Genomic DNA, 55,713 nt, shown 5'->3' with positions numbered 1-55,713 from the left:
GGGCGACGCCTTGGTCGATGATCACGACAAAGCGGTGCCGGATGTGGGGTTCGTGCCGGCAGATGGCGTGGCGCAGCGTGTGGTTGTCCGCTTGCAGCAGCTTGCGGGTGAACAGCACCGGATATTCGAAGGAAACGCTGAAACGCTGATGCACCGCGTCGCAGGGAAGGTCCTCGGTCTGCTGGCTATTGTCCAGTTCTGGCATATGGCGCGCGCTCCGGAGTGGAAGGGACAGGCTGGGGCTTAGTCGTAGCCCATGCCGTTCTGCACATTGCGATAGACGAAGGCCAGTCCGATCGGAGGCTTGTTGGTTTGGCCGCTTTCATTGCCAAGCAGCATGGAGGGGTTCATCAGGCTGGCCGACAGCACCTTCAGATCGAACATCAGGCCGATGGCGGCGTCCATCTGCCCCGGTTCACCGTTGAAGGCGCGGTGCAAGCTGTTGAGCAGGCTGCTGTAGCTGTAGGCGAAACGCTCTATCAGCGTGCGCTCCTGGCTGTTTTCCGGGTAGTCCTCCGGCTTGGGTGTGGGAGGCATCGGCCATACGCCTTCCGGATTGAACGGGATGGGCTTGCCGCCGAAACAGTAGCCGTCGCCTTCGGGACAGGGCGTGATGCCGCGCTGATGGACGATGGACTCGAACTTGTAGTAGTGGGCCAGGTCCTGCAGCTTCTCTGGCGCATTGGGGTCCTGGTAGGGCATGGAGTGGGTGCCTTCGCCCTGGGTGATGATCACGTCTATCGCCGCCTGGGCGCTGTCCACGTCGGTGATAGGAAACAGCACCTTGGGCGGGAAGTAGCCCAGCACTTGTTGTTCCAGCTGGCCGAATTGCAACTGATCCCGCAGCTCGTCCAGCTTGAGCTTGATGCTGTCGTAGAACTCGCCGATGGTGTGGAACTGCGGCCCCGCCTGGCCTGCCGCGTATAGGCGCCGCAACTCGTGGATCGGTATCGGATCGGTTGGCTCCTCTATCGCCATGAAAGTGTCGCGCGCCAGTTCCAGGCTGAAGGCCTCGATGCCGACGATCAGGTCGTTACCGATGCTCATTGGCAGCGGGCCGGGGTATTTGGGGATGAAGCCCGGCGTATTGATGCGTGGATGGCCGCCTATGGCGATCAGGATGTTGGCGGAGATGGTCATGTGCAGCATCTCTTCCATCACGATGCCGTGGATCAGCTGGGAGATTTCGCGATTGGTGGTCGGTTTCAGCGACAGCATCGCCGTCAGATAGGGCGGGATGGTGCTGTGTTCCAGCTCTATTGCCTTCTGCAGATAGAAGTGAAGCTGCGCCGGCGTGGTGACGTTGAGCAGGTCCTGGATGAATTTCGGGTCGATCTTGAACATGGCAGGTCCTCTATTTGGTCGTTTGCTGGCTGGGGGATTCGGCGACTCGGGCCTGTCGCTGCTGGTGGGCCTCTTTCTCCCGCAGTTCTATCTCGATGATTTCCGGTTCCGGCTGTCCTGCCTGGGTTTGTTGTGCTTCCTGTTCTGGGGGCATCGCGCTCAACCAGGAGAGCAGCATTTCGCGCTTGGCGTCGGACAGGTCGCGCGACACCGGCATGTAGTTGGGGTCGGTCGGCGGTAGCGAGAACGCCAGCAGCAGCGCCCGGCGGTGGGTTCGGACCGATTCGTAGTTGCCCAGGTCCACCAGATGGCGGCTCATGATCGGATACAGGTTGCCGTATTGCTGCAGGATGGGCTGGATGTCGCGCTCCCAAGTCGGCTGCTGCGGCACTTCCACCTTGTTGAAGACCAGCAGGCTGACGAAATTCCAGTAGCTGCAGTATGGCCCGCCGGGCGCGGTCTCCATCCGGCCGGCGCGGGTGCCCGGCGGCGGCTGGAAATCGTAGCTGAGCGCGTACAGCTGGCCGTCTATATAGCCGCGAGGCGCTTCGCCCAGCGGCGGCGATGCCAGCAGCGTCAGCGTGCCCTTGCCGTAGAAGTCGGTTTCTACCTGATCCGGCACATGCAGGCTGGCCTCGGGAAAGCCCACTTGCGGTGTGTGCACCGGGGGCGTCAGCGAATTGTCTCCCATGCCGGTGCCGCCCATTGGATTGCTGTTGGGATTGCCTGGCGGCAACTGCCAGACGTACAGGCTGGTGGCCAGCGGCTTGCCGAATTGGCTGGCATAGAAATCCACCGGCTGCGGCTGGTCCGGGTTCAGGCGGAACACATGGCCGTCGGCCCGCGCATACTGCCCATTGGCGGCTTCGTAGGTGAGTACCGGGTAGTTGCCGCTGCTTTGTTGCGGCCCAAGCAGCAGCAGCGGGCGCTGTTGCAGATAGGAGGCGATGCGCTTCTTGTTGTCGGCGTCGTCGGCGCTGTCCCCGGCACCGACGGCGTAACAGAAGCCCTGGATGCCGGCGGTGCGGGTGTACCAGCCCTCATGCAGATAGTCGACCGTGCCTAGCGGGGCGAACTGGCTGGCAGACACGCTTTTCGGAATGGCATCTACGCTGTCTATCAGCAGCGCCAGCGTCAGCGTGCCGATATTGTGTAGCTGGCCGGTGGCGTTGGTGATGGGCAGCGCCAGGCCGAAATCGGCGTAAAGGGTTTGCTGTTCGGCGCGATTGACGCACTGGAAGCCATAAACCCCGCCCAGCGGCTGGGTGGGGAAGGGCGCGCCGTTCGGCGTGGTGGGTTGCAGCGGGGTGGTCAGATGGCGGCCCATCACGAAATGCTTGGGCTCCTTGCTGCGGCAGGGACCGATGCTGCCGCTGAGCAGGCCCATGGTGAAGCGCTGGCTCTGGTTGTCGCGGGTATAGCCGTATAGATTGAAGTTGATCGACAACAGGCCTTCCTCGCTGGCCGCGCGCAGCGCCTCCAGCACCGGCGAGCCGGTACCGTCTTGCCAGGCCACGTCGTGCAGGATGGACTGGTAGCTGGCGGCCATGGGTTGTTCCCACTGGCTTTGTTGGTTGAGTTGGCGCCGCCACAGGTTCATCAATGCCACCGGCAGCAGATCGCCGCAAAACAGCGCGCGTTCGGTCGGGCTCGCCAGCCGTACTTGCACGCCCCACAGCTGGGAGACGTACTGCATTTGCGGGTCCAGATCGACGATCTTGCCCGGCGCCTGCCGGTCGGCGTTTTCCACCCGCAGGCCGATCACCGGGTCTTGCTCCGGGCTGGTGAGCAGTTGATCGCCCAGCTGAGCCCCGGTGATCTTGCATTCTATGAAGCGGAAGATGCCGGTGCCTTCCGGATTCCAGTAGCCTTCCGCGCCTTCCGGCCCGTCGCCCGGGTAATGTTGTTGCTGATATTCCGGGCGGAAAGCTTCGTTGTCGTAATAACGGACGTCGTTGTTGACGGTGGACGGATCCGCCTGGAATACGCCGGTGAAGTTGATGCGCGGGGCGTCTAGATAACTCATGCCTGTTCCTTCGGAGGAGGGGGTTGGTTAAGCCGGGACCCTCAGCCAGAATAGGGGGGGCTTGTCATGACATGCAAATTGCCTGGACTGTACTTTGGTGCAGGTGGAAGCTTTTCCGCGGCAAGCCAGGACCGTAATCCACCTGCTAATGCATATGGTATTTTTGTTCTGACAGGAACCAAGTGGATCCGATTCGCCCTAATATGGCACCCCTTTGACTTTCACGATGCCGGGCAGCCACGCCCGGCTTGATCCGCATCCGAATGGCTTTCATCGAATCCCTGAATCAATCGTTGTTCCTGCTGATCAACGCCACGCCTGAAACCGCGCCGCTGGCCATCAAGGCAGCTACCTTCATCGCCAAGGACCTGTTGTTGCTGCTGCCGGTGCTGCTCGGCTCGATCTGGCTGTGGGGTCGTCCCGCGTTGCGGGATACCGTGCTGAAGTCTTGCCTGCTGACGGGCGTCGCCTTGCTCGGCAACTGGCTTATCGGCCTTGTCTGGCCCCATCCCCGGCCGTTTGCCATGCCGATCGGCCACGCCTTCCTGCTGCATGACGCCACGCCGTCCTTCCCCAGCAATCACGGCACCATTTTCGCTATGATGGCGCTGTGCTGGTGGTTCAGTCCGGCGTGGGGCTGGGGCTGGGTGCTGGCCATCGTTGGCGCCGCGGTGGCTTGGGCGCGGGTTTTTCTTGGCGTGCATTTCCCCCTCGATATGCTGGGCGCCTTGCTGGTGTCCATCTTCTGGTACGCTGTCTTGTCGCCGGCATGGGCGCGGCAGAACCGGGCGCCGACCGCGGCGCTGGAGTCGCTGTACCGTCGCCTGCTGGCCAAACCTATCGCAGCCGGGCTGATCAGGCGCTGAATCTGACAGCGGCAAGATGTTTTCCGGCTGGCATGCTACGGGAACCTTCATGCCGCGCTTCTTCCGACAGTTTTTGTCTCCCGGCCCGCGCAGCGACAGGCCGGCCATTCCTGCAGGCGTTTGGGTGCTCGGCGCGGTCAGCCTGCTGATGGATGTTTCGTCGGAGCTGGCGCACAGCCTGCTGCCCTTGTTTCTGGCCGGCATGCTGGGCGTGCCGATGTTGACGATAGGCTTGATCGAGGGCGTCGCCGAAGCCACCGCGCTGATCTGCAAGGTGTTTTCCGGCGCGCTCAGCGACTGGCTGGGGCGGCGCAAGCCGCTGGTATTGCTCGGCTATGGTCTGGCCGCGCTATCCAAGCCACTGTTCCCGTTGGCCCATTCGGCTTCCACCGTGCTGTTGGCGCGCTTTGTCGACCGCATGGGCAAGGGCATCCGCGGCGCGCCGCGCGATGCGCTGATCGCCGAAATCACTCCTCCCGCCATCCGCGGCGCCAGTTTCGGCCTGCGCCAGAGCATGGACACCACCGGCGCGCTGCTGGGACCGCTGCTGGCGATCGCCCTGATGTATCTCTACCGCGACGACATTCGCAGTGTTTTGTGGTGGTCGTTGTTGCCGGCAGGGCTGGCGGTGTTCGCCATCGTTTTCTGGGTGCGGGAGCCGATTGCGTCCGGCGTGCGCGTCAGCCGGCCGCTGGCGTTGTCCCACGCGGCGCTGCGGCGGTTTCCCGCCGCATTCTGGGGCGTGGTGCTGTTGGGGGCGGTGTTCACCCTGGCCCGCTTCAGCGAGGCTTTTCTGGTGCTGCGCGGCTCGCAGCTGGGTTTGCCGCTGGCCTGGGCGCCGCTGTCGATGGCGGCGATGTCGGCCAGCTACGCGTTGAGCGCCTATCCGCTGGGCTGGTTGTCCGACCACGTCCGCCGCGGTCATCTGCTGCAGCTTTCCCTGTCGATCCTGATTCTGGCCGACCTGGCCTTGGGCCTGGCTTCCGGCGTGCCTTTGCTGCTGCTCGGCGCGTTGCTGTGGGGGCTGCACCTGGGCTGCAGCCAGGGTTTGCTATCGGCGCTGGTGGCGGATCATGTGCCTACGGGGCTGGAAGGCTCGGCCTTCGGTCTGTTCAATCTGTTTGCCGGAGCGGCAACCTTGCTGGCCAGCGCGGTGGCCGGCGGCGTCTGGCAATGGCTGGGCGCAGAGGCCACATTCTACGGCGGCGCAGGGTTTGCCGTGCTGGCCTTGCTGCTGTCGGCCGGGCTTGGCAAAAACCTGGATGCGGGATGCGATTGATGCCGGACAGCTTGCCTGTTTTTTAAGCACACGTCTGTCGTGGATGATGGTAAAGTAATCTGAAAGTTATTTACTTATACCAATTTGTTTTGTGTCGGTGGAATGAGCATGTCAGAACGTGAAGCAAGTCTGTGGCCTGAGTTCGTCAAGGCCCTGAAGCAGGAGGTGGTGCCGGCGCTGGGCTGTACCGAGCCGATCTCGCTGGCGCTGGCCGCGGCGATGGCCGCCCGCCAGTTGGGCAGGACGCCGGAGCGCATCGATGCGCTGGTGTCGCCTAATCTGATGAAGAACGGCATGGCCGTCACCGTGCCCGGCACCGGGACCCTGGGTCTGGCTATCGCGGCGGCGGTGGGCGCGCTGGGCGGCGACCCGGACGGCAAGCTGGAGGTGCTGAAAGGCCTGACGGTGGAGCAGGTGGCGGCCGGCAAGCAGATGATAGCCGATGGCAGGATCAATCTGGGCGTAGCCAATGTGTCCAATCTGCTGTACGCCGAGGCCTGTGTCTGGCACGGCGACGAGTGCGCCCGGGTGGCGATTGCCGACGCCCACACCAATGTGGTGCGCATCGAGCGCAACGGCGAGATATTGCTGGAGGTGGACCCGGCCAACGCCAAGCCGTTGGAAAATTATGATCTGGGCGATGCCACCGCGAGCGACGTCTACGACTTCGCCACCCGCGCGCCGTATGAAATGATCGCCTTCATCCATCAGGCGGCGGTGCTCAACAGCGCGCTGGCGGACGAGGGCATGGGCGGCAAATACGGCCTGCACATCGGCGCCACCCTGCAGCGCCAGGTCGAGGCCGGCCTGTTGTCCGAAGGCCTGCTCACCCGCATCCTGACCCGCACCACCGCCGCGTCGGACGCGCGCATGGGCGGCGCCACGCTGCCGGCGATGAGTAACTCCGGCTCCGGCAACCAGGGTATCGCCGCTACCATGCCGGTGGTGGTGGTGGCCGAGCATCTGAAGGTTGACCAGGAGACGCTGGTGCGCGCGCTGGCGCTGTCGCACCTGATCGCCGTCTATATCCACATCCGCCTGCCCAAGCTGTCGGCGCTGTGCGCGGTCACCACCGCGTCTATGGGCGCGGGCGCGGGCATGGCCTATCTGCTGGACGGCAGCTACTCGGCGGTGAGCATGGCGATTTCCAGCATGATAGGCGATCTGGCCGGCATGATCTGCGACGGCGCGTCCAATAGCTGCGCGATGAAGGTGTCCACCTCGGCCGGCTCCGCCTACAAGGCGGTGCTGATGGCGCTGGACGGCACCCGCGTCACCGGCAACGAGGGCATCGTCGCCCACGACGTCGACCAGTCGATCGAGAACCTGGGCCGGCTGGCCAGCCGCGGCATGGTGGAGACCGACACCCAGATCCTGCAGATCATGATGCACAAGCGTTGAGCCGGCGTGTTCCAACGAAGAAGGCCCGGCATCGCCGGGCCTTTTTGCTTGCGGCGCGGGGCACCTATTCCTGCGTCGCCGGGCTCAGCGCCTGGCGCACGCTCTTTTCGTTCAGCGCCGGCGCGCACAGTTCGATGAAACGGTAGGCGTAGCTGCGCAGGTAATGGCCGCGGCGAATGGCGATGCGGCTGGTCTGCTGGCCGAACAAGGGCTCGCCGGCCACCACCTGCACGCCGTGGTCGCGCAGCGGGTCCACCGCCATCGAGGCGACGATGCCGACCCCTAGCTCCAGTTCGACGTAGGTCTTGATCACGTCGGCGTCCAGCGCCGCCATCACGATGTCCGGCGCCAGGCCGGCCTCGGCGAAGGCGCTGTCGATGCGGGCGCGGCCGGTGAAACCGTGGTGGTAGGTGACCAGCGGGTATTCCGCCAGCGTCTCCAGCGTCAGCTGCTGGCTGTGCAGCGGATGCTCCGGCGGGGCGATCACGCAGTGGTTCCAGCTGTAGTAGGGGAAGGATACCAGTTCCGAAACCTCCGTCACCGCCTCGGTGGCGATGCCGATGTCGGCGTCGCCGGCCAGCAGCAGGCGCACCAGCTCGTCCGGGCTGGCCTGGTGCAGTACCAGGTGCACGCGCGGGAAGGCGCGCTTGAAGGCGGTGACCACCTGCGGCAAGGCGTAGCGCGCCTGGGTATGGGTGGTGGCGATGGTTAGTTGCCCTTCGTCGCGCAGGCTGAACTGCTCGGCCAGGCGCTTGATGTTGCCTGCGTCCAGCAGCATGCGTTCCACGATGGTCAACAGCTCCTTGCCGGGGTCGGTCAGGCCGAGGAAACGCTTGCCCTTGCGGATGAACAGCTCCACGCCCAGTTCGTCCTCCAGATCCTTGATGTGCTTGCTGACGCCGGATTGCGAGGTGAACAGCGCGTTGGCGACTTCGGTCAGGTTGAAGCCTTGGCGCACGGTTTCGCGAATGATGCGCAGTTGCTGGAAATTCATGCTTCACCTGCCTGTGTCGTGGTGGCGAAAACCTTGGCGCTGCGCGCTTGCAGTCGCACCGGTTGGCCGGCCGCCAGGCTGGAGAGCAGCGGGTCGTCGGCTGGCAATTCGGCGTCGAATTGCTGGCCGGCCAGTTCGTCGCGGCCTTCCAGCTCTATTCGCGACAGAGCGCCCAGCGTCAGGATGCGTTGCACCTGGGCCGGCAGGCCCGCGCCATGGGCGTCGGGCAGGATGGCCAGCTCATGCGGGCGGACGAAGGCCTGCGCCTCCCGGCCTGGCGCCAGCTGGTGTTCTGCATCGAGCAGTGACGAGCCGACGATGATGCCGCCTGCGCGGCTGTGACCGGAAAAACGGTTGGCGCTGCCGAGGAAGCCATAGACGAAGGCGCTGGCCGGCTGGCGGTAGACCTCGGCCGGCGCGCCTATCTGTTCGACCTTGCCGTGGTTCATCAGCACTACCCGGTCGGCCACTTCCAGCGCCTCTTCCTGATCGTGGGTGACGAAGATGGAGGTGATGTGCAGCTCGTCGTGCAGCTTGCGCAGCCAGCGGCGCAATTCCTTGCGCACCTTGGCGTCCAGCGCGCCGAATGGTTCGTCCAGCAGCAGCACCCGCGGCTCCACCGCCAGCGCGCGCGCCAGGGCGATGCGCTGGCGCTGGCCGCCGGACAATTGCGCGGGGAAGCGGTCGGCCAGCCAGTCCAGCTGCACCAGATCCAGCAACTGGTGCACCTTGCGCGCGATCCCGGCTTCGGACGGACGTTCCTTGCGCGGCTTCATCCGCAGGCCGAATGCGACGTTGTCGAACACGCTCATGTGGCGGAACAAGGCGTAGTGCTGGAACACGAAGCCCACCTGGCGCTCGCGCACATGGGTGGCGGAGGCGTCGGCGCCGTCCAGCAGCACCTGGCCGCCATCGGCCTGTTCCAGGCCGGCGATGATGCGCAACAGCGTGGTCTTGCCGCAGCCGGACGGGCCCAGCAGCGCCACCAGCTCGCCGCTGGGGAAGTCCAGGCTGACGTCGTCCAGCGCGGTGAAGGCGCCGAAGGCCTTGCGGATATGGTTTACCTGTATGCTCATCTCAGTCTTCCTTGACGCTGCGCCATTCCACCCAGCTTTTCAGCGCCAGCGTGATCAGGGCCAGCATGGCCAGCAAGGACGCCACGGCGAAAGCCGCGGCGAAATTGTATTCGTTGTACAGAATTTCGACGTGCAGCGGCAGCGTGTTGGTTTCGCCGCGGATATGGCCGGACACCACCGACACCGCGCCGAACTCTCCCATGGCGCGGGCATTGCTCAGGATAATGCCGTATAGCAGCGCCCAGCGCACATTAGGCAGGGTGACATGCCACAGCACCTGCCAGCCGCGCGCGCCCAGCACCACCGCCGCTTCTTCCTCTTCGCGGCCTTGCGCCTCCAAAAGCGGAATCAGCTCGCGGGCGACGAAGGGCACGGTGACGAACAGCGTGGCCAGCACGATGCCGGGCACCGAGAAGATCACTTTCAGGCCGTATTCGGCCAGCCATTCTCCCAGCCAGCCGTGGTTGCCGAACACCAGCACGAAGATCAGGCCGGCCACCACCGGCGACACCGAAACGGCAGGTCTATCAGCGTGATCAACAGCTGCTTGCCGCGGAAGTCGAAGCGGGTGACCGCCCAGGCAGCGGCCACGCCGAACACCAGGTTGAGCGGCACCGAAACGCCGGCGGCCAGCAGCGTGAGCCGCACCGCCGCCAGCGCGTCCGGTTCGGCCAGCGCGTCGGCATAGGTTTTCCAGCCCTTGGCCAGCGCCTCGACGAACACCACGATCAGCGGCAACAGCAGGAAGACGGCGAAGAAACCCAACGCCAGCGTCAGTATCGCGCATTTCACCGCGCGCGACTCGCGGGTGGCCTGGCGGCTTTCCAGCAGCCCAGCCTTGTCGCGCGCCGGCAAGGCGTGGGTGGCGGCGCCGGCCATTACCGGCCTCCCGCGCGGCCATGGCGGCGCGCGCTCCACCACTGCAGGCCGTTGATGGCCAGCAGCAGCAGAAAGGACGCCAGCAGCATCACCGACGCGATGGCGGTGGCGCCGGCGTAATCGAATTGTTCCAGCTTGCTGATGATCATCAGCGGGGTGATTTCCGACACCATCGGGATGTTGCCGGCGATGAAGATCACCGAGCCGTATTCGCCCACTGCGCGGGCGAAGGCCAGCGCGAAGCCGGTGAGCAATGCTGGTTGCAGCGTGGGCAGGATCACGTGGCGGAACACCTGCCAGCGTTGCGCGCCCAGGCAGGCGGCGGCTTCCTCCAGTTCGGTCTCCAGATCTTCCAGCACCGGCTGCACCGTGCGCACGACGAAGGGCAGGCCGATGAAGACCAGCGCCACCAGCACGCCCAACGGGCCGAAGGCCACTTTCAGCCCCAGCGGCTCCAGATACTGCCCCAGCCAGCCGTTGCCGGCGTACAGCGCGGTAAGGGCGATGCCGGCCACCGCGGTCGGCAGCGCGAAGGGCAGGTCCACCAGCGCGTCGATCAGCCGTTTGCCGGGAAAGCGGTAGCGCACCAGCGACCAGGCCAGCAGCAGGCCGAACAGCGTGTTGACGGCGGCTGCCAGCAGCGCCATGCCGAAGCTCAGCCGGTACGAGGCCAGCACCCGCGGCGCGGTGGCGGCCTGCCAGAAGCTGTCCCACGGCTGGCTGCCGGCGCGCAGGATCACGGCGGACAGCGGAATCAGCACCAGCAGCGACAGATAGCTCAGCGTGAAGCCCAGCGACAGGCCGAAGCCCGGCAATACGCGCGGCGGCCGGGCGGCCGGAGGGAGGCAAGACTGGCGGGCATGGTGGATTCCATTTCATATAACCGAATAGACGATATCTGTGCCAGCTTTATTCTGAAAATAAGTATTTATTCAATGCTTATGCAATATTGTGCAAAGCGGCGCGGCGGCAAAACAAACCGCCCGGCGTTGGCGGCGGGCGGTTGCTTGAGTGGGCGCGGGCTTAGCGGGCGATGATCTGGTCGAACACCCCGCCATCGGCAAAGTGCGTTTTCTGCGCCTTCTGCCAGCCGCCGAACACCTGGTCTATGGTGAACAGCTTCACCTGGCTGAACTGGCCGGCGTACTTGGCCGCCACCTGCGGGTCGCGCGGGCGGTAGTAGTGCTTGGCGGCCAGGTTCTGGCCCTCCGGCTGTACAGGTACTTGAGATAGGCCTCGGCCACCTTGCGGGTGCCGCGCTTGTCCACCACCTTGTCCACCACGCTGACCGGCGGTTCTGCCAGGATGGAAATGGACGGGGTGACGATGTCGAACTTGTCCGGCCCCAGCTCGCGGGTGGCGAGATAAGCCTCGTTCTCCCACGACAGCAGCACGTCGCCGATGCCGCGTTGGGTGAAGGTGATCAGCGAGCCGCGCGCGCCGGAGTCCAGCACCTTCACATTGCCGTACAGCTTCTTGACGAAGTCCTTGGCCTTGGCGTCGTTGCCACCCGGCTGCTTCAGCGCGTAGCCCCAGGCCGCCAGATAGTTCCAGCGCGCGCCGCCGCCGGTCTTGGGATTGGGGTCACCACTTCCACGCCGGGCTTCACCAGGTCGTTCCAGTCCTTGATGTGCTTGGGATTGCCTTTGCGCACCAGGAACACGATGGTGGATGAGTAGGGCGAAGAATTATTGGGCAGGCGCTGCTGCCAGTTGGGGCGATGGATTTGGCCTGGCTGCTGATTTCGTCGATGTCGTAGGCCAGCGCCAGCGTCACCACGTCGGCGTCCAGCCCGTCTATCACCGAGCGCGCCTGCTTGCCGGAGCCGCCGTGCGATTGCTTGACGGTGACGGTTTCTCCGCTCTTGGCCTTCCAGTATTTGGCGAAGGAGGCGTTGAATTCCTGATACAGCTCGCGCGTCGGGTCGTAGGAGACATTGAGCAGGGTGACCTCGGCGAAGGCGGAGGCGCTGCCGGCAAGCAGCAGGGCGAGGGCGAGTCGATGCAATGGGCGCAGGCGCATGGCGGTTCCTGTTATGGATTCTGAACGATGGCCACACTGTAGAGTCCGGCTTGTCGGGATCGGAACCAAGAAAATCTGCAATGCAAATGCATATTTCAGCAAAAGACGGTATTTCAGCAAAGCTGATAGCCTTATCAGGAAACAATATATTCCAGCGTCAAACCCGGGCCTATATTAGCGCCAGTCCAACTCATCCGGTCCCGGCCATGAAACGATTCAAGCCCGCCAAACAATTGCCTGCCGGCTTCTCGCCCGCGATGCTGGCCGCCTGCCAGCAATTTTTGCAGCGGGAGGGCGTGTCTGCCAGGCTGCAGTGGAACGAGCAGGAGGTTTTCGCCAGCTTCGACGGCTGGTGGCTGAGCAGCAGTTTCATTCCGCAGGCGCGGCTGCGCGACGGACGCTGTCAATTGCTGCAATACGCGGCGCGGCTGCGCATCTTCGGCCAGTTTGGCCAGGCTTTGCCGGCCAACTGGCTGTTCGCGATGAATTACGCCGAGAGCAAGGCGGTGGCGCTGCTCAAGCTGATCCGCGCTCTGCACCTGGTCAACCACCTGGGCCGCAACGGCCGCCATCTGCCTTTGCGCATCGATGTCGATCCGCGGATCTGCCACGCCTACAGCGACCGCATCGTCGACTTCACCGCGCGGCTGCTGGAGGTGCTGGAGTTCCCCGCCAGCCAGGCGCCCTTGCTGCTGTTCCTCAACGGCAAGACCAGCGAGCTGGGCCTGTCGCTGTTGCGGCGCTACCGCCAGCACGGCCATAAGCTGGGCCTGGGCGATTTCGGCGAATGCCGGGAGGATTTGCTGCGGCTGTGGCGGTTGGAGCCGGATTTCCTGACGCTGGCGCCGCGCTTCATGGGCCGCGCCATCATGTATCCGCAGGTGCGCGACCGGCTGCTGCAACTGGTGCCGCAACTGGTGGAGCAGGGCTACGCGCTGGCGGTGGAGGACATCGTCTGCCAGAACATGCTGGGCCTGGCGCAGCAGATGGGAGCGGAACATCTGTCCGGGCCTTTGCTGTCGGAGCGTTTGCGCTTGCAAAAAGCCGCGCAGGCTGTGGATTTGAATGTCATTAATGTTTAAACTGTGGCCATTCTAAAGAAATTTCATGCGCGTCCCGGCGGGGCGGCATGACTGGCCGGGGGCCTGTATGACAAAGATGCTGATAGGGGTGTTGGCGGCCGCGGGCTTGTCCGGCTGCGTGATCGGCAATGGCGATGGCTATCGCGGCGCGGCGCAATTGCAGAGGATGACGGAGCAGGCGGTGAAAACCTGCGGCCAGGGCAAGGTCAAGTCGGTCAGCTACGGCAGCTTTACTTGCGCGGCTGCGGATGCCGGAGCGGTGAAATAAATGTTGGCGCCGCCGGCGCGTTGTCGGCTTGACGGCGCGGGCGGCAGGAGAATGTCTTGATCGTCGTGCGCTTGTTGCAAGCCGCTGACGCCGGGGCCTACCGCCAGATTCGTCTGGCCGCCGCCGCCGATGCGCCGGCGGCTATTGGTTTCAACCAGGATGAAATCGCCGCGCTGAGTCTGGATGATATCCGCAGCCAGATCGCGCCCGGAGCGTCGCAGGCGGTGTTCGGCGCGTTTGACGGCGTGACGCTGGTGGCCGTGGCGGCCCTGCGACGCCAGGCGCGCGCCAAACTATGTCACCGCGCGCTGGTGCAGGGCGTGTTCACCTTGCCGGCTTACCGCGGGCAGGGCATTGCCCGTCTGCTGATGCGGGCGATGCAGGAGCGGGCGCGCACCTGGCCGGGGCTGTTGTGGCTCAGCCTGGCGGTGCATGCCGGAAACGAGGCCGCTTCGTCGCTGTACCGTTCCTGCGGTTTTTGCCGCGTCGGCAGGGTGCCGGACGCGGTGCGGGTGGGCGACGATTTTGTCGATGAGGAGCTGATGGAGTGTCGGATCGATAGCGCTGCCGTTGACGCTAGAGCGCCGGCGGATGCTTGCGGCGGCGGTTACCAATTGCTGGAGGCCGTGCCGGATGCCGCCACTTACCGGCATTTGCGCGAGGCTGCCGGCTTAAGCCCCAAAACCGAAGAGGCCGCCCGCCGCGGCTTGGCCGGCACCCTGTTCGCGGTGCTGGTCCGAGAAGGGGGTGAAACCATCGGCATGGGCCGGGTGATAGGCGATGGCGGCAGTTTCTACCAGGTGGTGGACATCGCGGTCTTGCCCGGGCATCAGGGCAAGGGGCTGGGCAAGCGCATCATGGCCGCGATCAGTGGCTATATCGAGCGCGAGGCGCCGCCTAGCGCCTACATCAGCCTGATCGCCGACGGCGACGCGCAGCATCTGTATTCCCAGTACGGCTTCGTCCACACCGCGCCCAAGTCGGTGGGCATGGCCATGTTAAAGCACTGATTCCGCCAGCCGGCGGCGTTCTTTGCAAGGCCATGACGATGATCAAGCCGCATCTGATGTTCGGCCCGCAAGGTGCCGGCAAGTCCACCCACACTCGCGGCGCCGGTCAGGCGGTGCATCTGGTGATAGATGACTGGATGGGACAGTTGTATGGCCCGGATCTGCCACAGCCGCTGGATTTCTTCTGGGTAATGGCGAGGGTGGCGCGGCGCAATGCCGCCAGGGGCCAGACTTTTGCCTTTGAAGTGACGCCGGCGATGTTCGCGACGATGGAGGCGCAGTTCGAGCCGGCCACCGCCGACGAGTTTGCCATGGCCGAGATAGTCGTTACCGACCAAGTGTAAGGCCGCCCACTGTCAATCCTGCCGTCCGTCCGGCTTCATTCCCGCATAGCACAACTTCACCGCCGCCTGGATGCGGGCGCGCGTCTTGTCGTCCATGCCTGGCGGCGCCAGTCCCAGCGCCATCTGCCGCAGCGGCTCCGCTATGGTCATCGCCAGCAGCAGGCCCGCAGTGGTCTCCGTATCGTCGAATCGCAGCCGTCCGCGGCGGCGCTGCCGTTCCAGCCAGTCGGCCAGCAAGGCGGTGCTATGGCGGATGCCATGTTCGGTATAGGCGGCCAGCGCCTGTTCGCGTCCCGGAAAGTCATTGATCAATAGCCTGAACATCCCTACTGCCTGTTGCGACAGCACGCGGCCGGCAATAGTGGCCAGCAGGATTTCCAGAGTTTGCTGCAGGTTGTCCGGGTCTGCCGCCGGAGCTTGCAGCGCGGCGGCGAAGGCTTCGGTCCAATTGTCGATGATGGCGGCCAGCAATTCCTCGCTGTTGGCGGCAAAGCGGTAAACCGTCTTTTTGGCCACTTTGGCTTGCTTGGCCACCGCCTCCATGGTGGCGGCGTGATAACCCTTATCCAGCAGCAGCTGGGCAGCGGCTTCCAATACCTGCTGTTTCATTTCTTGCTCGGGAGCGGCGGGGCGGCCTCTGGGGCGCGCCGCGGCGTTGTCCGGCTGCGAGACCTGTTTTCTGATTGACATCGTGCGCATGCTCGCTCAATATGGAAACGTATTGTGTTTCTTAATTAAAGTGTGCGGCGGAGGTGCCTGGCTGCTGGCCAGGCATGGAGGCTTCAGAGGCCGCCATGGTGTTGAGCCGCTTATCAAGCGCAAGGAGTGTACTGTGAATACTATGGAACACGCATGTTCAGTTGTGTCCGGCCTGCATGACGATATGTTGTCGCCGGCACCGATGCCGTTGGAAATGGGCATTCAGCGCCTGCCGGACGGCCGTTTGCAGGTGGCGGCGCGGACAGAGCTGCCGAACTGCGCCGGCAGGATGCTTGACTGGTGGTTCAAGTTCTTCGATACCACCCAGCATATCCGTTGGTGGCATCCGCACGACCATCACACCTTGCATGGCTGGGACGCCAGCAGGGAAAAGGGAGTGAGTTTCATTGGCGCGACCGTCCGCGCGGTGGAGTCGTTGGGCGAAATTCCGCCGGTGGCGGCGGTGCTGAAGTTTCATGATCCCAAGCTATTCTTCACCGACGCGGCGCTGGCGAACGCATGGAAGCGGCGCGAGGTGTCGGGGCTGGTGTGCGCGCGCATCGCATTCGGCGACGAGCCGAGGCTGGACGCCAGCGGCGACCCTTTGGATGGCGAGATGATCCATCTGGCGCGGGATACCTCCCATGGCGCGGTGCTGCGCAGCCGTTTCGTGCTGGGAGCGTCCGGCCAAAGGGTGCCGGACATGCTGGGGTTGGAGCTGATGCGGCATTGCTACAACGAATTCAGCTGCCTGGCGCGCTTCCTGCCTTCGCTCTACTACGGCGAGCACGCCAATGGCGAGAAGGGCCCGCTGGCCTGGTGACGCAATCAAAGGCCGCCTCGGCGCAATGCCCGCGGCGAGGCAGTTTGGCGATTGCCGACGCTTGTCAGGCTTGGGCGCGCTGATTGGCCAGATGCCCGGCCATCAGCGGCCAGATCCACTCGACCTGGTCCAGACTCCAGCCGCCGTCCTTGGCGGCCTCGTCCAGCCGGCGCAGTTGCAGGATGTCGGCCAGGTCCGGCAGTTGCGAGAACGCGTCCGCCTCTTCGGCCGTCATCGGTCCGCCCTGGTAGTCCAGCGTGGCGGCGCTGGCCGGCGACAACTGCGCCAGGTATTGCGGATCGGCTGCGCACAGATAGCGCTTGGCCGGCACGTGCATCGCCACCAGATGCGCGACCCGCGGCGAAAAGCCCAGTTCCAGCAGGTAGTCGCGCCCCAGCCGGTCGTGCGCCATCGCGCCGTAGCCGCCCATGCTCCGGCAGCCGTCATGCTCCAGCAGGTGGCCGATGTCGTGCAGGAAGGCGGCCAGCGCGATTTCATCGTCGCAGCCCCAGTCGCGCGCCAGCGTGGCGGCCTGGACCGCGTGGTCCAGCTGGGTGACCGCTTCGCCATAATGCCGCTGGCCGTGGCTGAGCAGCAACTGGCGGACGGCGCGGATGCTGTGGTCCATCAGAACACCCTCCGTCCGGCTTTCCACACTTGCCGCACCAGCGGGACGTCGCCATGCAGGCGCGCTTCTACCAGGTCGGCGCGCTGGCCGACGGCGATGCGACCGCGGTCGTGCAGGCCCACCGCGCGCGCCGGGTTGACGGTGACGGTGGCGATGGCGTGGTCCAGGCTCCAGCCGGCCTCGCGTTCCAGCAAGTAGGCGGCGTGCAGCAGGCTGGCCGGCACGTAATCGGACGACAGGATGTCCAGGAGGCCGCGGCGCGCCAGTTCCAGAGCGGCCACATTGCCGGAGTGCGAGCCGCCGCGCACCACATTGGGCGCGCCCATCACGGTTTGCACGCCGTGCGCGCGGGCGGCCTGGGCCGCCTCCAGCGTGGTGGGGAATTCCGAGATCGCCACGCCGTCGCGCAGCGCCTCGGCGATATGGCCGGCGTCGGTGTCGTCGTGGCTGGCCAGCGCGATGCCGCGCGTGCGCGCCATCTCCACTACCGCCTGCTTGTGCCGCGCCGCGTACTCGGCCTGCTTGGCGCGGCGCTCGTCAACCGCGGCGAGGAAGGTGTCTTCGGTCCAGCCCACCTTTTTCTTGCCGTAGTACTTCTTGTATTGCTCCAGGTCTCGGTACTGGCGCTGGCCTGGAGTGTGGTCCATCACCGATACCAGCTTCACCGCCGGGTGGCCGATCAGCGGTTCCAGTTCTTGCAACAGCTGCGGGAAGGCCAGTTCGCAGCGCAGGTGGAACAGGTGCTCGGCGCGCAGCGCGTCGCCGCGCATGCCCTGGTCTATCGCGGCGAAGGAGCTGTGCAGCGTGTCCAGCCGCACGCTTTCGCCCTCCAGGTCGCCCACCGCCAGCGCGTCCAGCACCGTGGTGATGCCGGCGGCCACGCATTGCGCGTCGTGGGTGATCACCGCCGGCAGTATCGGCCACAGCACGCCGTTGCGCGGCATCAGGTGCTTTTCCAGATTGTCGGTGTGGATTTCGGTGAGGCCCGGCAGCAGGTCGGCGCCGGCCAGGTCTTCTCCTTGTCCGGCGGGCAGCGGCTGTTGATGGATGGCGCTGATCACGCCGTTGTCGATTTCCAGCGCGCCGCGCTCGATGACGCCGTCGGCCAGAATCAGGCGGGCGTGGTTGAATATCTGTTTCATGCGGTGGTTTCCTGTGCGACGGCCAGCGGCACGTCGAAAATGCGGTCGGCGACGGCGTCGCGGGTGGATTCGTCGTGGAAGATGCCCACCAGCGCCGCGCCGCGCTGCTTCGCCTCGCGCATCAATTCTATAACCACCTGGCGGTTGGCGGCGTCCAGCGAGGCGGTGGGTTCGTCCAGCAGCAGGATGGGGCGCGGCGCGATCATGCCGTGCGCGATGTTGACGCGCTGCTGCTCGCCGCCGGAGAAGGTTGCCGGGGGCAGGCTCCACAGCCGCTCGGCGATGTTCAGCCGCGCCAGCCATGCGCCGGCGCTTCGCCTGGCCTCGTTCTCGGCCGCGCCCCATTCCAGCAGCGGCTCGGCCACGATGTCCAGCGCCGACACCCGCGGGATCACCCGCAGGAACTGGCTGACATAGCCCAGCGTATGGCGGCGCACTTCGGCGATTTCATGCGGCAGCGCGCGGGCCATGTCCACCCAGCCGCCGTGGTGGCGGATGCGGATGCTGCCTCGCTGCACCAGGTAGTTGGCGTACAGCGCCTTGAGCAGGGTGCTCTTGCCGGCGCCGGACGGGCCGGCCAGCGCCACGCACTCGCCGGCGGCAACCTGCAGTGAGATGTCGGCCAGCACCGGCAATCTCAGTTCGTCCTGCTGGTGCAGGACGAAGGTTTTGGACAGTTGGGATGCGTCTATCAGTAGCGTCATGATTTCAGGCCTGCAGGATGGAGGACACCAGGAGCTGGCTGTAGGGGTGCTGCGGATCGTCCAGGATCTGGTCGGTGAGGCCGGCTTCCACCACGCGGCCCCGCTGCATCACCAGCGTGCGCTGCGCCAGCAGCCGCGCCACGCCCAGATCGTGGGTGACCATGATCACGGCGATGCCGGTGTCGTGCACCAGGCGGCGGGTGAGATCGAGGAAGCGCGCCTGCACCGACACGTCCAGCCCGCCGGTGGGCTCGTCCATGAACACCAGCCGCGGCCGGGTGACCAGGTTGCGGGCGATCTGCAGCCGCTGCTGCATGCCGCCGGAGAAGGCGCTGGGCCTGTCGTCCAGCCGTTCGCGGCTGATCTCCACCTTTTCCAGCCAGTCGCCGGCGGTTTGCCGCAGCCGGCCGTAGTGGCGCTCGCCCAGCGCCATCAGCCGCTCGCTGACGTTGGCGCCGGCGGAGACGTTCATGCGCAGGCCGTCGCGGGCGTGCTGAGTGACGAAGCCCCATTCGCTGCGCGCCAGGCGGCGGCGCTCGGCTTCGGCCAGCTTGGTCAATTCGTGGCTGCGGCCATCGCGGTCGCGAAAGCGCACGCTGCCGGCGTCCGCCGCCAGCCGGCCGGCCAGCGTGGACAGCAGCGTGGATTTGCCGGAGCCGGATTCGCCGACTATGCACAGCACTTCGCCTTGGTACAGATCGAAATCGATGCCGAAGCAGCCCTGGCCGTTGCCGTAGTCCTTGGCCAGGCCGCTGACGGAAAGTATGGCCTGATTCATTGCGCGTTCTCCTGGCCTTGCCGGCGGTCCTGGCAGTAATCGGTGTCGGAGCAGACGTAGGTCCGGCTGCCGGCGTCGTCGGTGACGATCTCGTCCAGGTAGCTTGCGTCCGAGGCGCACAGCGCGCAGCGGTGCTGCCAGCTTTGCGCCTCGAACGGGTGGTCGTCGAAGGCCAGGCTTTCCACCCGGGTATGGGGCGGTATCGCGTACAGGCGCTTCTCGCGGCCGGCGCCGAACAGCAGCAGCGCCGGGCTTCTGTCCAGCTTGGGGTTGTCGAACTTGGGTATCGGCGATGGCGAGGCCAGATACCTGCTGTTCACCAGCACCGGGTAGTCGTAGCTGGTGGCGATGTGGCCGAAGCGGGCGATGTCCTCGTACAGCTTGACGTGCATCAGGCCGTATTCCTGGTGGGCGTGCAGCTTGCGGGTTTCCACCTCGCTGGCTTCCAGCGTGCGCAGCGGTTCCGGCTCCGGAACCTGGAACACCATGATCTGGCCGGCCGCCAGCGGCGTTTCCGGAATGCGGTGGCGGGTCTGGATCACGCTGGCCTCGACGGTGCGGCTAGTGGTTGCCACGCCGGCGACGCGGGCGAAGAAGCGGCGGATGTTGACGGCGTTGGTGGTGTCGTCGGCGCCCTGGTCTATCACCTTGAGCACGTCGTCGCGGCCTATGATGCTGGCGGTCAGCTGGATGCCGCCGGTGCCCCAGCCGTAGGGCAGCGGCATTTCGCGGCTGCCGAACGGCACCTGGTAGCCGGGGATGGCCACCGCCTTCAACAGCCCGCGGCGCAGCATGCGCTTGGTGTTTTCGTCCAGAAAGCCGAAGTTGTACTGCCACTGGCCGTGGTTGCGGACTTCAGTCATGGGTTGGCTCCTGAGGGTTCTGCGCGCGCAGCGCGCGGATCAGCGACAGCTCGGCCTGGAAGTCGACGTAATGCGGCAGCTTCAGATGCTGGACGAAGCCGGAGGCCTCGACGTTGTCGCTGTGGCACAGAGCGAATTCCGCTTGCTGGGCCGGGGCGTGGGCGGCTTCGCCCAGTTCTTCCGCGCGCAGGCTGCGGTCCACCAGCGCCATCGCCATCGCCTTGCGCTCGGCCTCGCCGAAGCTGAGGCCGTAGCCGCGGGTGAATTGCGGCGGCGCGCGCTTGCTGCCGCCGAACTGGTTGATCATCTGGCATTCGGTCAGCGTGATCTCGCCGATGTCTATCTCGAAGCCCAGCTCTTCAGGGCAGACGAAGACGCTGACCTCGCCCATGCGGATCTCGCCGGCGAAGGGATGGCTTTCGGCGTAGCCGCGCTGGGTGGAGTAGGCCAGGCCCAGCAGCCAGCCTTCGTCGCCGCGCGCCAGGTTCTGCAGCCGCGCCGGGCGGCCGGCCGGGAACATCAGCGGTTCGCGGGTCAGGTCTACCGGATCCGGGTCGCCGGCCGGAGGCAGGTCGGCTTCGATCAGTCCTTCGCGGTCCAGCACCTCCAGCACGCAGGGCAGCGCGTCCGGCAGCGGCGCGGCGGCACGCGCCGGCTGAGCCGGAACGGACGGCTCTGCCAGGGAAAAGTCCAGCAGGCGCTGGGTGTAGTCGGCGGTGGGGCCGAGGATCTGGCCGCCAGGCACGTCCTTGAAAGTGCCGGACACGCGGCGGCGCACCCGCATCGCGGCGGTGTCCAGCGGCAGGCTGCTGGCGAAGCGCGGCAGCGTGGTGCGGAAGGCGCGCAGCAGGAAGATGGCTTCCATGCTGTCGCCGGCCGCCTGTTTCAGCGCCAGCGCCGCCAGTTCCTCGTCGTACAGCGAGCCTTCCTGCATCACCCGCGCCACCGCCAGCCGCATCTGCTGGCGGATTTGGGCAAGCGTCAATTCCGGCACGGACTCGTCGCCGCGGCGCGCGGCGGCCAGCAAGTCCCAGGAGCGGGCGATGGCGGTTTCTCCGCCCTTTACGGCAACGTACATGTCAGCCCTCCTTGATGACGGCGCTGCGCGGCAGGCCGGCCAGCTGGGTGTCGGTGATCAGCAGCGCGTCCACGCCCAGCGGGAAGCGCGCGTGGTTGCTTTGCCATTGGCGCCAGAAGCCTGGAGAAGCGCCATCGATGCCGAAGCGGCGCGGCGTCTGGAAGCCGGGGCCGCTGCCTTCCACTTGGTCTTGATTGAAACCGGCGGTTTCGATCAGCAAGGTGGCGGAGCGGTCAGGGTATTCGGCGCTGCCGGCCTTGAGGCTGGCCAGGTCGGGCAGCGGCATGCCCTGGGCGACGACGATGAAATCGGCCTGTTCCGGCAAATCCACCAGCCGCATGCCGGTGTGAAAGCGCAGGCTGGCGACGGTGTCGTCCGGCAGCGCCGGCAGCCAGACGCCGACATCCTGGTCCAGCAGCGTGTACAGCAGGGCGGCGGTGCCGGCCTTGAGGCCGGGCAGGGCCGGCGGCAGGATGGACAGCGTCTGCGGCAGCATAGGTTCGGCCAGGGCGGCAAGCGCGTGGCGGAAGATCTGCTGGGCGTGGGCGACGGGATCGGCAAAAGCGGCGCGCATGGTCATTCCCCCCGCACCATGGTGAAAAACTCCACCTTGCTGGCGGCGGCCTCGCGCGCGGCGCTTTCGCGGCGCGCCGCCAGTTCGGCTTCCAGGGGCGTTATCCATAAGCTCAGCAGCCGCTGCCGCTGTTGCGGGTCTTGCAACAGCGCGTCGGCCTGGGCGATCAGTTCGGCGTGGAGGCCGTCGCTGCCGCGCACCCAGCCGTGGCCCAGCCGGCCGGCTATCTGGCAGCTGGCGCGGCTGACGGCCGCTTCGCCCAGATTGAAGCGGGCGCCGGTCCCGCCGCTGCGGCCCTGCAGCATCACCAGCCCGGTTTCGGCGCGGCGCAGCCACTGGCAATGCTCGGCCGGCGGCAGGGCGGGAGACAGCAGGCTTTCCAGCCGCGGACGCGGGCTGTTGGCCAGCACGGAGAGCCAGCGTTGTCTTGTCGGGGTGTCCATCGTATGCCTCATGGTTCAAGAAAGATTCATATAAACGTATAGACGTATGCATGATAATGGCGCTCAACCAAGGACAAACAGCATGCGGCGATGAAGTTTTTGTGACGTTTTGACGGCGTGACTAGACCTTTGCCGGTGCAGGACAACAGGGAGGGTTGCGATGATAGAAAGAGGTTCCGGCGTCGCCGTCTGGCGGCAGATAGAAGACAGCCTGGCGGCCGAAATCGCCAGCGGAGCATTGCAGGCCGGCGCGCAGCTGCCGACGGAGCTGCAACTGGCGGAACGCTTCGCCGTCAACCGCCACACCATACGCCGCGCGGTGGCCACGCTGGTGGAGCGCGGCCTGTTGCGGGTGGAGCAGGGGCGCGGCACCTTCGTGCAGGACAACGCCATCGACTACGCCATCAGCAGGCGCACCCGCTTCTCCCAGAACATGGCGCGGCAGAACCTCAGCTCCGACATAGATGTCTTGCTGAGCGACACGGTGCCAGCCAACGCCGAACTGGCGGCCTTGCTGGAGGTGGCGGTGGGCGACGAGCTGTTCCGCATCAAGACGCTCAGCCGGGTGGAGACGCGGGTGGTGGACTGCGCCACGCTGTTCTTCCCGGCGGCGCGCTTCGCCGGCCTGCCGCAGGTCTACCAGCGGCAGCGCTCGGTGACGCGCACGCTGCGCGAGTTCGGCGTCAACGACTACACCCGCCGCTTCACCCGCGTCACCGCCCGTCTGCCGGATGGCGAGACGGTGGATTATCTGGGCATACCCAAGAACCGGCCGGTATTGCATGTGAAGTCGCTGAACGTCGATCCGGACGGCAGGCCGGTGCAGTACGGCATCACCTGCTTCAACGGCGATCTGGTGCAACTGGTGATGGAGGACGACTGATGCGCTACGCGCTGTATTACGCGCCCAGGCCGGATTCCGCGCTGTGGCGCGCCGGCAGTCGCTGGCTGGGCCGGGACGCCGCCGCCGGCCAGCCTCTGGCGCCACCGGTTCTGGATGGCGTTCCGCCGTTCACGCAGGCGGATATCACCCGCGACGCCGCCCGCTACGGTTGGCACGCCACCTTGAAGGCGCCGTTTGAGTTGAGCCCGGCGGCGGACGAGGCGCGGCTGATCGACAGCGTCTCCCAACTGGCCGCGCGCTTCACCCCTTTCGCGTTGGCGCTGCGGGTGGACTGGCTGGACGATTTTCTGGCGCTGCGGCCGAGCGCGGCGCCGGCCGAGCTGGAGGAGCTGGCCGCCGTCTGCACCGTGGCGCTGGATCCATGGGCCGACCGCGGCCGGCCGCCCAAGCCGCGGCAGGGGCTGGACGCGCGCCAACAGGCTCTGTGCCGGCGCTGGGGCTATCCCTATGTGTTCGAGCAGTTCCGCTTCCACCTGACGCTGACCGCGGCGCTGGCGCGCGATTCAGGTTTGGCCGCCAGCCTGGAGGCGGCGGCGCGGCGGCACTTTGCCGGGCTGGAGCCGGCCCTGGTCGACGGCATCGCCTTGTTTGTCGAGAGAGAGCAGGGCGGGCCGTTCCGCTATCTCGCCCACTGCGGCTTTGACGGCGAGGTGGAGCGCTATGGCTGCTGAAGCGGGAACGCTGTGGTATGTGATCGGCCCCTCCGGAGCGGGCAAGGACAGCCTGCTGGCCTATGTCAGGCAGCGGCTGCCGGCGGACGGCAGGCTGATGTTCGCCCACCGCTACATCACCCGTCCGGCCGATGCCGGCGGCGAGAATCACGTGGCGCTGAGCCTGGAGGAGTTTGACCAGCGCGAGCGCGCCGGCTGTTTCGCGCTGGCCTGGCGGCGCAACGGTCTGGCCTACGGCCTGGGCGTGGAGGCGGCGCTGTGGCTGCGGCAGGGGCTGGACGTGGTGGTCAATGGCTCGCGCTCGTCGCTGCCGCTGGCGGCCCAGCGCTTTCCCTCCTTGCGGCCCTTGTGGATCACCGCCAGTCCGGCGGTGCTGGCCTCCCGGCTGGCGGCGCGCGGCCGCGAGCCGGCCGAGGCGATTGCGCGCCGGCTGGAGGAGGCGCGGGCGTTCACGCCGCCGGAGGGCTGCGCGGTGCTGGTCAACGACGGCGGGTTGGCTGAGGCGGGGGAGCGGCTGCTGGATCTGCTGGATCTGCTGGGGCTGCGGGCGTCGGAGCGGTGAACCGGGCCGCTAGATGGCAGCCCGGCCATGCGCTTCAGCTGTCCAGCACGAAGCGGCGCATCTGGTTCTACAGCGTGTTGCTCACTTCCAGCAACTGAGTGCTGTTCTGCCTGGCGCCCTGCGTGGCATGCAGGCTTTCGTCGGCCGACTGGGCGATGGTGGCGACGCTGTGCGCGATCACCTGGCTTTCGCTCACCTGTTCGGCGATATTCGCTACCAGCCGGTCCAGTTCGCTGGCGGTTTCGGTGGCGCCTTCTTTCAGCTCGGTCAGCGGTTCGACGATTTCGCGGATCATGTCCACGCCGCGCGCCATTTCCTTTTGCCCCTGTTCTATCTGCACCATCGCCTCGGTGGTCTGATTGTCTATCGCCGAGATCACGTCGTTGATTTCGCGCGTGGCCTTGGCGGTGCGGTCGGCCAGCCGGCGCACCTCGTCGGCCACCACGGCGAAGCCGCGGCCCAATTCGCCGGCGCGCGCGGCCTCGATGGCGGCGTTCAGCGCCAGCATATTGGTCTGGTCGGCGATGTCTGTCACCGCCTCTATCATGTCGCGCATCGAATTGGCGCGCTGGCGCAAGGCGTCCATCGCCGCCGCGCTGCCCTGGATCTGGCCGGCGATCGCCGTGATCTCGCTGGAGGCGGTCTGGATCAGGCTTTGTCCGCGCTGGGCCAGCGCGGCGGCGCTCTTGGCGCGGTCCTGCGCCTGGATGGCGGTATGCGCGGCGCTATGCAGCTTGCCGGCGAATGCCTCCACCACGGCGTTGATCTGATGGATTTCCACCTGTTGCCGCTCCACTCCGCTCGCCACCTCCACCGCGCCCGAGCGGGTGGAAGCCGCGGTGTCGGCGACGATATTGGCGGAGTGGCGCAATTCCTGCACCAGCGCCGCCAGATGCGCCTGCATCTGCGACATCCGGCCTAGCATCAGCGAGGTTTCGTCCCTGCCGCGGATGCTCACCTTGCTGCGCAAATCGCCCTGGGCCATCGCGCCCATCACCGCCACGCTGTGCTCCAGCGGCCCGGTGATGCTGCGGGTGACGCTCCAGGACAGCAGCAGGCCGGCTGCGACGGCGACGGCGCTGAAGATCAAGAGCAGCAGTCGGGTATCGCCCATCAGGGACAGCACGCCGGCCAGTTCGCTGTTCATGTCGCCCTGCTGGGTGGCGGAGAGCGCGGTGGTGGCGGCCAGCAGCTGCTGCAGCGCCGGCCGGGTCTGGCTGGCGTACTGCCGCGCCAGCGCCGCGGGGTCGTTCGATTCCACCAAATCCACCGTATCGCTGAAGGCGGCGCTGTAGCGGGCGCGCAGATCGGACAGCTGTTGCAGGGGGGGCGCCTGCTCCGGCGTCCAGGGCAGCGCCTTCAGGCGCTGGAAGGCCTCGTTGGCATGGCGGTTGGCCTCGTCCATCGCGGCGTAAAGCGGGACGCGCTGCGGCTGGTCAGGGGTGGAGATGATCTGCAGCAGCAGCAGGGCGGCGTTTTGCGAGTGGCGGTCCAACTCCGCCGCCACCTGCAGCTTGCTGGCGTCGTTGCCGACGATATGCCGGGTGCTGCCCTCGATGCGCGACAGGCCGTTCCAGACGCTGGCGCTGACCGCCAGCAGGATGGCCAGCAGCACCATGAAGGAAACGGCCAGGCGCGGCCCGACTTTGATGTTTTGCAGCAGGCTCATGGCGAAGATGCCTCGGATGTCGGAAACCGGTTGGTCGGCGCCGCTGCGCCGATATGTCAGCATAGTGCGCCTTGTCCTCCCTGTCCGCTTGGCTACCGCATCAATCGTCCAGCGCTTGCCGGTTTCATGGCACTAAGCCCGGTGCTAGGCCGCAGTGTCTCTCCTGGCGGAATATCGCCCAGCAACGCCGCCGCCAGCTGTTGCGGCAGATTGTGGAACAGATGGAAGGCGCTGGTGGCGCGCGGATTGCACTCCAGCACGTCGCAGCTGCCATTGGCGGTTTTGATGAAGTCGAAGGCCACCTGGCCGCTGGTGGCAGGCATGGGCGGTAGCTGCGGCGCTCGCCCCCTGGAACATAACGCTGCGCGGCCCAAGGCTGGACCAGGGTAGGGCGTATTCTGCCCAGCGCCTTTTGGCTGGAGCGCGGCAGGGTTTGGCTGGCAAGACGGGAGTAAGCGGGTTTGAAGATCCAGCCGGGGGAGGCCCGCAACAGCCGGGCAACCGCGTCTGGCGATTCCAGCAGCCTGGTTTCCGGAGCCGGAGCGGGCCAGTCGGCGGTCATTCTGGCGAAACTGAGTTTGTGATGTAGCTGGCGCAGGGTGGCCAGGCTGTCGCGCCAGTGCGCCAGGTAGAACACCTCCTCGCAGATCGGCAGGATCAGGTCGACCGCCTGGTTTTCCACCAGTTTTTGCAGCGCAGCTCGCCAGTTTTGGGAATTGGCGCGGGGCTCGGGCAGCCGGATATCGGCGTCAACCGCGCCGCTGAAACGGCTCGCCGGCCAGCGCAGAGAGTCCGCCGCGCTTACCCGCCAGCCGGTGGCGCGAAAGGCGCGGGCCCATTTCAGGCATGCGGCGGAGCGCGCGCCCAGTATCAGGACATGTTGTGCGGAGCAAGTCGGAGGATTGCGTGGAAAAGGGCATGAACGAGCGGCGGTTTTATTTTAATGATTTTGCTGTGGACAATTTGAATTCAATTTCATGGCCCGCATCCGGCTATTGTCCGCAGGCTGCCTAGGCATTGGCCAAGGCGGGACGGCGCAGGAAAATGCATAGTTTTCGGCCAGCGGACTTCCAGGATGGATATCGGCTTTCGCCGGGGGAGGCGCGCGGTTTCCGGAAGCATCCGTTAGCGGCGGGCGGTTGCAACCACGCTCTGGCCTGTCTTTGCCGATCGCTCGGTGTGTTTTCGGGCGAGCGGCGGCAATATGCGGCGGGTTTCATATGCGGATGATTTCGCTGCCGCTGTGGCCGCTTTTCTTGACGTGGTACATCGCCTGGTCCGCGGCTTGCAGCAGGCTGTCCGAGGTGCTCAGCCCATCGCCCAACGCAATGCCGATGGAAATGCCCAAAGTACAGGCGTTGCCGGCTATCAGGAAGGGAGCGTCGAATACGGCGATGCATTTCTGGGCGACGGTATTGGCGATTTCCTCGGCGTTGTCGTCCAGGTCGCTGAGCAGCAGCACGAATTCGTCGCCGCCTATGCGCGCCAGCGTGTCGGTTTGGCGCACGACATTGGACAGGCGTTGCGCCACCTGCCACAGCACCTTGTCGCCGGCCCTGTGGCCCAGATTGTCGTTGATGAGCTTGAAGCCATCCAGATCCATGAACAGCAGCGCTACGCCGCAGCGCTTGCGCTGCGCCTGCGCCAGCGCCATGTGCAGGCGATCGGATAGCAGCGAACGATTGGGCAGGCCGGTCAGAGAATCGTGATGCGCCATGCGGGCCAGTTCCTCCTGCTGATCGTTGAGCTTGTGTAGCAGGCGGTTGAAGGCCGCGATCAGATGGCCCACCTCGTCATTGCGCTGGATGGGCATCGGCTCCATCGGCAGTTCGCCCCGGGTCATGCGGTCGGCGTGGCGCGCGGCCAGGAACAGCGGCCGCAGCACGATGTACAGGCCGCCGCCGCAGATCACGGTGAAGGCCGCCAACGCGGCGATGGTGTTGCGCAGCGTGAAGCTCTTGACGCGCTCCACGGTGGCGAAGGCCTCGCTGCTGGGCAGGCGGGCCACCACGAACCAGCCGGCGCGGGGAACGGACGCGATGGCGCTGACTTCTTCCTCCCCCTTGGCGTTGGTCGTGATGCCGGCGCCGCGGAAGCCCGCCATCGCCTTGTCGTGCAAGGGGTTGACGCCAGGTGGCGGCAAGGGCTGCAGTATCATGTCCGGTTGCGAGGAGGAGACGAACTGGCGGTCGCGCGGCGAGATCAGCAGGAAGCTGTCGATATGGTTGCCAATATGGGTATGTTGCAGCAGATCGAGAAAGTTGGGCGCCGCCAGCGCGGTGACGCCCACCAGCGCTGCTTTCACTTTCTTGTCCGCGCCGAGTATGGGCGCCGCGATCGGCAGCACCGGCACCCTGGATATGCGGCCCACCACGGCCCGGCCGATATAGGGCTGGCCGCGCAGCGCCGCGCGGATGTAGTCGCGGTCGCCGTAGCCGACGATCAGCCGGTCGGGCCTGGGAGGGTAGTCGGCGATGGCGCGGCCGTCTGGCCCCACCACGAATAGTCCGACGGAAAATAGCGGCTGGTACTGGTAATGCTCCTTCAACCAGTTGCGCAATTGCGGCGGGCGATTCAGCAGCTCGGGAGGTAGCACCATGGCCAAGTGGATCAGCAGATCCTCTCTTTGTGAAATCTTGTCGTTGATGTCGCGCGCGACGTAGTTGGCCAGCATCAACTGCTGGCTTTCCACCACTTTGCCCAGGTCCTCATAAAGGAAGTTGCTCAACGCGTAATAGCGCGTGAAGGAACCGGTGAGGACGACCAGCATCGCCAGCGCCATCAGACGGATGGCGATGCTGTCAAGAATGCGGCCCAAGATCATGCTTTCTTCTGCTCAATCCCATTCTGTCATAGTAGTTGATGCGGTTTGATTTTCAGGGTTGTTGCGCCAGGACCCGGCCGCGGTTTCTGGGGCCGGGCGGTTTTCCGCGAATTGGTCTAGTGCGGCAAAACAAGATTCACCTGGATTTCACCGGCGAGTCATCGAAGCCCCTTACCGTGGCGGCTGTGATTTCAGCAGGCGCAGTGTGTAGGCAAATTTGTCTATACGTCTAAACAAAGGAGCATCGTCATGAAGAAGCAGATGGCAGTCGCAGTCGGTCTGGCCGTGTCCGGACTGTTGTCCCCGCTGGCTTACGCCAAAACCACGCTGACGGTGTACACCGCGCTGGAGGCCGACCAGGTCAAGGATTACAAGGAGGCGTTCGAGAAGGTCAATCCGGACATCGAAATCCGCTGGGTGCGCGAGTCCACCGGCATCATCACCGCCAAGCTGCTGTCGGAAAAGAACCGTCCTCAGGCCGACGCGGTGTGGGGGCTGGCGGCCACCAGCCTGATGATCCTGGACCAGCAGGGCATGTTGCAGGCTTACGCGCCTAAGGGCGTGGAAAAGCTCAGCCCGCAGTTCGTCGACAAGGCCAGGCCGCCGAAGTGGACCGGCATGGACGTGTGGGCCGCCACCATCTGTTTCAACACGGTGGAAGCCGCCAAAAAGAACCTGCCCAGGCCGGAGAGCTGGGCCGATTTGCTCAAGCCGGTCTACAAAGGCCAGATCGTGATGCCGCACCCGGCCTCGTCCGGCACCGGCTACCTGGATGTGTCCGCCTGGCTGCAGATGATGGGCGAGAAACAAGGCTGGGACTATATGGACAAGCTGCACGTCAACATGGCGCAGTACGTCCATTCCGGCTCCAAGCCATGCAAGATGGCCGCCACCGGCGAATTCCCCATAGGCATCTCGTTTGAATACCGCGGCGCCGAGCTGAAGGCGCAAGGCGCGCCGATAGACCTGATCTACCCCAAGGAAGGCCTGGGCTGGGATCTGGAAGCCACCGCCATCATCAAGGGCACCCGGAATCTGGAGGCCGCCAAGAAGCTGGCCGATTTCTCGGCCAGCCTGCCGGCGATGCAGCAGTACGAGAAGAACTACGCGGTGCTGGCGATGCCTGGCGTGGCCAAGCAGAACCCGTACATTCCGGTCGACTACGCCAAGCGCCTGTCGAAGAACAATTTCTCCTGGGCGGCGAAAAACCGCGACGCCATCCTGCAGGAATGGTCGCGCCGCTATGAAAGCAAGGCGGCGGCCAAGAACTGAACCTGGCGCAAGCCGGAGCCGTCCGCCGAGCAGCGGGCGGCTTTTCGATATTCAAGCAAGATGGAGTTCCCGATGAAACCGGTCGATAGCCTGCAAGGCCTGTCCGATCACCTGTCCATCCATAGCCTGAGCCGCCGCTTTGGCGGCTTCGCCGCTCTGGACGCGGTGTCCCTGTCGATACGCAGGGGCGAGTTCGTCTGTCTGCTGGGGCCGTCCGGCTGCGGCAAGACCACGCTGCTTAGGCTGATCGCCGGGCTGGACATGCCGGATGGCGGCAGCATCCACCTGCTGGGCCGCGACATCACCCGCGAGGCGCCGGCCAGGCGTGACTACGGCATCGTGTTCCAGAGCTACGCGCTGTTTCCCAACCTCACCGTGGCCGACAACATCGCCTACGGCCTGACCCCGCGTCGCGACAAGGCGCGCCACGGCCAGCGCGTGCGCGAGCTGCTGGACATCGTCGGGCTGCCGGGCGCCGAGCTGAAATATCCGTCGCAGCTGTCCGGCGGACAGCAACAGCGGGTGGCGCTGGCGCGGGCGCTGGCCACCTCGCCGGGCTTGCTGCTGCTGGACGAGCCCTTGTCGGCGCTGGACGCGCGGGTGCGCGACAGGCTGCGAGACGAACTGAAAGGCCTGCAGAAACGGCTGGGCGTCACCACGCTGATGGTGACCCATGACCAGGAAGAGGCGCTGGCGATTGCCGACCGGGTGGTGGTGATGAACGCCGGGCGCATCGAGCAGGTGGGCACCCCGGCCGAGATCTACCGCCAGCCGGCCAGCCGCTTCGTGGCGGACTTCGTCGGCGACGCCAACTGGCTGCCGGCGCAACGCAAGTCCAGCCATGAGGCGAGCATAGGCAACTGCGTGCTCAAGCTGCAGCAGCCGCTGCCGGACGGCGCGTCGCTGACGCTGTTCCTGAGGCCGGAGGACATCATCGTCAAGGCGCGTTGGGAGCCGGCGGCCAACGTGCTGCTGGCGCGGGTGGAGGATGTCAGCTTCGGCGGCGCGATGACCCGTATCCGGCTGCAGCCGCAGGGCATGCCGGGGCAGACGCTGCGCGCCGAGGTATGCCCATCCATGCTGCAGCGCCAGCCGCTGGTGCCGGGCGAGATCGTGCCGGTGGAATTGCCGGCCGCGCTGTTGCGCGCCTATGTGCGGGAGGCGGCATGTTGAGCCTGGCTTTGCGATTGACTCGCCGCGCCGGCTGGCGCGCGGACGGTGAAAGCCAGCTGGCCGCCTTGCTGGTGTGGTCGCTGGCCGCCTTGCTGACGCTGGCGTTGGGCCTGCCCTTGCTGTTCATCCTGGGCAAGGCCGTCACCACCATGGACGGCGGCTTTGCCGGCCTCGTCAACTTCTCCCAGGTGCTGAACTCCCCCGGTCTGATGCGCGCCGCCTGGCACAGCCTGCTGCTGGCGCTGACCGTCAGCGCGCTGGTGCTGCCGCTGGCGTTTGCTTTCGGCTGGTGTTTGAACCGCAGCCGGGCCTGGGGCGCGGCCTGTTCCGCCAGATCGCCTTGTCGCCGTTGCTGGCGCCATCGCTGATGCCGGCCATCTCGCTGGTGTACCTGTTCGGCAACCAGGGCCTGCTCAAGAGCTGGCTGGGCGGTGCCGGCATCTACGGTTTTTGGGGCGTGGCGCTGGGTGAGGCCTTTTATACCTTTCCCTACGCGCTGCTGATCATCGCCACCGCGCTGGCGTCGGCGGACGCGCGGCTGTACGAGGCGGCCAGGGCGCTGGGCGCCGGCGCGTGGCGGCAGTTCTTCACCATCACTCTGCCGGGCGCGCGCTATGGCCTGGTGTCAGCGGCGCTGGTGGTGTTCACGCTGGTGATCACCGACTTCGGCGTGCCCAAGGTGGTGGGCGGCGACTACAACGTGCTGGCGGTGGAAGCCTTCAAGCAGGTGGTGGGCCAGCAGAACTTCCCGCGCGGCGCGGTGGTGGGGCTGATGCTGCTGTTGCCGGCGGTGCTGTCCTTCTTCATCGAGCGCGCCATGGCGCGGCGGCAGCAGGCGGCGCTGACCGCGCGGGCCGTGCTGTTTGCTCCTGGCCGCAACCTGCCCAGGGATATCGCCGCGGTCGCGCTGCTGGCGGCGGTATCGGCGGCGCTGCTGGCCTTGCTGGGCGTGGGGGTGGCGGCATCCTTCATCAAGTACTGGCCGTACGATTTGTCGTTCACGCTGGCGCATTACCAGTTCGACAATGTCGACGGCGGCGGCTGGGGCGCCTATTTCAACAGCCTGAAGCTGGGCGGCGCCACCGCGCTGCTGGGAGCCGTGCTGGTATTCCTGGGGGCATATGTCTGCGAAAAGCAACAAGCTGCGCCCTTGGGCCGCAGCCTGCTGCGCTTCTTCGCCATGCTGCCGATGGCGGTGCCGGGCCTGGTACTGGGCCTGGGCTATGTGTTCTTCTTCAATCATCCGGCCAATCCGCTCAACGCGCTGTACGGCGGCATGACGCTGATGGTGATTTGCAGCATCGCCCATTTCTACACCACCGCCCATCTCACCGTGGCTACCGCGCTGGGGCAGCTGGATGGCGAGTTCGAGGCGGTGGCGGCATCGCTCAAGGTGCCGTTCTGGACCACGCTGCGCCGGGTGACGCTGCCGGTGTGCCTGCCGGCGCTGCTGGATGTGGCGCGCTTCCTGTTCGTGTCGGCGATGACCACGCTGTCGGCGCTGATCTTCATCATCAGCCCGGAAAACAGCCTGGCGGCGGTGTCGATCATCACCATGGACGATGCCGGCGACACCGCGGCGGCGGCGGCGATGGCCACCTTGATCGTCGTCACTTCCGGCGGGGTGTCCTTGCTGTCGCTGGCGCTGGAGAAGTGCTTGGGCAAACGCCATCGGCACTGGCGCGGCCAGGGCTAGCGCGGCCGCACCAACGGGGCGGCGATTCTTTTGCCAAGCGGCGGTGGCGGGCTATATCTGAATGGAATGATCTGCTTCTTTTGCATTGTCCATCTGGGTCGGGGCCGGGTTCCCGCTCGCCTGGCCCCGCCGGGGAGGCTCCATGATCAACCTGCTTCCATGCCTGATCCGCGCAGCCATGCTGCCGCTGCTGTTGTCGCTTGCGGCCTGCGGCAATCTGGACAGCGGCAAGTTCGCCGCGCTGCGCGACGCGGCCCGCCAGATAGACGGCAGCGCCGCCTCCAGCTTCGCCGCGCTGGAACAATCCGCCCGCGACAGCGCGGTGCTGTCCGCGCCGGACCGCAAGGTCGGCCTAGAGGGATTTCCGCTGGTGAACGCCGAAGGGCAGCCGTATGACCTGTCCGGCCAGCTGGGCAAGGTGGAGGCGTCGCTGGACCTGTTGGCCAGCTACGCCGCGGCGCTGGCGCAGCTGGCCGGGGCCGGCGGCGCGGCGGATATCGACAAGTCGTCGCAAGACCTGTCGGCCAGCCTGCGGCGGCTGCAGGGCAGCGGCCTGAGCGTATCGACAGCCAATGGGCTGGCAAGCGCGGTGGACGCCTTCGGCCATGCGCGGCTGATGGCCCAGCGCAAGTCAAGCCTGCGCGCGGTGATGGACCAGGCTCAGCCCGGCCTTGAGGTGCTGGCGCTGGAAATGCAGCGCGTGCAGCAGGACCTGCAGTTGTATTTGACCGATATCAGCCTGCGCTATCTGCGCGCGGTCGACAAGGACGGTTTCAGGCCGGCCTATGGCAGCTGGGCGCGTTATCAGGGTGATCTGCAGGTGGCGGCGCAACTGGCGGATTTCGACCGGCAGCGCCGCGCGCTGGATGCCATTGGCAAGGAGATGCGGGCATTTCCGGATTTGCACCGGCAACTGAGGCAAAGCCTGGACGATTCCGGCAAGCGCATCGACCGCCTGCGCGAGTTTGTCGACGAGGCCAAGCGCCTGCGCAGCCTGTACCGGGCGCTGCCCAGCCAATAGTCCAAGGAGCGCGTGATGGATAGTCATGATCTGGCCGAGTTGCTAACCGGGCTGGCCTCCCGGTTCAATAACCTTATGATAGCCACCACCGGGGAGACCAGCCGGCAGTGCGGCGATCTGCAAGACAAGTTGGCCGGGCAGGCGATGGCTGCCATCGCCTGCGATCTGGACCATGCCGCCAGCGCCTACGCCGATGCGGTGGCGGCATTGCGGGGGGCCTCGCAGGCGGCCGACGATGCCGAAAAAGCGCTGGCGGCCAGCGGCAAGTCGATAGAGTTTGTGGCCAAGGCGATACAGCTTGCGTCGCGGGCGTCCGTTTTGGCGGCGTCGGTGCTGGCCTGAACGGGGAGTCGTCGGCGGGCTGGAAACCGCGATGAGGGCGGCCAGCCTGGCTCGCCGTTCACCAATTCGCGGCGTTGGCGTCCTTCAGGGATGCGCTAGTTTCTTTAACAAGCTTTTCCTTCCTTTCTAAAGCGCGGCGGCTGTCCGATATTGAGGAAAAGCCGGTGGGAAATCCGACGGCCGAGCAGTGGTGTCCGGTACAGCCAGCAATATTCTCCAGTTCATGCTGCAAGGGGGCGGCCTCCTGGCCGACATGTCATGATAGATACTTCGGAAGCCAAACTCGGATTGGGCAAAGGCAAACCGTCTTCTTCTACATGGTGGGCGCTGATCGGCCTGTTGATCGCACTGTTCGGCCTGGCGCTCTCACTATTCCTCAACGAGGTGCATACCTCGCGGTTCCAGGCGATGTTCTTCAGCCGGGCCGCCCGCCACGCCACGTTCGCGGTTGAACCGGGGCGCAGCAAGGACATGCGCTTTCCCGAGCATGGCGGCCCCTATGACCAGCGCATGGGGTATTCCGACCTCCCGCACTATCTGGAGCGGCTGCAGAGCCGCGGATTCGCCATTGCCGAACAGGCCCGCCAGTCGCCGGACATGATACGGCTGGCAGACAGCGGCGTGACGGGGCCTTTACTGCCGCTGGGGCTGTTCCCGCCGTACCGGGAAAAGGACCAGTCCGGCCTGATGCTTTACGATGGCTATGGCCGGCCCATGTACCAGTCTCTCTACCCGCAGCGGGTGTATCGGGATTTCGACTCGCTGCCGCGCCTGCTGGTTTCCGGCCTGCTCTACATCGAAAACCACGCGCTGCTGGACGACAGCAATCCGCAGCAGAACCCGGCGGTGGAATGGTCGCGTTTCGGCAAGGCGCTGGCGGACGAGGGGCTGCATTTTCTGCATCCCGGCTATCATTCCGCCGGCGCCAGCACGCTGGCCACCCAGATCGAGAAATTCCGCCACTCGCCCGGCGGCCGCACCGGCTCGCCCAAGGAAAAATTGCGCCAGATGCTGTCGGCCTCGGTGCGCGCCTACCGCAGCGGCGAGGATACCAGCGCCGCCCGGCGCCAACTGGTGGTGGAGTATCTGAACACGGTGCCGCTGGCGGCGCGCGCCGGCTTCGGCGAAATCTCCGGCATGGGCGACGGCATGTGGGCCTGGTACGGACGCTCATTCGACGAGGTGAACCGCACGCTGGCCAGCAATACTCCGCTGTCGGTGGACGAGCAGGCAACCGTGTTCAAGGAGGCGCTCAGCCTGATGATTTCGCAGCGCAGCCCCTCGTTCTTCCTCAATGGCGACATGAAGCTGCTGGAAGGGCTGACCGATTCCTATCTGCGGCTGATGGCCAAGGACAAGGTGATCACGCCGGAATTGCGCGATGCCGCGTTGGGGGTCTCGTTGCGGCAGCAGAGGGAGAGGGTCAATCTGGCCAACAAGTCGCAGGTGGAGCGCAAGGGCGCCAACGCGGTGCGGGTGAAGCTGGCCGGTCTGCTGGGCATACCGCGCATGTACGACCTCGACCATCTGGACCTGACCGTCAACAGCACGCTGGATTCGCAGCTGCAGCAGGCGGTAACCGACAAGCTGCTCAAGCTGCGCGATCCCGACTACGCCAAGTCGGTGGGATTGGGCGACAAGTTCTTGCTGCAACAGGGCTCGCCCGGCGGGGTGACCTACAGCTTCACCCTGATAGAGCGCACGCCAACCGGCAATATGGTGCGGGTGCAGGCGGACAACTTCGACCAGCCTTTCGACATCAACGAAGGCACCAAGCTGGACTTGGGCTCCACCGCCAAACTGCGCACGCTGGTGACGTATCTGGAGGTCATCGCCGATCTGCACCGGCAGTATTCGGGCATGAGCCAGGATGAGCTGGCCGGCATCCGGCCGACCGAGCATGAGTCGGTGCTGCGGCGCTGGGCGATAGACTATCTGAGACAGAACGATGACCGCAGTTTGTCTGCGATGTTGGCGGCCTCGATGGAGCGCAAGTACAGCGCGAGTCCAGGAGAAAGCTTTTTCACCGGCGGCGGCCGGCACACCTTCGAGAATTTCGAGAAGAGCGACAACGGCCGCATCCTGACGCTGCGCGAGGCGACGCAGCATTCGGTCAACCTGGTTTACATCCGCTTGATGCGCGATGTCGCGCACTACTACATGTATTCGCCGAGCAACGACTCCCAGGTGCTCGGCGATCCCGCCAATCCGTTGCGGCGCGAATACCTGCAACGCTTCGCCGACCGCGAAGGCAAGACCTTCATGGCCGGTTTCTACCGCAAGTACCGTGGCAAGGATGCCGAGCAGATCGACGCGCAGGTGGTGGAGAAGGCCCGCCGCAGCGCCAAGCGGCTGGCGGTGATTTTCCGCAGCGTCCATCCGCAGGCCGGCCAGCCTGAAATGGCGGCCTTCATCGCCAAATACCTGACGCCGCCGGCCAAGCTGGAGGAGAAGACGTTGGCCAAGCTGTACGACGAGATGGGGCCGGACCGTTTCAACCTGGCCGATCGCGGCTACCTGGCGGGCATCCACCCGCTGGAATTGTGGATGGTGGCCTACCTGCATGCCCATCCTGATGCGGGCTGGTCGGAAATGGTGCAGGCCAGCACCGCCCAGCGCCAGGAAGTGTACCAATGGCTGTTCAACAGCAAGCACAAGGGCGGCCAGGATAACCGTATTCGCCAGATCCAGGAGATAGACGCTTTCCGCCAGATCCACGCCGCCTGGAAGCGGATGGGTTATCCCTTCGATTCACTGGTGCCATCCTACGCCACCGCGCTTGGCGCTTCGGCCGATAGGCCGGCGGCCTTGGCCGAGTTGATGGGCATCATTTCCAATGACGGCGTCCGTCTGCCTACGGTTTACATCGACAAACTGCGTTTCGCATCGGCTACGCCGTACGACACCACCCTGGCCCAGGGCCAGGCCCGCGGCGTGAGGGTGCTGCCGCCGGAAATTCCGCAGCTGGTGCGCCAGGTATTGTCCGAAGTGGTGGACAAGGGCACCGCCCACCGCGCGGCCGGAGCCTTCGACCACAATGGCGAGCATGTGTTGATCGGCGGCAAAACCGGCACCGGCGACAACCGCTTCAAGACCTTCTCCCGCGGCGGCGGCCTCACCTCCGCCCGCGTGGTCAGCCGCTCCGGCGCTTTCGTGTTCTATATCGGCGACCACTACTTCGGCACCATCGTCGCCTATGTGGCCGGCCCCAAGGCGGCCGACTACAAGTTCACCAGCGCCTTGCCGGTGCAGGTGCTCAAGGTGCTGGCGCCCACGCTGGCGCCGCGGCTGGACCTGGTTGCGCGCGGCACTAGCCAGGGCGCGGACAGCGTGGCGGAAGGCATGCCCGATATCGGAGGACTATCGCCCGGAAGGCCGTTGTGCCTGGTGTCCAGCCTGGGCGGCGTGTGCGACTTGCTGAAGCCGCCGGCGGTGGGCGCTTTGCCTAAGCGGCAGGAGGCGGAGTGGAAGATAGGAGGATAGGCAAGGCGGTTGACGAAGCGTGGGCGCTATATGCGAGTGCGTGGATGTCAGCTTGGAACGAATTGCAATATGAAGGGCTGAAAATTATTTTTGGCTGGATTGATATGTGTTTTTAGCATCCAGCTCCGTCAGATTTTATCTGCTTGTTAAAGTTGGAAATTGATTCCCACATGCCTTTTATGCATGGATTTTCAGATTTGGCGCAATTATGTTTCATTTAACATATTCACATTGCGAATATTGTTATGCTATTATCTTACTGGATAGAATTGATCGGTAGCGAACATTCTGTCTATCTACCCCTTTGCAGCCGCCGCGACGCGGCTTTTTTTTATCTTTAAGTTTCCCGAATTCCTGATCCATCGACATTGGGAAAATGATCGGTGATTATCGCCGGGCGGATAAGATGACTCGCCGGCGCTGTTGCCGATTGAGTACTGTGTGTACTGATGGCTTCGCCAGTGGGCTTTGGGCATGGTGAAAAAGAGCGGGCGTCTGGTTTGAGGCGGGATCATTCATCTTGCGTGGATGGCAATGTCCGGCGGGCATAGGCTCTTGCCAGCGCGTCGGGTGAATGCCGCCCCTCCGGAGAAGGGGCGGACTGGGACGGAGGAAGGAGGCGCGTCAGACGGCTCCAATCGGCTTTCTTCGCTCGACAGTGGTTCAGCACCCCATGCTGTGGCAGCCGTATAGCCGTTAGGCGCTCAGGCCGGCAGCGGGGAATGAAAAAGGCCCGCATCTTTCATCAACGCGGGCCTCGATCTACAAAACAAGCAAGTAGGTTTTAAAACGGTCAGCGGAAGCGAATGCAAGAAAATTTCTTTTTATGTCAATGATTTATAAGACAAAATCTTTATGGATAGGTTAGTGTGTAAATATTATTTATGTAAAGTATATTGCCAATATCCCAAGCCTTGACCTCATTTGCACCGCTGAGCGGTGCATTTGGCTGCCGTTGGTAATGACGACTAGACGAATTTGGCCGCGCAGGCCGAAAGCGTCGATCTGGCGCAATACCGCGTCGACTGCGGCGGGAAACTGTGGGGAAAAGGTCGGCTCGCCGTTGCCGGCGAGCGCAATGTCGCTCAAACGGCGCATGTCGGGCGTGACATGGCGCAGCATGAAGTCGCCGTGCAAAATATCCTGCAACATGGCGGTCAACTCGCGTTCTAGTTGTGCGGCGTCCACCGGCGCCGGCGCGCCGTAAGTTGGGTACTTGGCAATAGACGCAGTGCTAGTTGCAGGGGTTGTCGGGGCATCAAGTTGATGCCGATCGACACCCAGCCGGCACGATGCGACACCACCAGGTAGACGAATTGGAAACCGTCGAAGGCCAGGTCATGGTCTTGCGGGGGCAGTTGTTTGTCGGCGGGCTGAATCTGCTTGTCTGGAAGGCGCATGTCGCCGTCAGATAGGAATGGGACGACCTACGGATGGCGCACACAACAACTGACCTAAATATCAGTCAACTCGCTTCTGTGGCTTAAAACCCGCCGGTAACGCGCTTCCGTATTGAGCGCACCAACGTTCTAACCGTTTATGCCCGCCCGCCCTTTTCCACGCGGCGCGACACCGAAAATGCATAATCTATTGATTTGAAATGTATTTTTGTGAGAAATATATCTTTTATCTACAACGTCCTTGTTTTTCGGAACCGCCGCTTTCGCAATTCAAACACTTGATTTAGTTGTTATGCGTAGTCAATAGTCATATTGCATTTCTGTTTTTTAGAAAAACAAAAATGCACGGACAACCACGCCGTCCGGCCATTCAACGAATCAAGTGGAGAATCCCATGACCCGTTCGTCAAAGACGATCAAAGCTGCCTTGTTGTTCTCTCTCGCCGCCTTTGCCGCTCTGTCCGCAGCCGCACCCGGTCCGAACAACCAAACCGCACCGTCGCAAGCCGCCGGTTCGGACGTTTCTTACGTTGCTTGCTATTTCAACAATAACAACAACGTCACCTGGAAATGGGGATTGACGCCGGCTAACGACTGGTATTCGTTCTCCGGGGCGTGGTTCAAGACTCCTTACACCAAGTTGGAGAAATTCCGCGCCAAGAACGCCACCCATAGCGATCTGCGCGATGCCTGCGAGAATGCCAAGAAGTACTACAAGGTCGAGGGCGAGCTTTTCGCCCTATTCGCGGCAACCAGCAATACCGGCTCGAATTACCCGATTTTGCTTGCCAACAACGTCGAGCTTTATCCGCAGTACTAATCCTTTCGTCCTCGGTGGGGCGGACGGCTGCCCGCCCACCCCACCTTCCGGTGCATCGCGCCCTGCCGCCGGCCCCGTTGCCCTAAGTAAAGGATTCGTCATGGTCGCCTCGACGCTGCCGCAGGTAAAAAACATTGTGTTCCTGATGCTGGAGAACCGCGCTCTCGACAACGTACTCGGTTGGCTTTACAGCGCCACGTCCGCGGACATGCCGTCGTCCGCGCCGCAGCATGTCTATCCTCCGGGGAGTTCACCCCTGTTCGACGGGCTCGCGCTGGGGCGGGACAGCAATCCCGCCTACACCTGGCGCGGCGATGTGCAGCCGTACCCGGTCGTACCGGTGCCGGACAACCTAGGCGCTGACCAAGACCGCGTTCCGGCGTACGACCCCTACGAGGAAATGCGGGCCAACGCGCGCTGGAATGGTGTGTTCAACCAGTTGTTCGGCAATCAGGACATCATCGGCGGTTTGCCGATGGAATGCCAGGCGCCCACGATGCAGGGCTTCTTACAGGATTACTACGCTTGGTACATGCGCGGCTGGCAAGGGCTCGATATCTTGTGGGCTTATACCCCGGCGCAGTTGCCGGTCATCAATGGACTAGCCCGGGGGTTCGCGGTCAGCGACCGCTGGTTTTCCTCCGTACCGACGCAGACCAACCCCAACCGTGCCTTCTCCTTGTGTGGTACCTCGCTGGGGCGGGAGAGCAATGCGTTTCTCGCCATCGAGCAGTTCGACACGCCGACGGTGTTCAATTACTTGGCGCAAGCGGGCAAGAGCTGGGGGTTGTATTACACCAGCCAATGGATGGGCCGGTCTTATACTCAGTACACCTTCCCGCAGATTGCCCAGGCCGGCGGCAATTCGGAAATCGGCAATCTGACGACCTTCTTTTCCCGCGCCCAGGCCGGCACGCTGCCGGACTTCACTTATCTTGAGCCCGTCTGGGGCTATGGCAAAGGCGAACATTACACGCAAGGCACCGACTATCATCCACCAACCCACGTCAACCCCTGCGAGCAGTTCCTGCAGCAGGTTTACCAGGCGGTCCGCTCGGGGCCACAATGGCAGGATATGTTGCTGATCGTGACATTCGACGAACACGGTGGCACTTACGACCATGTCACGCCGCCCTGGGGGGCAATCAATCCGGATGGTCGGATCGGGGTGGACGGTTTTAAATTCAATTTGTTCGGCGCCCGGGTGCCGACATTGTTGATCTCGCCGTTCGTCAAACCGTCTACGGTATTTCGCGCGCCCGCCGGCAGCCGCTATCCGTTCGATCACACCTCATTGATTAAAACGCTTTTGCAATGGGCCCAGGTGGATCTTTCGGCGGTTTCGATGGGGAGGCGCATGCCCGAGGCACCGACCTTCGAAGCTGTCCTGGCGCGAGAGCACGTCAACGAGGCACCTGTGGCACCGCTCTCCCCCGTGCCCACGCTCAATGCCATGCTGCCGGCGATGCCGGGCGGCCCGCTCAACGCGCTATTCGAAGGGGTGGATTTTGTCGCCGTCAAGTCCCTGCTCGCCCATGCGCACATGGAGGATATTCTGGCTGAGCTTGCGCGCTATCGCCGCGACCCGCGACAGTTCGAAGACGAATTGATCCGGGCCGCCGCGTCGACGACGCGGCGATAGTCGGCGGGCGATGCCGTGCTTGGCACGCCGATAGGGCTCAACTCCTCCTGGTTTAGGAACTGACGTTTGGCTGCCCGCTCGTCGAGTTGGATACCATGCTCGGTAAAGAAAGTGTAAGCAAGGGCTAAGGTGGAGAGCCGTTGGCGGATGCTGCTGACTTTCAGGCCCTTGAGCCGGAACTGGGTCAGGACGTAACGGGTTGCTAGGGGAGCCGGTAGTCCGAGGGGGCCTCCGGACACGAGCAGGGGAATGTGCTCACCGGACTGCATCCGTACTTCTCGAATGGAAAACGTGGTCGCCGCACTTCTCTTGACTCGTCAGATGACAGGAATTTACGACAGCAGCACTTCCGGTGATGTGAATTTTTGACGTAAAGAAAAAGACCGGAAAAACCAAGTGCAATCTACTGATTACACAGAGTATTTCCAGTCTAATTTAACACCCTAACATGTGGTTCCGGTCAAACGGTAAGCGGAACCGGATACCAGCAAGTTGTTCTTCGGGCCGCTTGCCGGTGGGGGCAGGGGAGTGCTGAGCGCGCCATTCGGCGCGGCAAACACCGCGTTGATCTTGCAAAGGCGAGCGGTGCAGGACGGGTTTGGGAGCTGGCATTCAAGCCGCGTTGGCTTGTCGCGGAAGTCGGCCCATTCCATAAATTATGCAAATAAAATATACATTGAATAATTAAGATGAGATATGGCTATAATTGGCGATCAATGCCATAACGCCAGCATTCTTGCGGACCTGCCAGGTCTGCGCCGGGCATCCCGCTGCACCGCCATGCCCGTGGCAATAGGTGCGATGCCAATGGGGCCGCACGGGCTGATGCCTGGGCGCCGGGGTATTGATACCAATCCGTTCACCATCCTGACAACACTGCTCGGCGACAAGGGACTGACATGAAAGACCTCACTCAGGGGCCGCTGCTTCGTCACATATTGACGATGGCGATACCTATTGCGATCGGCATGATTTTCCAGACGCTTTATTATCTGATCGATCTGTACTTCATTGGCGGATTGGGCGCCAACGCGCTGGCCGGCGTCGGCGCCGCGGGCAATGCGACCTTTTTGGTCCTCGCGCTGACCCAGGTGCTTGGCGTAGGCACGGTGGCGCTGATTTCCCAGGCGGTCGGCCGCAAGGACAAGGAAGAGGCCAACATCATCTTCAACCAGTCGCTTACGTTGGCGTTGGTGTGCGGCTTGGCCGTGCTGTTGCTGGGTTATTCCCTGGCCCGGACCTATATGGGCACGGTTTCCTCCGACGCGGAAACCATAGCTGCCGGTCTGGTTTATCTGAACTGGTATATGCCCGGACTCGCGCTGCAATTCGCCCTGGTGGCGATGGGCTCGGCATTGCGCGGCACCGGGATTGTCCAGCCCACGCTGATCGTCCAGTTGCTGAGCGTCATCATCAACGCCTTTCTGGCTCCTATCCTGATCGCCGGCTGGCTGACCCATCATCCGATGGGCGTGGCCGGAGCGGGCCTGGCCAGCACGCTTGCGTTGCTGGCGGGGGTGCTGGCCTTGGGGATTTACTTTCGCCGTCTCGAACACTATGTCGGGTTTGATCGCAAGCTATTGGCGCCCAGGTGGCGCGACTGGGGCCGCATGCTGTCGATCGGCCTGCCGGCCGGCGGGGAGTATGCGCTGATGTTCGTGTTTTCCGCGATCATCTACTGGGCGATCCGCGATTTCGGCGCGGACGCGCAGGCCGCTTTCGGCGCGAGCTCGCGCCTGGTGCAGGGCTTGATCCTGCCTGCGATGGCCGTGGCCTTCGCGGCCGGCCCCATCGTCGGGCAGAACTTCGGTGCCGGCCTGGCGAATAGGGTCCGCGCTTGTTTCGGCGCCGCGATGCTGCTGATCAGCATGCTGATGGTGCCGCTGGCCTTGTTTGTCTATTGGCGGGCGGAGGGACTGATCGGCTACTTTGCCAAGGATCCGGAGGTCATCGGTCTTGGCGTGCAGTTTCTGCACATCGTCTGCTGGGGCTTTATCGCCCAGGGCGCGATCTTCACATGTTCCAGCGTGTTCCAGGGCCTGGGCAATACTCAGCCGGCGCTGCAGAGCTCCGCCGTGCGCTTGTTCACCTTCGCCATGCCCATCGTATGGCTGTCGACGCAAAGCGGCTTCCGTATCGAACTGGTCTGGTACTTCTCGCTCGGCAGCACGTTCATTCAGGCCTTGGTCAGCCTGCTGTTGTTGCGCCGGCAATTCGCCCACCGCCTGATACCGGCGATCGCATCGTGAGTTGATTCCCGGTTCCGGAAAGGAGGAGCTTAGTGTCAAAGCCCAAGATCGCCTTTATGTTCTCTGGACAGGGATCGCAGTATTTCCAGATGGGACAGCGGCTTTATCAGCGGCAGCGGGTGTTCCGCCACTGGATGGATCGTCTGGACGGCACGGTGCGGCAGTCCGTCGGCCTGTCGGTCGTCGACGCCCTCTACCATCAACAACGGGGCAAGGCCGATAGTTTCGATCGCACCCTGCTGAGCCACCCGGCGATTTTCATGGTCGAATACTCGCTGGCGCAGGCGCTGCTGGCCGAGCAGCTTGAGCCCGACATCCTGATCGGCGCCAGCCTGGGCACATTCGTGGCGGCGGCCGTCGCCGGTTGCGTCGATTGCGATCAGGCGCTGACGATGTTGCTTAGCCATGCCCAGGTGCTGGAGGCGCATTGCGAGCGCGGCGCGATGATCGCGGTGCTGGCCAATGCGCGCTTGTACGACGAGTTGGGGCTGAGCTCCTACGGCGAGCTGGCCGCGATCAACTTCGACTCTCATTTCGTGATATCCACCTCCATGTCCGGCGCGCTGGAGGTGGAGCGGATCTTGAATGGCCGGAACGTGCTGTTCCAGCGGCTGCCGGTTTCATTTGCGTTTCATTCCGCCTGGCTTGAGACGGCCGAACGCTGGCTCGATACCCATCTGCAGACGATGCCTATGGCCAAGGCGCGGATTCCCATCGCTTGCTGCATGCGCGCCGGCCTGGTGGAGTCCGTGGCTGGCGATCATCTACCGATGGTGATGCGCAAGCCCATCCAGTTCCAGAAAACCATCGAATATCTGGAAACGACGGGACCGTACGAATATGTCGACGTGGGGCCGTCGGGCACCTTGGCCACATTCGTAAAGTACGTTTATCCGCCGGGATCAACGCAGTCCCGGACTCATGTCATGCTGACTCCGTTTGACCGCGATCTGGAAAACTTTTCCGCGGTGGTCGAGACGCTGGCCGCGCATCGGTCCTTTGCCATTTGAGCTCGGTCGATGGGCGCGTGGGTCGATGCTTTCCGCCGGCAGTCCGGGGCCGGAGAGCCCATGGCTGACTGGCGTGGCATCGATCTGTGGTGCGCATTTCCGGGCCGCATCGCGGATGCCGCGCTATTGCGCGAATATCATGGCCTATTGAGCGAAACGGAGCGGGCGCGGCAGCGGCGGCTGTATTTCGAGCGAGACAGGCATCGCTTTCTGGTCACACGGGTTCTGGTGCGGATGGTGTTGTCGAAATACGCGCCGCTAGAGCCGACGCAATGGCTGTTCAGCGCGAACCGGCACGGAAGGCCGGAGATCGCCAATCCCGAGCCGGGGGCCAGGTCGATTGTGTTCAATGTCAGCCATTCGATGGATTTGATCATGCTGGGCGTGACGCGAGGCCGGGCGCTGGGCCTGGATGTCGAGGGCGTGCGCGAGCAGGCGGCGTCCCTGGGCATCGCGGAGCGCTTCTTCGCCCCGGACGAGGCGCGGGAGTTGCACGCGCAGCCTGCCCATCACCGGCAGCGGCGCTTCTTCGAGTACTGGACCTTGAAAGAGTCGTACATCAAGGCGCGCGGCATGGGGCTGTCCATTCCGCTGGACCACTTCAGTTTTCATTTTCCGGGCGACAGCGGGATACGGCTGGCCATGCGCGCCGATCAGCAGGACTGGGCGGCGCGCTGGCATTTCTGGCAATTCGGCCTTGAACGGGACTACCTGACTGCGGTGTGCGCCGAGAGCATGCCTGGCGGTCCGCCGTCCCTGTCGGTTAGGACCATCGTGCCGATGGTGTCGGAGCGGCGGCAGGACTGGCGCTTGCTGAGATCGACCGAGGCCTAGCGCCGCGCCGAAGCCGAAGGCCGGCTTGTGTCCGGCGTCGGCGCGTCGTTTCGGTCTACAGGCCCGCTTTGGCCGGATGCACTTCGTTTAATTCAAAGTAGCCGTTATAGCCCTCGAGATAGATGGCCGCGCGATGTCCGAACAGAGGCAAGGCCTTGCTGCGGGTGATCAAGATCTGGTCGTAGGAGGCCACTTCCACCTGGGTGCCGACGGGATGGTGCAAATTCCATTCGTCGATCTGCCGGTGCAAGGCCGCCTGTTCGGCCTCTCGGTCATAGTGCGGCGAGGAGGGGGCCACAGCGATGGCGGCGGGCTGTTCGGCAGTGGACGGCGCATGCTGGCGGATCGCGCCGATCAGGCGTGTCAGCACCTGGCCGACACCCAGCTCATGGAACGCTGTCTCGCCCTGATCCAGCAAATAGCGGATCGATTTGGTCCACTGAACCGAATGCGTGATCTGGGCCGCCAGATTGGACTGGATGTCGCCGGGCCGATAGGGCAAGCCGTCGACATTGGAAATGACCGGGATAGACAGCGGAGAAAATGAGAAACCCCGCAGATAGGCTTCAAACTCGCGCTTGGCTGGCTCCATATAGCGCGAGTGAAAGGCGCCGCTGGTGTTCAATGGCACATAGCGGACGGGACCGTTTTCAAAAAACGCGGCGGCGCGTTCGATATCTTCGCTCAGGCCGGAAAGAATGGTCTGCGTCGGCGCATTGAGGTTGGCGATGTCGATGGTGGAGAGCCCGTTGGCGCTCAGCCGCTCGCGCACGTCGGCTTCCGTCATGCCGATGACTGCCGCCATGCCGCCTTTCGGCGCCGAACTCATCAGCGCGCCGCGTTTGCCGACCAGCTTCAGCCCGTCCGAGAAGCTCATGGCGCCGGCCGCTTCGAGGGCGTTGTATTCGCCCAGGCTGTGCCCGGCCAGATAGTTCGGCTTGTCGCCTGCCTCCTGCTGTTTCTTCCGGTAGGAGAGCGCATTGACCACGTACAGGGCGGGCTGGGTAAAGCGGGTGTCGTTCAATTGCTGATGCGGATCCTCGACACAGAGCTGCTTGATCGAATAGCCGAGCAGCTGGCTCGCCGTTTCGGTCAGCTCCGGGAACAGATCGAACAAGTCCGCTCCCATGCCCTTGAACTGGGAACCTTGTCCCGGAAAGACATATACACTCATCTGCCTATCTCCTAATCGCGGTATGGAATGATTGGATACGTGTCCGCCGCCGCTTTGTCGGCGCTTTCCTGGCGGTCATGTGGCCAGCGGCATGGTGCTGCCTATTCTCTCGGCGATATGCGCAGCCGTCCGTAACAGGGCCGTGTCCTGTTCGCGCCGGCCAACCACCTGGATGCCGATGGGCAGGCCGTTCCGATCCCGGCCTATTGGAATCGCCACGCTTGGGCAGCCCAGGAAATTGGCGAGAAATGCAAACCCGCCGGTGGCGTGCCAATAGCTGTAGCGCTTGGACTTGCCGCGGTGACGGATAGGAATCGGGCGACCCGATTTCTGATGATGGAAGGCGGCAGTCGGGGTGGCCGGTAGCGCCCAGCAATCGAATTGCTGGGCAAAGCGATCGAATAGATCGACTTGTTCCCGCTGATCCGCCTTCAGTTTTTTGTAGTTGGCCTCGATGCCGCCGCTGAACACGGAGCGGGCGGATTCGAAAAGCCAGAACAGTTTGTGCAATCCCGGACTGCTCTCCCTGGGGGAGAACTCGTACATATTCAACATGAAGTATTTAAAATTCAGGAAGTGCAAATCGAGGGGGGGCTCGACTTTCTCGACACTCGCGCCGCTGTCGCTCAGGGTTCGGTATGCCGCTTCCAGCGCCGACGAAACCTCGTCGTCCATCAACTGGCGCGGGAATTCGCCGGTCCAGGCTATCCGGGGCGCATGTTGGGGGGCGGCGTCAATGCCGTAGGGTTCGCCGGACAATATCGAATAGCTCAGTGCCAGATCACGCACCGAGCGCGCAATGGCGCCGACCACGGTCAGGCTGTCTTCCCGCGCGGGATCGCCCAACGGCGGGATCAGGCCATCGCGCGCTATTTTCCCGATCGACGGCTTGAAGCCGTAGACCCCGCAATAGCTTGCCGGGACGCGGATGCTGCCGCCGCTATCGCTGCCTAGGCCTAGCGGCGAGAGGCCTAGCGCGACCGCGGCGGCTTCCCCGCCGGAACTGCCGCCCGCGGTGCGGCCGGCCTCCCATGGATTGCCGGTGGTGCCGAAAATATCGTTCCTGGTTTGAAGATCGCTGCAGAGGGGGGCGCAGTTCGACTTGCCGATGACGATGGCGCCGGCGTTCTTGAGGCGGGCGACGGCGTCTGCGTCGCGGTCCGGCACCGAGTCGCGCAGCGGCGCGTAGCCGGCCGTGGTCCGCAGGCCGGCGGTTCTGAATGAGTCCTTGACCGTGATCGGCACGCCATGCAACGGCCCCCAGCTCTGGCCCCGGGCCTGCGCCAGGTCCGCCTCGCGCGCGCGCTGCAGCGCCCGCGGACGGTCCAGGGAGACGAGGGCGTTGTACTTGCCGTTCAGCCGGTCTATTCGCTCGAACAGCGATTGCACGGCCTCCTCGGAAGTGCACGTCCCTTTCCGTATAGCTTCCGCCAGGGCGGTGGCGTCAAGCTGGGCGACATCGTTTGCGAGTTCCATGAAATCCTCTAGCTGTGGCTGAGATACCGGATTGCCTCATCGATGCAGGAGACGAAGAAGACCTGCTTGCCCCGGTTGCTTTCCACGATGAAGTCGCGCAGGCTGCTGCTGGTGTATTTCGAGAAATTGCCGATGATGGCGATTTTTTGCCGGTAGTTGACGAACATCTGCAATAACTCTCCGGCCAGACCGGTTTTGAGCTGGAAGAAATCGGGATGCAGGCAGGCTTCCTCCACCGCGATCCCGGTCAGATTGCCGTGTCCGTGTCCCATCATCACATCCAGCGCGTCCTGCCTGGTCTTGATTGGCGCGTCGGTGGAGAGCACGTGCGCCACACGGATTGAATCGCGCTCTATCAATTTGATTTCCATTCAATGTGTCCATTGTTGAGGTGGATAGTCTTGCGGCCGGACGATCTCGTCGCCAAGCTCCCGGTCGATATGGCGCTGGAAGGCTTCGGCGCCCAGCGCCTGTTCCATCTGCAACAGCCGTTCGCGCAATGGTTGTATATGAGGAGCCGAGCCGGCCTGTATCGCGCGCGTCCACAGTTTGCAGTAGTGGGGGATGGCCGCGGCGTAATTTTCCTGCTGGAAATGGATGTCGGCTTGCAGTCCGTCCAGCGCGTCGCCGAACAGCTTCGCTTCCTTCATCGTCTTGAGCCGGTCAAGCGCGGCCTGGGCATCGGGCGAGGCGTGGCGCGCGGTGCGTGACAGCGCGATGTCGAACAGCTGCTGGGCGTGCAGTCCGGGCGGAGCGTCCTGGTAGGGGATGTCATTGAGTATGCGCTCCTCCAGGCTCAGCGCCTGCTCATGCATGCCCGATTCGACATGGCAGCGCACCAGGGCCTTCAGCGTTTGTATCACTTTGAGCCAGGCCGAGTGCCGGGTATAGATGGACAGCGCGAGCTGGTTGACGGCGATGGCCGCTGGCCAGTCCTGTCTTTGCTGATAATGCAGGTCGAGGAAGGCAGTCGCCTGCTGAAACAGCGGCGCCTGCCTCCTGTCGATCGCTTCCGCTTCCGCTTCCGCCTCCGCCTGTGCGTCGAGCCAGGCCTGCCAGTAGCCGGCGGCCTGCCTCAGGCATGGGCTGGTTTGCGCCTCCTTGGCCGCAAGCGTGCTCAGCGCCAGCGTCAGCCAGGCCAGGGCGGCTTCTGTCGGGGGCGGCTCGTAGGGCCGCAATATGTCCGTGGAGCGCTCCAGCAGTTTCAGCGACCATTCCGCGCTTTCCTCGCCCAACTGCGCTTGCCGCATCAATTGCTCGAGGGCGTGCTTGCTGCTCAGGAACTGGCGATAGTCATGTGCGAACCATAGTTTTTCAAGATGCAGCGCCCAATGCCTGCGGTTCATCAGCAGATAATGGGCAAGCGGGGGATTCTGCTGGCCGTTCAGGTGATTGCTCAACAGACGGACGCCTTCGCAGAGCGCCTGGCTGAAGAAAAGGCTGGCGCCTGCCACCGCGCCGAGCTTGTCCTGCTCCCGCCGTTTTTGTCGTAAAAAGGCTTGGCAGCGGGCATCGATCTGTCTGCCATGAGGCAGCCGAGTCAGAAAACCTTGTCGTTCCCATTGCGCGATGATCTGGGAGAACACCGCCGCCGGGTCGCCGACGAGGGCAAGCAGCTTCTTCGCCGGCTCGAAGGGCTCTTTCTGGTCGATCGCCACCATCAGCAGCTCGAGCAGCAAGCCATCCACTTCAGCGCACAGCAGCAGCAGCGTCTGCCATGGCGCCGACAGGCACGACCATTGCCATTGATAAAACGCCGCCACGACGGAGCCCTGTCGCGGCATGCGCCGTTCAAGCTCCTGGGCCAGCTCCGATGCGGCGGACGTCTCCAGCAACGGCAGCGCGTGCTTGATCAGGAAGGGGTTGCCTCGGCAGGCCGCGAGCAGGGCTGGCCAGCCGTCGTCGTCGTCGCGGCCGCTTAGCCGGCGGTTGCGCAATTGCTCCGTGGCCAGCATGTCCGCTTCCTGCGGCAGCAGGGGCCGCAACGGAATGTCGACGACGGACGGTCCGGTTTGAGCGTGGCCGTCTTGATGGCTCTGGATGAGGATGTGTCCATCTTCCAGCAAGGTTTCGATGAACTGTTCCAGCGTCTGCCGGTCGGCCCGTTCCAGCGGCCCGGCCTCGGCTGTCAGAGCCGGCAGGCCATCCAGGACGAAGCAGCAACGCAGGCTTTTCAGCGCCATTCTGGCCTGAGGCAGCTGGTCTCGGCTCAGCTCGAGAACCGGCGCGATCATTTCCAGCATGTTGTCGACGGTGTAGCTTTCGTTGCCGAAGTCGAAATAGAAGGCGAAGTCTATGCAGCCCCGCTGGGACAGATATAGCGCGATGCGATGCGCTTGATGGGTTTTGCCGATTCCGGCCGGGCCGGTGAGGGCCAGCGACCGCCTGGATAGCTTGAGCGCGTGCAGGATGGACAACGCCGCGCCGCCGCCCGCCAGCTCAGCCAGCGGGGGCAGCAGCGAGGACTTGAAGCCCATCAGTCGCTGGCGGGCCTGGACCAGGGTTTGCGATTCCGCCAGCGGCGCGCTGGTCTGCGGCGATTCGAAGAAGCCGAGGGATTGGCCGCCGTAATGGACGATCAACGGCCATGCCGGCGGCGCCGAACCTTGCGATGCGAAACGAGATGCGCGCTCAGGCGAGGACAGGCTGGCTCTGGCGGCGGTGACGGCGCGCTCCAGGGACAAGCCGGCGGCCAGACCTTGGTAGATCTGGCTGAAGCAATGGCCGCTGGTCCAGGGATCGGCCGAACCGGCCGTGCCCAGCACATTGCCCAGGCCGGCATGGCTGGCGGCGGCGGCCGCCGCGCTCAGGCCGGCGGCGACCGGCGCGGGTTGGCCGTCGCGGAAGCAGGCGCGGATATCCAGGCACAGCATGGCGGCGTTCTGCCGCCGCAGCAGCCGGGCGAGATCGGCGATGCCGAGGCGCTGTTCGGCGCCGCTCGCGTCCCGCAGCTGAAGGCAGGCCTGCTCGCCGTCCAGGATGATGTCGCCGTCGTAGTGGGCGATATGGACGGGTTGGGACGGGTCGCTCAATCGTTGCTGCAATCGCTCCCGGCTGCTTGCCGGGAAAATTTCATAGTCGATGGCGCCTTCGGTGGTGAAGGCCACCGCGCTGGATTCCAGCGCGGTGTCGGCGGCGGGCGCGGCCGTTCTCGATGCGATGTGCAGTATGCGCAGCGGCGCGGGCGGCGCTGCTTTCGCCACCTGGGGCGTGCCCAGCTGCCGGTTCAGCTCGGCTACCGCGTCCGGCACGGGCGCGACCACTTTCAAGCCATATTCCCGTTCCGCGTATTCCTTCGGGTGGCCTGGGCCGCGGAAACGGCGGATGAAGGCCTGAGCGTGCAATGCCAGCGGGGCCTGGCCGGTCGGCAGTCTCAGCAGCTCCCAGGGTTGGGCCAGAAAACCGGGGCGGGCTGATTCTATCAGCACCGAGAGCTGGGCGGCGTCCTGCTGGCCGATGGCGGCCAGCGCCTCGTTCAATGCGGGATGTTCGCCTGCCAGGCGACTGCCGAAGTCTGTGCCCGAGGCGAGCAGCGCTTCGGCGGCAGGGGCCGCTTGTCTGGCGGCGAAGTGCCGCTCCAGCGCCTGCCGGGCCTGCTCGGCGATGGCCGCGATGTCGCCGCCGGTGACGCAGTGGACGCGGACGGCGGCGTTTTCAAACGAGATTTCTATGGCGTCGCCGCGATCATCGGCGGCGGGCTTGTCCGTGATTTTCAATAGCATAGTGTTTCCGGTGGATGGGCTGCGTCACTGGCCGAACAGCGTCTGGATTCGAGTCTTGACTTCTTCGTGATGAAAGGTCTGATCGTGCATTTCCACCTCCTGGTCCGCGATGGCCGGGAGGCGCCGCCGCAGGTCGGCGACCAGATGGTTTTTCAGTATCACCAGCGAGCGGCGAGGTTTTTCCGCAAGCTGTCGCGCCAGATCGTGGGCGTAGGACAGCACTTCGCTTCTGGGGAGGACGGGGAAGGGAATGCCGCGTTGAGTCAGTTCCGCTCCGCGGAAATTGCCGGCCGCCATCAGCATTTCCTGGGCTAGCGGCAGTCCCAGCTTCTCTCTGAGGATCAGCGTGGAGCCGAAGCCCGGCGTGAAGCCGTATTTCATGAAGTTGGTGGTGTAGACGCTTTCGCGGCTCATGACGACGAAGTCGGAGAACAAACCCAGCACGAAGCCGCCCCCGATGCCATGCCCCTGCATGGCGGCGATCACCGGAACCTCGCAGGCGAGCGGGAGGTTGTAGATCGGCGTGTCGGTGAATTTCCCCTTGCCGCCGGAAAGACTCAGCAGGCCCTCTTGTGTGCCGCCGGAACAGAAATAGGTGTCGTAGCCTGTCAGAACGACCACCTTGCATTCCGGATCGGCGGCGATGTCGCGGAACGCGTCCATCAGTCCGGTGCAGATGCCGGGTGAGAAGGTGTTCTTGTGTTCCCTGTCTTCCAGCGTGATCTGCACGATGGATGGGGAGACATGGGTGCAGTGGACGACGGTGGCGCTCATGCTAGGCGGACTCCCATGGGAAAATGCCATGTTCGACGTAGCGCACGATGCTGGCGATATTGCGCGGATCGGAAAACACCACTTTATTGGCGGCCAGCGCCAGCGGTTTGTCGGCGGCCAGCGACCGGCTTAGTTCGCTGGAAAAGCGCTTGTAGCGGGCGATGGCGGTCTTGTCCAGGCGCCGGAGCCGGGACAGATGGCGGCGCAGCAGCGCTTCGCTATTGGCCTCGCTGGCGTCGATCAGCCCCCAGGCCGTGGCCTGGGCGGCGTCTATCGGATGGGTCGACAGCGTCATGTAGTGCGCTTTTTGCCAACCGATGCGGCGGGCCAGAAAGGGCAGCACGCAGGCCGGCATCAGCCCGAACAGCAGCTCGGACAGACTGAACGCGGCGCTGTCGTCGGCCAGCGCGATGTCGCTGGCCGCTACAAAGCCTATGCCTCCGGCGTTGGCCTTGCCGCGCACGTGTGCGATGACGATATAAGGTCCGGACGCCAGTCGCAGCCACAATTCGTACAAGGGTTCGGGGCCTGCCGCGGCTTGTCCGGCGGCGGGCTGGCCGTTGGCGGCCCGGATCGCGGCGAAGTCGGCGCCGAAGCAGAATACCTCCGGCAGGCCCTCGATCACCACGATGGTGATCGACTCTTCGCAAGCATCCAGCACATCGGAGATGTCGGCGATCAATTGGGCATTGATGGTGTTTTGCGCCTCGGGCCGATGCAGCTGCAGAACGCAGATCGGATGCTGGTAGCGCACTCGCAAGGTCTGATAACGGGCCTCGGCGGTCATGACGCCCACTCGTACTGGCGGTGGAAGTCCTTGATTTCTTTGAGGATAAGGTGCTTGGCGCCGTTTTTCTGCCGGCGGGCGCCCGGTATGGCGCCGTCGTCTACCTTGACATTGCGGGTGCCGAACTTGATCTGGCTGTTGCCGCGCAGCAGATAGTCGTACTCCTCCATCGACAGTCGATGCCGCTCTCCGAGCCGTTGTTCGATTTTCAGCTGCTTGAGCGTGGACTGGCTTTCATGGCGGACGATGCCGCTCAGAAACTCCGAACAGCAGCCGGAACCGTAGGAAAAGTAGCCGATGCGGGCCGGGTTGCGGAAATCGCCGTGATCTATGGTGCTGGCGAGCGACAGCAGGGCGGTGGCGCCCATGATGTTGCCGACGCGACGGCAATATGTCAGGCCGGGCGCGACCCGCTGTTCGAAGTCTTCCTCGATCGCGGCCGGTTTGGCGCCGGTCATCTTGCGCATCATGGTGCGGTGCGCGCCCTTGACCATGCCGCCGAAAGGCGTGTGGAAAGACAGGTACTGGAAGGAGCGGGCGTAGTCGACGTCGTGCACTCGCTTCTTGTATTCCAGGAACGCGTTCTCGCAACAGTCCAGATAGGACAGAAGCGACAGGTCGGCGTTGCCGGCCTCCAGGTCCGGGGCGGGGCGGCAGGTGTCCATGACCTCGTAGCCATAGTAGCCGCTGGCCCCGACATCGATCTGGAAAACCTGCGGTCGGTCGCTGACCAGCATGGCGACCGCTCCGGCGCCGGCGCTCGGCTCCGCGAACGACCATTCCTCGGCCGGCTCATTGTCGCCGTCGGCGATCATGTAGCGGGAAATGTCGGTGGCCACCACCAGGGCCTTGGCTCCCGGGGAAACTTGCGACAGGATGAAGTTCACTGCCATTTGCAGGCCGGCTGTGCCCGAATAGCAGGCCTGCTTGATTTCGAACAGCCGGCAGTTCTTGCTCAGTCCAAGGTAGTGGTGCAGATAGGTGCTGATCGACTTGCCGAAATCGACTCCGGATTCCGAGCAGGTGATCAGCATTTCGATGCGGCTTTTTTCCTGCTCGGAAAGCGCGTCGACGATGGGGCGGGCGGCGTTGGCGCCGAATGTCACCGGATCCTCGTAGGGGAGGGCGACTGATTTCTCGCTCATCAGCAGCGCCTGGAACCGCGCGCTGTCGAGCTTGCGTCTTTGCGCTAGCGCGTTTACATCCAGGCACGCGGTTCCGCCGAATACATTCATTGCTTCTATGCCAACCGACATCATGAAATAGTTCTCCCGGCAATCTTTAGGAATAGGACCGCAGGCAAAGCGCGGTATTGATGCCGCCGAATCCCATGCTCAGCGTCAGCGCGGTGTCGATGGCGCTGGCCACGCTGCGTTCGCGCACCCAGTTCAGCGATGGCGCGATTGGATCGACCAGGTTCTTGGTCGGATGCAGCCGTCCCGCCTTCATCTGCAGCAGGGTGGCGACGATTTCGACGGCGCCGGCGGCGCTCAGGCCGTGGCCGACTATCGACTTGGTCGCGTTGAGGTAGGCGTGGGAAAGTCCGCAGGACTGGATGGCCCTGAGCTCGGTCTCGTCGCCCAGCGGCGCGCCAGTGCCGTGGGTGTTGACATAGTCGATGTCTATTGCAGCGCGGCCGGCGCGCTGCAGCGCCATCCGGATCGCGCGCGCCTCGCCTTCCGGCGACGGATCGGGCTGCCGGTTGGCGTCCATCGCCACTCCCCAGCCCGCCAGCCGGGCATAGGGAACGGCGCCGCGCCGTTGCGCCGACGCCTCGGACTCGACCACCACCACGCCGCAGCACTCGCCGTAGATGAAGCCGTCGCGGTCGCGGTCGAAGGGCCGGCAGGCAAGCTCGGGCTGCTCGGCGAAGCGGTCCGACCCC

53 protein-coding genes and 2 pseudogenes (1 of these 55 only partly in view) are annotated in these 55,713 nt (G+C 64.3%); 23 read left to right on the top strand and 32 right to left on the bottom strand.

The features are described from left to right. The 3 genes in view from BI344_RS07590 to BI344_RS07580 are tightly spaced (at most 38 nt apart) and all read right to left on the bottom strand, a layout consistent with a single transcriptional unit that may run on beyond the window. Positions 1-205, bottom strand: the beginning of a protein-coding gene (locus tag BI344_RS07590; RefSeq protein ID WP_071112367.1) for a 3-dehydroquinate synthase. Its footprint begins 1,010 nt before the window's first position; 205 of the gene's 1,215 nt are visible here — the first part of the coding sequence; the start codon lies at positions 203-205; its stop codon lies beyond the left edge, outside the window. Between the two features lie 38 nt (positions 206-243). Next, complete coding sequence (locus BI344_RS07585; protein ID WP_071112366.1) at positions 244-1,344, bottom strand: ferritin-like domain-containing protein; 1,101 nt, start codon at positions 1,342-1,344, stop codon at positions 244-246. A gap of 10 nt (positions 1,345-1,354) precedes the next feature. After that, positions 1,355-3,370, bottom strand: a complete 2,016-nt coding sequence (locus BI344_RS07580) for a hypothetical protein (protein WP_071112365.1) — start codon at positions 3,368-3,370, stop codon at positions 1,355-1,357. Positions 3,371-3,633: 263 nt separating this feature from the next. Between BI344_RS07580 and BI344_RS07575 the strand changes: the two genes are divergently transcribed. The 3 genes from BI344_RS07575 to BI344_RS07565 all read left to right on the top strand — a co-directional run bounded on the left by BI344_RS07575 (position 3,634) and on the right by BI344_RS07565 (position 6,916). After that, a complete protein-coding gene (locus tag BI344_RS07575) occupies positions 3,634-4,236 on the top strand; it encodes a phosphatase PAP2 family protein (protein WP_071112364.1) in 603 nt (200 codons plus the stop codon). A 49-nt stretch (positions 4,237-4,285) separates the two neighbouring features. After that, complete coding sequence (locus BI344_RS07570) at positions 4,286-5,515, top strand: MFS transporter (RefSeq protein WP_071112374.1); 1,230 nt, start codon at positions 4,286-4,288, stop codon at positions 5,513-5,515. A 108-nt stretch (positions 5,516-5,623) separates the two neighbouring features. Continuing rightward, positions 5,624-6,916 carry an L-cysteine desulfidase family protein gene (locus BI344_RS07565; protein WP_095210799.1) on the top strand — a complete coding sequence of 431 codons (1,293 nt, stop codon included), beginning with the start codon at positions 5,624-5,626 and terminating at the stop codon, positions 6,914-6,916. A gap of 64 nt (positions 6,917-6,980) precedes the next feature. On the opposite strand, the gene BI344_RS07560 is transcribed toward BI344_RS07565, so the two are convergent. The 6 genes and pseudogenes from BI344_RS07560 to BI344_RS25765 form a co-directional block, all read right to left on the bottom strand. Next, positions 6,981-7,910 carry a CysB family HTH-type transcriptional regulator gene (locus BI344_RS07560; RefSeq protein ID WP_071112362.1) on the bottom strand — a complete coding sequence of 310 codons (930 nt, stop codon included), beginning with the start codon at positions 7,908-7,910 and terminating at the stop codon, positions 6,981-6,983. Then, the gene (locus BI344_RS07555; RefSeq protein WP_071112361.1) at positions 7,907-8,986 is read right to left on the bottom strand and encodes a sulfate/molybdate ABC transporter ATP-binding protein; all 1,080 of its coding nucleotides are present in this window, start codon (positions 8,984-8,986) and stop codon (positions 7,907-7,909) included. The genes BI344_RS07560 and BI344_RS07555 overlap by 4 nt, the downstream gene beginning before the upstream one ends. A gap of 1 nt (position 8,987) precedes the next feature. Beyond that, positions 8,988-9,865, bottom strand: a pseudogene (cysW, locus tag BI344_RS07550) (sulfate ABC transporter permease subunit CysW). Then, positions 9,865-10,680: a sulfate ABC transporter permease subunit CysT gene (cysT, locus tag BI344_RS07545; protein WP_277620434.1), complete on the bottom strand. Its 816-nt coding sequence runs from the start codon at positions 10,678-10,680 to the stop codon at positions 9,865-9,867. The pseudogene cysW and the gene cysT overlap by 1 nt, the downstream one beginning before the upstream one ends. A 208-nt stretch (positions 10,681-10,888) precedes the next feature. Next, positions 10,889-11,023, bottom strand: a complete 135-nt coding sequence (locus BI344_RS25770) for a hypothetical protein (protein ID WP_277620433.1) — start codon at positions 11,021-11,023, stop codon at positions 10,889-10,891. Beyond that, positions 10,987-11,519: pseudogene (locus BI344_RS25765) on the bottom strand (sulfate ABC transporter substrate-binding protein). Before BI344_RS25765 ends, BI344_RS25770 begins: the two are co-directional and overlap by 37 nt. Positions 11,520-12,093: 574 nt before the next feature. Between BI344_RS25765 and BI344_RS07535 the strand changes: the two are divergent. The 4 genes from BI344_RS07535 (at position 12,094) to BI344_RS07520 (ending at position 14,591) form a co-directional block, all read left to right on the top strand. Next, entirely contained in the window at positions 12,094-12,969 is an 876-nt protein-coding gene (locus BI344_RS07535) for an EAL domain-containing protein (protein ID WP_158021045.1), read from the top strand. A gap of 67 nt (positions 12,970-13,036) precedes the next feature. Next, the gene (locus BI344_RS07530; protein WP_139166921.1) at positions 13,037-13,237 is read left to right on the top strand and encodes a hypothetical protein; all 201 of its coding nucleotides are present in this window, start codon (positions 13,037-13,039) and stop codon (positions 13,235-13,237) included. A gap of 65 nt (positions 13,238-13,302) precedes the next feature. Next, positions 13,303-14,247 (top strand): GNAT family N-acetyltransferase, encoded by a 945-nt coding sequence (locus BI344_RS22770; RefSeq protein ID WP_241499278.1) that lies wholly within the window; start codon positions 13,303-13,305, stop codon positions 14,245-14,247. Between the two features lie 32 nt (positions 14,248-14,279). After that, positions 14,280-14,591 carry a P-loop nucleotide/nucleoside kinase family protein gene (locus BI344_RS07520; RefSeq protein ID WP_071112357.1) on the top strand — a complete coding sequence of 104 codons (312 nt, stop codon included), beginning with the start codon at positions 14,280-14,282 and terminating at the stop codon, positions 14,589-14,591. Between the two features lie 12 nt (positions 14,592-14,603). Here the strand turns inward: BI344_RS07520 and BI344_RS07515 are convergent, their stop codons facing one another. Next, positions 14,604-15,281: a TetR/AcrR family transcriptional regulator gene (locus tag BI344_RS07515; RefSeq protein WP_071112372.1), complete on the bottom strand. Its 678-nt coding sequence runs from the start codon at positions 15,279-15,281 to the stop codon at positions 14,604-14,606. A 151-nt stretch (positions 15,282-15,432) separates the two neighbouring features. Here BI344_RS07515 and BI344_RS07510 point away from each other — a divergent pair, with 151 nt between their 5' ends. Beyond that, complete coding sequence (locus tag BI344_RS07510) at positions 15,433-16,113, top strand: DAPG hydrolase family protein (RefSeq protein WP_071112356.1); 681 nt, start codon at positions 15,433-15,435, stop codon at positions 16,111-16,113. Between the two features lie 64 nt (positions 16,114-16,177). Here the strand turns inward: BI344_RS07510 and BI344_RS07505 are convergent, their stop codons facing one another. The 8 genes from BI344_RS07505 to phnG are packed head-to-tail and all read right to left on the bottom strand — an operon-like array spanning position 16,178 to position 22,335. Further along, entirely contained in the window at positions 16,178-16,741 is a 564-nt protein-coding gene (locus BI344_RS07505) for a phosphonate degradation HD-domain oxygenase (protein ID WP_083370118.1), read from the bottom strand. Further along, positions 16,741-17,883, bottom strand: a complete 1,143-nt coding sequence (locus BI344_RS07500) for an alpha-D-ribose 1-methylphosphonate 5-triphosphate diphosphatase (protein ID WP_071112355.1) — start codon at positions 17,881-17,883, stop codon at positions 16,741-16,743. Before BI344_RS07500 ends, BI344_RS07505 begins: the two co-directional genes overlap by 1 nt. Beyond that, positions 17,880-18,587 carry a phosphonate C-P lyase system protein PhnL gene (gene phnL / locus BI344_RS07495; protein ID WP_071112354.1) on the bottom strand — a complete coding sequence of 236 codons (708 nt, stop codon included), beginning with the start codon at positions 18,585-18,587 and terminating at the stop codon, positions 17,880-17,882. The genes BI344_RS07500 and phnL overlap by 4 nt, the downstream gene beginning before the upstream one ends. 4 nt (positions 18,588-18,591) lie before the next feature. After that, positions 18,592-19,365, bottom strand: coding sequence for a phosphonate C-P lyase system protein PhnK (gene phnK, locus BI344_RS07490; RefSeq protein WP_071112353.1), 774 nt, complete (start codon positions 19,363-19,365; stop codon positions 18,592-18,594). Further along, positions 19,362-20,228: an alpha-D-ribose 1-methylphosphonate 5-phosphate C-P-lyase PhnJ gene (locus tag BI344_RS07485; RefSeq protein WP_071112352.1), complete on the bottom strand. Its 867-nt coding sequence runs from the start codon at positions 20,226-20,228 to the stop codon at positions 19,362-19,364. The genes phnK and BI344_RS07485 overlap by 4 nt, the downstream gene beginning before the upstream one ends. Next, positions 20,221-21,306 (bottom strand): carbon-phosphorus lyase complex subunit, encoded by a 1,086-nt coding sequence (locus tag BI344_RS07480; protein ID WP_071112351.1) that lies wholly within the window; start codon positions 21,304-21,306, stop codon positions 20,221-20,223. The genes BI344_RS07485 and BI344_RS07480 overlap by 8 nt, the downstream gene beginning before the upstream one ends. A 1-nt stretch (position 21,307) precedes the next feature. Beyond that, positions 21,308-21,880 carry a phosphonate C-P lyase system protein PhnH gene (gene phnH, locus BI344_RS07475; protein ID WP_158020794.1) on the bottom strand — a complete coding sequence of 191 codons (573 nt, stop codon included), beginning with the start codon at positions 21,878-21,880 and terminating at the stop codon, positions 21,308-21,310. Positions 21,881-21,882: 2 nt separating this feature from the next. Beyond that, positions 21,883-22,335 carry a phosphonate C-P lyase system protein PhnG gene (gene phnG / locus BI344_RS07470; RefSeq protein ID WP_241499277.1) on the bottom strand — a complete coding sequence of 151 codons (453 nt, stop codon included), beginning with the start codon at positions 22,333-22,335 and terminating at the stop codon, positions 21,883-21,885. Between the two features lie 148 nt (positions 22,336-22,483). Between phnG and phnF the strand changes: the two genes are divergently transcribed. From phnF to phnN, 3 genes are read left to right on the top strand one after another with little or no spacing between them, the layout of a single operon-like run. Beyond that, a complete protein-coding gene (gene phnF / locus BI344_RS07465; RefSeq protein WP_071112348.1) occupies positions 22,484-23,206 on the top strand; it encodes a phosphonate metabolism transcriptional regulator PhnF in 723 nt (240 codons plus the stop codon). After that, positions 23,206-23,898: a DUF1045 domain-containing protein gene (locus BI344_RS07460; RefSeq protein WP_071112347.1), complete on the top strand. Its 693-nt coding sequence runs from the start codon at positions 23,206-23,208 to the stop codon at positions 23,896-23,898. The genes phnF and BI344_RS07460 overlap by 1 nt, the downstream gene beginning before the upstream one ends. Then, complete coding sequence (gene phnN / locus BI344_RS07455; RefSeq protein ID WP_071112346.1) at positions 23,888-24,460, top strand: phosphonate metabolism protein/1,5-bisphosphokinase (PRPP-forming) PhnN; 573 nt, start codon at positions 23,888-23,890, stop codon at positions 24,458-24,460. The genes BI344_RS07460 and phnN overlap by 11 nt, the downstream gene beginning before the upstream one ends. A 67-nt stretch (positions 24,461-24,527) precedes the next feature. Here the strand turns inward: phnN and BI344_RS07450 are convergent, their stop codons facing one another. From BI344_RS07450 to BI344_RS07440, 3 genes are all read right to left on the bottom strand, one after another. Further along, positions 24,528-26,192 (bottom strand): methyl-accepting chemotaxis protein, encoded by a 1,665-nt coding sequence (locus tag BI344_RS07450; RefSeq protein WP_071112345.1) that lies wholly within the window; start codon positions 26,190-26,192, stop codon positions 24,528-24,530. Positions 26,193-26,221: 29 nt separating this feature from the next. Next, a complete protein-coding gene (locus BI344_RS07445) occupies positions 26,222-26,452 on the bottom strand; it encodes a hypothetical protein (protein ID WP_071112344.1) in 231 nt (76 codons plus the stop codon). Between the two features lie 893 nt (positions 26,453-27,345). Then, positions 27,346-28,953 (bottom strand): GGDEF domain-containing protein, encoded by a 1,608-nt coding sequence (locus BI344_RS07440; RefSeq protein WP_071112343.1) that lies wholly within the window; start codon positions 28,951-28,953, stop codon positions 27,346-27,348. Between the two features lie 249 nt (positions 28,954-29,202). On the opposite strand from BI344_RS07440, the gene BI344_RS07435 reads away from it, so the two are divergent. From BI344_RS07435 to BI344_RS07415, 6 genes are all read left to right on the top strand, one after another. Then, positions 29,203-30,225: a putative 2-aminoethylphosphonate ABC transporter substrate-binding protein gene (locus tag BI344_RS07435; RefSeq protein ID WP_071112342.1), complete on the top strand. Its 1,023-nt coding sequence runs from the start codon at positions 29,203-29,205 to the stop codon at positions 30,223-30,225. Between the two features lie 72 nt (positions 30,226-30,297). Continuing rightward, on the top strand, positions 30,298-31,398 hold the full coding sequence (locus BI344_RS07430) for a putative 2-aminoethylphosphonate ABC transporter ATP-binding protein (RefSeq protein ID WP_071112341.1): 1,101 nt from the start codon (positions 30,298-30,300) through the stop codon (positions 31,396-31,398). Further along, entirely contained in the window at positions 31,392-31,766 is a 375-nt protein-coding gene (locus tag BI344_RS25150; protein ID WP_241499276.1) for a hypothetical protein, read from the top strand. The genes BI344_RS07430 and BI344_RS25150 overlap by 7 nt, the downstream gene beginning before the upstream one ends. After that, complete coding sequence (locus BI344_RS07425) at positions 31,688-33,094, top strand: putative 2-aminoethylphosphonate ABC transporter permease subunit (RefSeq protein ID WP_241499275.1); 1,407 nt, start codon at positions 31,688-31,690, stop codon at positions 33,092-33,094. Before BI344_RS25150 ends, BI344_RS07425 begins: the two co-directional genes overlap by 79 nt. Before the next feature lie 142 nt (positions 33,095-33,236). Beyond that, the gene (locus BI344_RS07420; RefSeq protein ID WP_071112340.1) at positions 33,237-34,115 is read left to right on the top strand and encodes a hypothetical protein; all 879 of its coding nucleotides are present in this window, start codon (positions 33,237-33,239) and stop codon (positions 34,113-34,115) included. Between the two features lie 15 nt (positions 34,116-34,130). Next, entirely contained in the window at positions 34,131-34,457 is a 327-nt protein-coding gene (locus tag BI344_RS07415) for a hypothetical protein (protein ID WP_139166920.1), read from the top strand. A 58-nt stretch (positions 34,458-34,515) separates the two neighbouring features. On the opposite strand, the gene BI344_RS24345 is transcribed toward BI344_RS07415, so the two are convergent. Continuing rightward, a complete protein-coding gene (locus BI344_RS24345) occupies positions 34,516-34,689 on the bottom strand; it encodes a hypothetical protein (RefSeq protein WP_158021044.1) in 174 nt (57 codons plus the stop codon). A 26-nt stretch (positions 34,690-34,715) separates the two neighbouring features. Between BI344_RS24345 and BI344_RS07410 the strand changes: the two genes are divergently transcribed. Then, complete coding sequence (locus tag BI344_RS07410; protein WP_071112338.1) at positions 34,716-37,940, top strand: transglycosylase domain-containing protein; 3,225 nt, start codon at positions 34,716-34,718, stop codon at positions 37,938-37,940. Between the two features lie 882 nt (positions 37,941-38,822). Here BI344_RS07410 and BI344_RS07405 read toward each other — a convergent pair. Both BI344_RS07405 and BI344_RS24750 read right to left on the bottom strand, forming a co-directional pair. Further along, entirely contained in the window at positions 38,823-39,128 is a 306-nt protein-coding gene (locus tag BI344_RS07405; protein ID WP_071112337.1) for a radical SAM protein, read from the bottom strand. Then, a complete protein-coding gene (locus BI344_RS24750) occupies positions 39,110-39,340 on the bottom strand; it encodes a hypothetical protein (protein WP_206600343.1) in 231 nt (76 codons plus the stop codon). Before BI344_RS24750 ends, BI344_RS07405 begins: the two co-directional genes overlap by 19 nt. Positions 39,341-39,734: 394 nt before the next feature. Between BI344_RS24750 and BI344_RS24340 the strand changes: the two genes are divergently transcribed. The 5 genes from BI344_RS24340 to BI344_RS07380 all read left to right on the top strand — a co-directional run bounded on the left by BI344_RS24340 (position 39,735) and on the right by BI344_RS07380 (position 45,895). Then, positions 39,735-40,160: a hypothetical protein gene (locus BI344_RS24340; protein WP_158020796.1), complete on the top strand. Its 426-nt coding sequence runs from the start codon at positions 39,735-39,737 to the stop codon at positions 40,158-40,160. A 100-nt stretch (positions 40,161-40,260) separates the two neighbouring features. Further along, positions 40,261-41,802, top strand: a complete 1,542-nt coding sequence (locus BI344_RS07395) for an alkaline phosphatase family protein (RefSeq protein ID WP_071112335.1) — start codon at positions 40,261-40,263, stop codon at positions 41,800-41,802. A gap of 899 nt (positions 41,803-42,701) precedes the next feature. Beyond that, complete coding sequence (locus BI344_RS07390; RefSeq protein WP_071112334.1) at positions 42,702-44,051, top strand: MATE family efflux transporter; 1,350 nt, start codon at positions 42,702-42,704, stop codon at positions 44,049-44,051. A 32-nt stretch (positions 44,052-44,083) separates the two neighbouring features. Continuing rightward, complete coding sequence (locus BI344_RS07385; protein ID WP_071112333.1) at positions 44,084-45,061, top strand: acyltransferase domain-containing protein; 978 nt, start codon at positions 44,084-44,086, stop codon at positions 45,059-45,061. A gap of 60 nt (positions 45,062-45,121) precedes the next feature. Next, positions 45,122-45,895, top strand: coding sequence for a 4'-phosphopantetheinyl transferase family protein (locus tag BI344_RS07380; RefSeq protein WP_071112332.1), 774 nt, complete (start codon positions 45,122-45,124; stop codon positions 45,893-45,895). 55 nt (positions 45,896-45,950) lie between these two features. On the opposite strand, the gene fabD is transcribed toward BI344_RS07380, so the two are convergent. The 8 genes from fabD to BI344_RS07340 form a co-directional block, all read right to left on the bottom strand. Then, the gene (gene fabD / locus BI344_RS07375) at positions 45,951-47,069 is read right to left on the bottom strand and encodes an ACP S-malonyltransferase (RefSeq protein ID WP_071112331.1); all 1,119 of its coding nucleotides are present in this window, start codon (positions 47,067-47,069) and stop codon (positions 45,951-45,953) included. Positions 47,070-47,144: 75 nt separating this feature from the next. Then, the gene (locus BI344_RS07370; protein WP_071112330.1) at positions 47,145-48,545 is read right to left on the bottom strand and encodes an amidase; all 1,401 of its coding nucleotides are present in this window, start codon (positions 48,543-48,545) and stop codon (positions 47,145-47,147) included. Positions 48,546-48,553: 8 nt separating this feature from the next. Next, a complete protein-coding gene (locus BI344_RS07365) occupies positions 48,554-48,916 on the bottom strand; it encodes a DUF4180 domain-containing protein (RefSeq protein WP_071112329.1) in 363 nt (120 codons plus the stop codon). Then, a complete protein-coding gene (locus tag BI344_RS07360) occupies positions 48,917-52,267 on the bottom strand; it encodes an NACHT domain-containing protein (protein WP_071112328.1) in 3,351 nt (1,116 codons plus the stop codon). Between the two features lie 24 nt (positions 52,268-52,291). Continuing rightward, positions 52,292-53,041 carry a polyketide synthase gene (locus BI344_RS07355; protein ID WP_071112327.1) on the bottom strand — a complete coding sequence of 250 codons (750 nt, stop codon included), beginning with the start codon at positions 53,039-53,041 and terminating at the stop codon, positions 52,292-52,294. Between the two features lies 1 nt (position 53,042). Then, positions 53,043-53,828 carry an enoyl-CoA hydratase/isomerase gene (locus BI344_RS07350; RefSeq protein ID WP_071112326.1) on the bottom strand — a complete coding sequence of 262 codons (786 nt, stop codon included), beginning with the start codon at positions 53,826-53,828 and terminating at the stop codon, positions 53,043-53,045. Continuing rightward, positions 53,825-55,084 (bottom strand): hydroxymethylglutaryl-CoA synthase family protein, encoded by a 1,260-nt coding sequence (locus tag BI344_RS07345; protein ID WP_277620435.1) that lies wholly within the window; start codon positions 55,082-55,084, stop codon positions 53,825-53,827. The genes BI344_RS07350 and BI344_RS07345 overlap by 4 nt, the downstream gene beginning before the upstream one ends. Positions 55,085-55,109: 25 nt before the next feature. Next, positions 55,110-55,713: beta-ketoacyl synthase N-terminal-like domain-containing protein (locus BI344_RS07340; protein WP_277620432.1), on the bottom strand; the 604-nt coding region annotated here is incomplete at its 5' end.

This window comes from Chromobacterium sphagni (assembly GCF_001855555.1).
In the GTDB taxonomy this organism is placed as follows: domain Bacteria; phylum Pseudomonadota; class Gammaproteobacteria; order Burkholderiales; family Chromobacteriaceae; genus Chromobacterium; species Chromobacterium sphagni.
Note: the sequence above shows the minus strand (reverse complement) of the source record. Positions and strands in the feature narration are given on the sequence as shown.

What these genes read in the sequence shown, in the direction of transcription:
- BI344_RS07585 (WP_071112366.1), bottom strand. Translation starts at nt 1,344, where the DNA reads ATGTTCAAGATCGACCCGAAATTCATCCAGGACCTGCTCAACGTCACC.
- BI344_RS07580 (WP_071112365.1), bottom strand. Translation starts at nt 3,370, where the DNA reads ATGAGTTATCTAGACGCCCCGCGCATCAACTTCACCGGCGTATTCCAG.
- BI344_RS07575 (WP_071112364.1), top strand. Translation starts at nt 3,634, where the DNA reads ATGGCTTTCATCGAATCCCTGAATCAATCGTTGTTCCTGCTGATCAAC.
- BI344_RS07570 (WP_071112374.1), top strand. Translation starts at nt 4,286, where the DNA reads ATGCCGCGCTTCTTCCGACAGTTTTTGTCTCCCGGCCCGCGCAGCGAC.
- BI344_RS07565 (WP_095210799.1), top strand. Translation starts at nt 5,624, where the DNA reads ATGTCAGAACGTGAAGCAAGTCTGTGGCCTGAGTTCGTCAAGGCCCTG.
- BI344_RS07560 (WP_071112362.1), bottom strand. Translation starts at nt 7,910, where the DNA reads ATGAATTTCCAGCAACTGCGCATCATTCGCGAAACCGTGCGCCAAGGC.
- BI344_RS07555 (WP_071112361.1), bottom strand. Translation starts at nt 8,986, where the DNA reads ATGAGCATACAGGTAAACCATATCCGCAAGGCCTTCGGCGCCTTCACC.
- BI344_RS07535 (WP_158021045.1), top strand. Translation starts at nt 12,094, where the DNA reads ATGAAACGATTCAAGCCCGCCAAACAATTGCCTGCCGGCTTCTCGCCC.
- BI344_RS07530 (WP_139166921.1), top strand. Translation starts at nt 13,037, where the DNA reads ATGACAAAGATGCTGATAGGGGTGTTGGCGGCCGCGGGCTTGTCCGGC.
- BI344_RS07520 (WP_071112357.1), top strand. Translation starts at nt 14,280, where the DNA reads ATGACGATGATCAAGCCGCATCTGATGTTCGGCCCGCAAGGTGCCGGC.
- BI344_RS07515 (WP_071112372.1), bottom strand. Translation starts at nt 15,281, where the DNA reads ATGTCAATCAGAAAACAGGTCTCGCAGCCGGACAACGCCGCGGCGCGC.
- BI344_RS07510 (WP_071112356.1), top strand. Translation starts at nt 15,433, where the DNA reads ATGGAACACGCATGTTCAGTTGTGTCCGGCCTGCATGACGATATGTTG.
- BI344_RS07505 (WP_083370118.1), bottom strand. Translation starts at nt 16,741, where the DNA reads ATGGACCACAGCATCCGCGCCGTCCGCCAGTTGCTGCTCAGCCACGGC.
- BI344_RS07500 (WP_071112355.1), bottom strand. Translation starts at nt 17,883, where the DNA reads ATGAAACAGATATTCAACCACGCCCGCCTGATTCTGGCCGACGGCGTC.
- phnL (WP_071112354.1), bottom strand. Translation starts at nt 18,587, where the DNA reads ATGACGCTACTGATAGACGCATCCCAACTGTCCAAAACCTTCGTCCTG.
- phnK (WP_071112353.1), bottom strand. Translation starts at nt 19,365, where the DNA reads ATGAATCAGGCCATACTTTCCGTCAGCGGCCTGGCCAAGGACTACGGC.
- BI344_RS07485 (WP_071112352.1), bottom strand. Translation starts at nt 20,228, where the DNA reads ATGACTGAAGTCCGCAACCACGGCCAGTGGCAGTACAACTTCGGCTTT.
- BI344_RS07480 (WP_071112351.1), bottom strand. Translation starts at nt 21,306, where the DNA reads ATGTACGTTGCCGTAAAGGGCGGAGAAACCGCCATCGCCCGCTCCTGG.
- phnH (WP_158020794.1), bottom strand. Translation starts at nt 21,880, where the DNA reads ATGCGCGCCGCTTTTGCCGATCCCGTCGCCCACGCCCAGCAGATCTTC.
- phnG (WP_241499277.1), bottom strand. Translation starts at nt 22,335, where the DNA reads ATGAGGCATACGATGGACACCCCGACAAGACAACGCTGGCTCTCCGTG.
- phnF (WP_071112348.1), top strand. Translation starts at nt 22,484, where the DNA reads ATGATAGAAAGAGGTTCCGGCGTCGCCGTCTGGCGGCAGATAGAAGAC.
- BI344_RS07460 (WP_071112347.1), top strand. Translation starts at nt 23,206, where the DNA reads ATGCGCTACGCGCTGTATTACGCGCCCAGGCCGGATTCCGCGCTGTGG.
- phnN (WP_071112346.1), top strand. Translation starts at nt 23,888, where the DNA reads ATGGCTGCTGAAGCGGGAACGCTGTGGTATGTGATCGGCCCCTCCGGA.
- BI344_RS07450 (WP_071112345.1), bottom strand. Translation starts at nt 26,192, where the DNA reads ATGCTGACATATCGGCGCAGCGGCGCCGACCAACCGGTTTCCGACATC.
- BI344_RS07445 (WP_071112344.1), bottom strand. Translation starts at nt 26,452, where the DNA reads ATGCCTGCCACCAGCGGCCAGGTGGCCTTCGACTTCATCAAAACCGCC.
- BI344_RS07440 (WP_071112343.1), bottom strand. Translation starts at nt 28,953, where the DNA reads ATGATCTTGGGCCGCATTCTTGACAGCATCGCCATCCGTCTGATGGCG.
- BI344_RS07435 (WP_071112342.1), top strand. Translation starts at nt 29,203, where the DNA reads ATGAAGAAGCAGATGGCAGTCGCAGTCGGTCTGGCCGTGTCCGGACTG.
- BI344_RS07430 (WP_071112341.1), top strand. Translation starts at nt 30,298, where the DNA reads ATGAAACCGGTCGATAGCCTGCAAGGCCTGTCCGATCACCTGTCCATC.
- BI344_RS25150 (WP_241499276.1), top strand. Translation starts at nt 31,392, where the DNA reads ATGTTGAGCCTGGCTTTGCGATTGACTCGCCGCGCCGGCTGGCGCGCG.
- BI344_RS07420 (WP_071112340.1), top strand. Translation starts at nt 33,237, where the DNA reads ATGATCAACCTGCTTCCATGCCTGATCCGCGCAGCCATGCTGCCGCTG.
- BI344_RS07415 (WP_139166920.1), top strand. Translation starts at nt 34,131, where the DNA reads ATGGATAGTCATGATCTGGCCGAGTTGCTAACCGGGCTGGCCTCCCGG.
- BI344_RS07410 (WP_071112338.1), top strand. Translation starts at nt 34,716, where the DNA reads ATGATAGATACTTCGGAAGCCAAACTCGGATTGGGCAAAGGCAAACCG.
- BI344_RS24750 (WP_206600343.1), bottom strand. Translation starts at nt 39,340, where the DNA reads ATGCGCCTTCCAGACAAGCAGATTCAGCCCGCCGACAAACAACTGCCC.
- BI344_RS24340 (WP_158020796.1), top strand. Translation starts at nt 39,735, where the DNA reads ATGACCCGTTCGTCAAAGACGATCAAAGCTGCCTTGTTGTTCTCTCTC.
- BI344_RS07395 (WP_071112335.1), top strand. Translation starts at nt 40,261, where the DNA reads ATGGTCGCCTCGACGCTGCCGCAGGTAAAAAACATTGTGTTCCTGATG.
- BI344_RS07390 (WP_071112334.1), top strand. Translation starts at nt 42,702, where the DNA reads ATGAAAGACCTCACTCAGGGGCCGCTGCTTCGTCACATATTGACGATG.
- BI344_RS07380 (WP_071112332.1), top strand. Translation starts at nt 45,122, where the DNA reads ATGGCTGACTGGCGTGGCATCGATCTGTGGTGCGCATTTCCGGGCCGC.
- fabD (WP_071112331.1), bottom strand. Translation starts at nt 47,069, where the DNA reads ATGAGTGTATATGTCTTTCCGGGACAAGGTTCCCAGTTCAAGGGCATG.
- BI344_RS07370 (WP_071112330.1), bottom strand. Translation starts at nt 48,545, where the DNA reads ATGGAACTCGCAAACGATGTCGCCCAGCTTGACGCCACCGCCCTGGCG.
- BI344_RS07365 (WP_071112329.1), bottom strand. Translation starts at nt 48,916, where the DNA reads ATGGAAATCAAATTGATAGAGCGCGATTCAATCCGTGTGGCGCACGTG.
- BI344_RS07360 (WP_071112328.1), bottom strand. Translation starts at nt 52,267, where the DNA reads ATGCTATTGAAAATCACGGACAAGCCCGCCGCCGATGATCGCGGCGAC.
- BI344_RS07355 (WP_071112327.1), bottom strand. Translation starts at nt 53,041, where the DNA reads ATGAGCGCCACCGTCGTCCACTGCACCCATGTCTCCCCATCCATCGTG.
- BI344_RS07350 (WP_071112326.1), bottom strand. Translation starts at nt 53,828, where the DNA reads ATGACCGCCGAGGCCCGTTATCAGACCTTGCGAGTGCGCTACCAGCAT.
- BI344_RS07345 (WP_277620435.1), bottom strand. Translation starts at nt 55,084, where the DNA reads ATGTCGGTTGGCATAGAAGCAATGAATGTATTCGGCGGAACCGCGTGC.